We start from the raw sequence: 57,671 nt of genomic DNA, 5'->3' as shown, positions 1-57,671 counted from the left end.
GCGCCGACCCGGCCGGGCCGGTCGTCCACGACCTGCCGCGCCGGGCGAGGTTCGGCCTGGACGCCCTGCGGTCCTCGCTGGAGGGCGACACCCGCAACCCGGGCGGCCACCTGCTGCCGCCCGCCGGCGCCGACCGCACCGCCCCCGAGCGGGTGGTCCGGGTGGAGCGCAACGGCGTCGTGGTCGCCGACTTCTCCGCCGAGCCCGGCGCCACCCTGCCCCGGCCCCGCCGGCTGGACGGCGTCTCGGCCGCCGCCGACGACCTGCTGGTGTCCGGCAACGGCCACCGCAGGATGTTCCCGCGCAACTGGACCGGCGAGGACGCGGTCTACGCGGCCGAACAGGCCTACCTCCACGCGCTGCGCACCGGCGAGGTGGTCGCGCTGGGCGGCAGCCGGTACCGCTGGACCGGCGAGTACGCCGGGGTGCGGATCGAGGGCGAGGTGCGGGGCAAGGCGTTCCTCTCGTTCCGCCCGTCGGACCGTCAGCCGGACGCGGACCCGCCGCTGAACGCGCCCCACCGCCCGTCCCCCGAGGACCCCGCCCGGGCCTACGGGACCTTCGGCCAGCGCGCCGAGGACATCGCCCACTACGGCGACCGGCAGCACCTCACCGGCCTGCACCACGAACTGGACCTGCGGCCGTCCGAGCGGGAGAACGCGCTGCGGGCGCACGGCGCCCGGATCGTCGAGACCGAGCCCCCCGCCCACAACGGCACCTACCGGGCCCGGGCGGCCTTCCTCGACCCGACCGTCGCACCGACCTCCCCGCTGGCCGACTTCCCGACCCGCTGGCGGGTCCGGGACGACGACGACGGCCTGCGCACCATGTACCCGCGCGACTGGTCCTCCGCGGACCTGCTGACCCGCGTCGACGAGGCGCACGACGGCGTCCCGCACGAGCGGCGGGTGTACCTGGAGGACGGCCGGACGTACTACTGGGTGGGCGAGGCCGACGGCGTCCGCATCGAGGGCCTTTCGCGCGAGGGCGCCCACCTGGCCCACCGTCCGGCCGGGGAGCAGCCCGCGCCGCCCCTGCGGGCCTGGGACGACCGGCGGGTGCGGCACACCCTGCGGGGCACCGGACTCGACCTGGACGGCAGCCCGCTGACCGTCTCCCGGGTGCTGTTCGACTCCGGGCAGCTGGGCCTGGAGATCACCCTCCCGGTCAACGTGACCGTCGACGGCCACCTGACCGCCGCCGAACGGCACGCCGCCACCGGCGAACTCCAGCGCAGGGTGGACGCCTACGTCCGTGAGCGGGTGCGGGAGACCGCGGACGCCGACGGGATGCCGGAGGCGCTGGTCACCGTCCGCCTGGACTTCCACGAGGACCATCCGGACCCCTACGCCCGGGTGATCGTCGACCGGGACTCCCTGCCGGAGCCCGCCGACCTGCTGGTGGTCGACACCGCGGAGAGCCTGCGGCTGCTCCTCGGCCCGCTCGCCCACCGCGACGACCTGGACGTGTTCAACGAGACGGCCTCCCGCCTGGAGGAGTCCGCCCCCACCCGGGTGGACGTGCTCGCCGACCTGCACACCGCGGAGGGCGCCCCGCGCGTCCCCGCCGACCTGCGCGAACCCGGCCCGCCGCGGCCGGACGAGCGGCCGCCCGCCGTCACCGCCGGCACGGACCCGCAGACCCGGCGGGCCGTCGGCGCCATGGACTTCCGGTTCACCCGGGAGGCGCTGGACCTGGACCCGCGCGGCCTGCCCGCCGACCAGAGCCTGCCCCGCGAATGGACCGACCGCGACGCGCGCTGGGCCGTGACGCAGCTCGTCGACCGGAACGGGGTCGGCCCGCGGGACACCGCCGTGATCCACGACGAGTTCCACGGCGTCCTCCTGGAGGTCGAGGTCGTGGACGGCCGGATCACCGCCTACCGGGGCATCGGCGACCAGCGGGAGCTCCCGCAGCTCCACGTGCCGCCGCTCGGGCCGGCCGCCGGACCGTCCCACACCTCCGGCCCCGGCCACGCCGCTGTGCCGCACCTCGCGCCGGCGGACGGGCACCCCCTGCTGGAGGCCGTCGCCCGCAACACCGTCCGGCCGGACGACGAGCCGGCCGGTGCGCCGATGCTGCGCGCACTCGTCGAGGACGACTCGGGGCTGCTGCGCCGGCTGTTCGGGGACGACGAGGCAGGGCGGCCGGACGCCGACCCGGACGCCGCCGAGCGGGTGCTGCGCGAGCTGGTCGAGACGCGGTTCCGGGAGAACCCGGAGCTGGGGCGGGAGGCGCACGAGCTGTACACCGCCTGGGCCCGCCGGATGGGGAACGAGCCGGCGGACTGGCCGGTCTTCGTGGAGGACCTGTACCGGGAGCTCGCCGCCTGGCGCGAGCAGGGCTGGGACGGCGTGCACGACCCGCGCGCCGTGCGGGACGCCTTCGCCGTGCTCACGGCCGCCGCGCTGGACCTGCGGGTCAGCCTGGTGGAGGTGCGGAACGGGCACGCGCAGGTGTCGGAGTTCGGCCCCGCGGACGGCCGCCGGGTCCGGCTCGACCACGACGAGCGCGAGGGCTACTCGACCGTCGCCGCCGCCGAGCGCCGCCAGGAGCGGGAGCGCCTCCTGCGGGAGGAGGAGTCGAAGAACCCGGCCGACGAGGAGGAGGCCGTCACCCGTCGGCGGGACGAGGACTCGGAGGACTCCGATGACTCCGAGGAGGAGCTGAAGACGCACGCGCAGCTGGAGGCGGAGCGCCGCCGCGCCGAGGAGATCCGCGAGGGCAAGCGCGTCGCGCGGGACGGCAACGACGGCTCCGCCCTCTCGGCCGGGGGCGAGAACTCCGGCCTCCCGGGCGGGAACGAGAACCTCACGATCGTCCCGGCGCCGGTCCACGCCAACGTCGACACCACCACCACCAACATCAACGCCGAGACCGTCGTCAACCCGGGCCCGCAGCCGCCGAGGTCCGTGCTCGACCGCGGGGTGCTCTCCGGCGCGCACATGGTGACCAGCCTCGGCGAGCCGGACACCGTGCTGGTCAGGAGGATCGGCGAGAAGATCGAGGAGGCCCTCCCCGCCGACACGCCGAACCGGGCGTCCTTCGCCCGGGCACTCGCCGAGAGCGTCTTCAGCGGCACCAGCCTGCGGGCCCTGGTGTCGGCGCTGTCGCGCGGCGACGTCCTGCACATCCCGGTCGGGACCGACGCCCACCAGGGGACCGTCACCCTGCGCGGCGAGGTGGCGGGCCTGGTGCACCACACCCGGAAGGCGAAGTTCGAGTACGAGGGCGGCGGCGACCGGGTGGTGACGCTCGGCGAGACCAAGGGCGGCAGCCACTCGGCCGGTGCCGGCGTCCAGGGGCGGGGCGACGTCTTCAAGATCATGCGGGCGGCGCTGGACGCCTTCGGGGTGAACCGCGAGGGGGCACGCTCCGACGAGCTGACGACCAGTTCGAAGTTCTTCTCGCGCGCCAAGACCACCGAGGTCACCGAGGTCTTCCGCGGGAGGCTGCTGGTCGACGTGGGCTACCAGCCCAAGGGCAGGCGGGAGACCGAGTCGCTGCCGCCCCGGCTGGACCCGGCCGACGCGCGGCTCCTGACGACGCCGCTGGAGGTCGGCATCCCGCAGCGAGAGACCCGGCCCCCCGCCGACTCCGACATCCGGGCGAACCTGCTGGGCGAGCTCGACCCGGCGCTGCTGGCCCAGCAGCGGCTGCACTCCTCGAACATCATGCTGGACGTCCACGTCAAGGGCGCCCCGCAGGTGCGCCCCGCGGCGCACCAACTCGCCGGCGGTTCCACGGAGCTGGGGAACCTGGGCCCGCTGCGGACCGACGACCTGCCGACGCACCGGCAGGCCATGGTGGGCGTGGTCGAGGCCCTGCGCCGGAGCGTCCTCGACGAGAAGGAGGTCCACGAGCGGACCGTCCGCGAGCGGACCCCCGAGGAGGACGCCGCCCTCGGCGCCGCCGCGCTCCGCGAGCGCGCCGACCGGGACAAGGCGGCCGCCGAGCGGATCGCCCGGGCCGAGGAGGCGCTGGGGTTCCACGGCAGCGCCCTGTCGGACCGGCTGGTGGCCGAGTTCGGCTTCCGGCGCCTCCAGCACGACTTCAAGGGCCTGACGAACGGCGAGTCGGTGATCGTCCGGGTGCCCGGCAGCGACGTCTGGGCCGAGGTGAAGGCCGCCAGCCTCGGTATGCGCCTGGTGGCGACCACCAAGGACACCGAGTTCAACACCGGCGCCGGCTCGGCCGTGACCAGGCTCCGGCGGAAGGTGGTGACCGGCTTCCTCCAGCTCCAGGGCGGCGGACGGCTCGGCACCGACGACCTGAACGTCGCCACCAGCTTCGGGAAGCGGTGGGGCAAGGACAAGGTCGTGGTGACGGGCCGCACGCTGGAGACCGCGGTCACCACCAAGACCAAGGAGAACGGCGCGGTCCTCGACGGCGACGGCTACCTGGAGGTGGTGGTCCACAAGGGCGACGAGCGACTGGGCGACCCGGTCCAGGTGCCGCTCGGGTTCCGGACGCTGATGCCGCAGTCCGACCTGCTGGTGAACGAGGTGACGGCGGCGCCCGTGCCCGGGCGGGTGCGCCTGCCGGAGTCCGCCGTCATCCGCGACATCGGCCCGCTCGACCAGGTGCGGCAAGGGCTGGAGGAGGCCGGGAAGCGGCGGTACGGGAGCCTCTGGCCGCAGATCCGCACCGAGGTGATGCAGGCCGTCACCCAGCCCTCGCTGGCCTCCAAGCTCAGCGCGATGAGCCGCGGGGACGAGTTCCAGCTGACCGCCTTCGACCGGGACAAGCTGACCGGCGCGCTCGCCGCGCTGGCGGACCGCGGCGTCAAGGTGACCGTCAGGGCCGAGCTGGTCGACACGCAGTTGGTCCGGCGGAGCAAGGCCGCCGACCTCAGCCGGCAGAACGAGTCCGGCTCGTTCACCACCGAGCAGCGGTACACCAGCAGGTTCGACATCAAGCAGGGGGCCGTCGGCTACGCCCCGGTCCGGGAGATGCCCGCCGGGCAGGTGCAGCTCAGCCAGGAGATCAGGGTCCGCGGCGGCGTCCGGTCCGACGCCAACGACAAGCTCTACGCGAACAGCAAGCTGCGGGAGGAACAGGACGTCCACCGCGGGACGATGAGGCTGACGGTGGTCCTGGAGGGCGGCCTGCACGACACGCCTCCCGTCACCGGGGACATCAGCACCGAGTACAGCGTCAAGGCCCACACCAGGGCGGCGACGGAGGACCTGACCGTCCTGCCGCGCAACGAGCTCGGGGCCGCCTCCGTGGTGTCCTTCAAGAACGAGGAGGGCACGCCGGGCGGCGACCGGCTCTTCCGGGACGTCCGCAAGGCGCTGGAGGACCGCTTCCAGTGGCGCGGGGGGATCTCCGACTCGCTGGATCGGACCCTCCGGGCGGAGCTGGGGGCGACCGCGATGCAGGCCAAGCTGTCCCAGCTCACCCGGGGCGGGGTGCTCAAGGTGCCGGTCGCCGGCCTGGGCTGGTCGGCCGAGGTGGTCGTCCGGGCGGCGCTGCAGTCGGAACCCGTCGTCAAGTACACGATCAACGGCGCCGAGTTCGAGGTCGGGACCCAGAACCGGACCGGCCACGGCGTCATGCGGGACATCCGGGACCGGGTCACCGGCCTCCTCGGCCTGACCGGCCGGGTGCGGAAGGAACAGGGGGGCGGTCCCGGAGTGACGGTGACCGGCGACTACTCCTACCGCCACGAGTCCTCCACCGGCGGCAACCTGCAGAGCTCCGGCACCGCCGTCAACCGGGCGAAGAACGTCTCCACGGCCGTGGTGTCCGACGCCGTGGTCGACTACCGGGTGGAGATCCACGGCTGGACGGGCGGGCTGATCCCCAGCACGACGAGGCTCGACCCGATCACGATGGAGGCGGAGGTCGTCACCCCGCAGTACGACCCGCCGACCGCGGACACCCTGCGCACCGTCCCGGACCGGATCTGGCAGGACCACGTGCTCGGCTCCTCCGACGTGGTCACCAACGTGTTCGTGCCCGGCGCCCGCAACGCCGGGCAGGCGGCGGCCGACTTCGGCAAGGCCGTCCTGCGCGGGAGCGACGACCCGGGGGAGTTCGGCGGGCGGAACGTGGACAAGTGGCTGCACGGGCTGGGCAGGTCCGGCCTGCGCCACAAGCTGTACGACGCGCTGAGCCCGGACAGCCTGCACGACCAGCTCAAGACCATGATGTCGGGCCGGGAGCTGGTGGTCTCCGACGGTGGCGCGACCATCAGGATCGGCGCGTCCGTCAGGCGGCTGGCCCACACCGGGAACACCACGACCACCGAGTTCAACACCGGGACCCAGGTCGAGCACGGCCACTCGGCGGCCGACGGGGCGACCGGCGGCGGCACCGGCTCCAGCCACCAGGTGCGCGGCGGCGTGGCGGTCTCGACCGGCCTGTTCTACGTGGGCGACACGCTGGCCGTGTCCTCCGGCAGCAGCACCCGCGAGACCTGGTCCAACCGCACCGGCTCCGGCAACACCACCAAGGTGAAGCCGGTCGGCAACGTCTTCACCGGCGAGGCGAACCTGCACTTCTCGGTCGAGTGGAAGGACCTGGTCAGCACCGAGGGCCGGCTCGTCATGGTCACCAAGCGGGCCTACTTCCGGCGTGAGCTGGGCATGGACGTGGTCATCGACGTCGCGGAGACGCGGGAGAACGTGCCGGGCGACCCGCAGGGCAACCCGGAGAAGGTCTTCGACGCCTCGACCGCGCCGCGCGGGGCGGACCTGCGCCGGGCCCTGACCGACGACCTGCCGGTCGTCGAGGACACCGCCGCGCCCGGCGCCCAGGTGCCGCCCGCCCGGGTGTGGACGCACGGGCTGGTCGACACCGACGTGGTGCGCGCGGTCGGGATGACCCCGCACGCGCGGCAGCAGCTGACGGAGGGCGCCGAGGCGTTCCTGGGAACGGGCAACTGGGACCGGGTCCGGGGCATGGTGGAGGGGATGATCGACCCGGTGGCGCTCGCCAGCCGGCTCGTCACGCCGCACACCCCGGACACCTCGGAGGGGGGCGCGGTGCCCCCGCGCCCCGACGAGCCGACCCTCAAGGACGGCCCCGGCAACTCCACCCTCGTGGTGGGCCGGACCGACCTGGCGGGCGACGTCCGGGTGGAGGTCCGGACGAAGGTCAAGGAACTGGAGTTCATCAAGACCGACAGCCGGACGGAGTCCAACCCGACCAACACGACCTCCGTCACCGACGGCATCCGGGCCCAGCGCGCGCTCCGCGTGGCCAACCGGGCCACCGCGGGCGCCGTCAGCCCCGACACGTTCGGGGTGGGTGTCGCCACCCTCCGCGGCGGTCTCTACGTCGACAACGCCTACGAGCACCGCACCGACATCGAGACGGTCGAGGGCGGCCAGGTCGTCAACAACGCCAAGATCGCCACCACGACGGCGCGTTACCGGGGCTTCGTCGAGGTGGAGGTGGTCTACCACAAGGACGGGCAGACCCTGTCCCGCAAGGAGCTCATGGCGGTCGAGATCGACATCCCCGCGAGCGACACCACCAGGGCCGACGTGCCGCACAACGCCTTCCTGCGCTTCAACGAGCAGACGCGGGAGGGCGAACTCCGCCTGCACGGCGCGCCGAAGGACGCGCTGCCCTCGGTGGCGCGGGCGCTGGTGCTGGACATCGGGGAGGCGGAGCACCAGGCACGGCTCCTGCGGGTCGGCCACGTCGCCCGCAAGCTGCTCCCCGAGTCGCTCACCGTCTCGGGCGAGCGGGGTGAGCGCTGGCTGCAGGGCCTGGACCGGCTGATCGACCTCGCCGGGGCCGGGGCGGACGGCCCGCCCTTCGAGCGCCTGCGCGAGGCGGCGGGGCGCCGGTCGGTGCCGCCCGTGGAGCGGCGCCGCCTCCAGGACCTGGTCGAGCTGGCCGGCGCGGACGACGCCCTGTCGGCAGGGGACCTGAACGCCCACTGGGAGGTCCTGACCCAGCGGCAGTCGGAGCAGGAGCGGCTGCGGCGACGGCCGCAGGAAGGAGAGGGGGAGCCGGAGCCGCCGCGGGCGCCGACGGAGCGGCAGCCGGACCTGACCCTGCACCGGCCGACCGTCCCGGACGTCAGGCTGAGGGTCGTCGCGGGCGACGCGACGTCGATGTCCGCGCTGCTCCGCGAGTTCCGGACGACCGTCCTCCGGGCGGAGGGGGAAGGCCGGCCGCACCTGGTCGAGGTCGCCCTGGACGTGCCGACGGGCCGGGCCCCGCGGGAGGCCCGCGCGCTGGAGCAGCGGCTGCGCGGGCTGGCCCGGGAGCTGGCGTACGAGGTGGACATGGTCGTCGTGGCCGGCCCGACCACCGGGCCGCAGGCCGGTCGGGGCGCCGTCCACTCCTTCCGGATCGGCACGAGGCCGCCGGACGCGGAGGAGCCGACCACGACGGTGCGGCGCGAGCCGGTGGACGGCGGGGCGGTTCAGGACCTGAACCAGGAGGTGAGCCAGGACCTGAATCAGGAGGTGAACCAGGAGGTGAACCAGGACCTGAATCAGGAGGTCAATCACGACCTGACCGTGAACGAGACCGTGAACGAGGACCTGACCCAGGGCCGGCCGGAGAACAACGTGACGGACGTCCCGGACGCAGAAGTGATCGCTCCGGCCCCGCCCCCGCGCCGGGAGCAGTCCGAGCACCTGGAGCACCTGGAGCAGCTGCCGCCGGTGCCCCCGGGCCGCCGGGCCGACGAGGTGTCGGACGATTCGCTGTCCTCCCGCTCCTCCCGGTCCTCGCGCTCCTCCCGTTCCTCGCTGCGCGGCGACGCCTCGGAGGACCTGCCCAACGAGCCCGAGGCTTCGGGCGACCGCAACCAGGGTGAGCGGCCGGGAGACGAACCGGACAACCCGTCGGTCGAACCGGACCTGACGGATCCGCCGCACGGGCGCGAGGCCTCGGCCACGTCCTGGCGGACGGCCCGGCTGTACGAGGGCGAGGAGGAGGACTTCTCGGACCAGCCGCACGGGCGCGACGTCTCGGCCACGTCCTGGCGGACGGCCCGGCTGTACGAGGGCGAGGAGGAGTTCTACCAGCACCCGGGCGAGCGGCTGGGCGACGAGTCGGACAACGCGTCGGTCGACTCGGACCTGACGGACTCCCGGAGCGAGCGGTCGGAGGACTCCTGGGTGGAGCTCCAGGCGCCCCCGTTCTACGCCCAGGGTGCGAACCTCCCCCTGACGAACACGCCTCTCGGGAACCCGACGCCCCCGGCGAACACCCCGCGGCCGCTGCCGCCGTTGCCGCCGCAGGAGGGCGGCGGGCCGCCGCAGCACCCGCCCCTGGAGACCGCAGGCAGCCTGGAGGACAGCATCTTCGCCACCCTGACGCAGCTGGACGGCAACGGCGGGGAGGGCGTGTGAACCCTGCGGCCGGGCCCGGCCGTAGTGACGGAGTGGGAGCACCCGAGGTCCTGTCGGCCGGGTGGTCCTGTCGACAGGGACCGCATGCGAGGCCGGAGGAACTGCGGTGAGCACGAGCACGAGTACGGGCGGGAACGAGGCTCGGGGCGGGACGGCGGGGATCCAACTGCCGTCGATGGACTGGGAGATGGAGGAGGAGGCGGCAGCGGCACCGACGACCGGTGCCGCTGCCGCCGCCGTGGCGGCCGCGCCCGCGACGGCGGAGGCGCCGACCGAGCAGGTCGCCGTGCCCGAGTACGGGCCGGTGACGCCGGAGGCGTCCGCCGCCGCCGTCCCGCCGATCGCGCTCGCGGTCGCCGCCGAGCCCGACCCCGGGTTCGGCCCGGGCGAGGAGCCCGGGGCGCTGGAGCCGGTCGTCGCCGGGTCGGAGCACCTGGAGGGCGAGGAGCCCGTCGAACCGTCCCGCCGCCCCCGGTTCAGGCGGCCCGCGCTGGTCGCCGCCGCCACGGCGGGCGTGGTGCTGATGGGCCTGCCGTTCCTGCTCACCGACGGCGCCGACAAGGACAAGCGGGGCGACAACCTCGGCGTCAACCAGCCGGACACCCACCTCGTCGAGGGCCCGGAGATCGACGACGTCCCGCCGCCCGTGCCGACCGGCCCGCCGACGGACGGAGCCCCGACGCCGGTACCCACCGACCCGCCGGTCACCGGGGACCCCGGCGCCGCCACCGCGCCGCCCGCCGACGCGGCGGCCACCGTCCCCGGGATCGCCCTCGACGGCGCGCCCGGCACCCCGGCCGTCCCGGCCGTCCCGGGCGGCCAGCCGGCCGGCGGGACCGCGCCGGTGGCCAAGGCGCCCGTGAACGGCACGCAGCAGAGCGGCAAGGCCAAGACGACCCAGCAGCCCGCCGCCGGCCAGCCGGTCTCCCAGCAGCAGCCGGCCGCGGGCCAGCCCGCCGCTCAGCAGCCGGCGCCCCAGCAGCCCGCCGCCGGACAGCCGGCCCCGCAGCAGCCCGCTCCCCAGCAGCCGGCGCCCCAGCAACCCGCCCCGCAGCAGCCGGCGCCCCAGCAGCCGGCCCCGCAGCCCACCACCCAGCAGCCCGCCCCGCCGCCGCCCGCGGCGGCGAAGGCCACCTACAGCGCCATCGGCGGCTCCAACTGCAGCACCTCCTCGGTCGCCTACGCCCAGCACGGCTGGTGGGAGCAGGGCTCCACCGGCTGGACCACCAACTCGGCCGGTGGCTTCAGCGGTTCGGGCTGCAACGGCAAGTACGTGTCGATGCCGATGTCCGGCTCGGCGACCAAGGACGACGGCAGCAACTCGGTGGTCTGGACGTTCTCCACCGCACCGGTCACGGCCGGAAGCTGCACGATCTCCGTCTACGTGCCCAACAACTCCGACCTCAAGGCGGTCGGCGGAGCGCCCGCCTACTACACCGTCCAGAACACCTCGACGCCGGGCAGCGGCACGATCGGCGACTTCTCGGTCAACCAGACCAACAAGCGGGGGCAGTGGGTCAGCGCGGGGCAGCCGTTCCCGGTGAGCGGCGGCAAGATCGCCGTGATGCTGCACTCGCGCGGCCTCGACTGGGCCGGCACCGCCACCGAGAAGGCGCACATCGCGGCCTCCGCCGTGCGCGCCGACTGCACCGCGTCCTGACGGCCCCGGCCACCGCCCCACCCCCGACGACCGACGAAGACCCCCAGGAGAGGACGGCCATGTCGCGCCATGTGCTGACGGTGTGCCCGGAGCAGCGGGGCGGCCCGTACCGCACGATCGGCGACGCGCTCGCGGCGGCCCGCAGCGGGGCGGTGATCTCCGTCCGCCCCGGCCGCTACGAGGAGAACCTGGTCATCACCAAGATGGTCACCATCACCGCCGAGGAGCCGCGCGGCAGCGTCCGGATCACCGCCCGGCGGGGCTGCGTCGTCCAGGTGGTGGCCGAGGCCGTCCAGCTCACCGGCCTGGTCGTACAGGGCCAGGACGAGGAACTGCCCGCCGTCGACGTGCCGCGCGGACAGGCCGCGCTGTCCGACTGCGAGGTGGTCGGCAGCTCCTGGACGGCCGTCCTCACCCGTCAGCAGGGCTCGCTCGCCATGCGCGACTGCCGGGTCACCAACCCGGCCGGCGCCGGCATCGTCGAGACCTCCACCGGCACCAGCGTCATCGAGGACTGCGTCATCGAACACCTCGGCACCTCGGCCGTGGTGGTCGGCGAGCGGGCCAATCCGCTGCTGCGCAACTGCGTGCTGCGCGACGCCCGCGGCAACGGCGTCTGCGCCAACGGCGAGGCCCGCGGCACCTTCGAGGACTGCGAGATCTCGGTCACCGACAAGCCCGCCGTCGCCCTGGAGGAGCGATCCACCACCCGGCTGGTGCGCACCGCCGTACGCGACACCACCATCGGCGTGTACATCAGCTCCGAGGCGCGGGTCGTGCTGGAGGACTGCGCGGTCAGCGCCACCACCGGCCACGGCATCGCGCTGGCCGCCGGCACCGACCCGGAGCTGCGCCGCTGCACCACCGCCCGCACCGCCGGCCACGGCATCCACATCACCGGCCGCTCGCGCGGGCACTTCGAGCAGTGCGAGGTCGCCGAGGCCGAGGGCACCGGCCTCTGGGTCGGGGAGCACTCCGGGCCGGTCCTGAAGGGCACCGTCGTGCGCAACTGCGGCGGCGCCGGCGTCGAACTGGCCGAGGAGAGCGCGGCCGACATCGACCGGCTGGAGATCCGGGACGTCTCCGGGGCCGGGCTGTCGATCGGCGGCGGCGCCAACCCCAGGGTGCGGCACCTGACCGTCACCGGCGCCGGAGCCGACGGCGTGGAGGCGCTGCGCGACGGCCGGGGCCGGCTGGAGGGCGTCGAGGTGCTGGACTCCGGGCGGGCCGGGGTGCGGATCGCCGACGGCGCGGACACCTTCCTCGGCGCGGCCGTGGTGCGCGGCTCCAGGGGCGGCGGTGTGCTGGTCGGCAAGGTGGGGCGGGCCGCGCTGCGCGACTGCGAGATCAGCGGCTCCGGCGACGACGGCCTCGCGGTCGACGACGGCGGCGAGCTGACCTGCACCCGGGTCCGCACCCACGGCAACCGCCGCCACGGCGTGCGGATCGGCGCCGGCGGCCGGGCCGTACTGGCCCAGGTCGAGGCGGTGGAGAACACCGGCGACGGCGTGCGCCTCGACTCCACCGACGCCGTCCGGCTCACCGGCTGCACGCTCGCCCGCAACCGCGGCTCGGGCCTGCGGCAGACCGCCGTCAACGAGCGGCTCGCGGTGGAGCAGCTGACCAGCGAGGAGAACGGGCTGCCGGACGCGCACGGCACCGCGACGGCCGCCCCCGGCGCGCCGGGGGCCGAGGGCGCCGCAGCCCCCGCCGCGGCCGGCGGCGGCCCCGCCGAGGCGGGCGCGGAGCCCGCCCGCGCGGCCGCCCCGGAGGCGCCGCCCGGACCGCTGGAGGTGCTGGAGTCGCTGGTCGGCCTGGCCGGCGTCAAGGAGCAGGTGGCCACCCTGGTCAACCTCAACAAGCTGGCCCGCCGCCGCGAACTGGCCGGCATGCCGGCCCTCCCGATGGGCCGCCACCTGGTCTTCGCCGGCCCGCCCGGCACCGGCAAGACCACCGTCGCCCGCCTCTACGGCGCGATCCTCGCCGACCTGGGCGTGCTGCGCAGCGGCCACCTCACCGAGGTCGCCCGCGCCGACCTGGTCGCCTCGATCATCGGCGGCACGGCCATCAAGACCACCGAGGTGTTCCAGCAGGCGCTCGGCGGCGTGCTGTTCATCGACGAGGCCTACACCCTCTCGGCCGGTTCGGGCTCCGGCTCGGGACCGGACTTCGGGCGCGAGGCGATCGACACCCTGGTCAAGCTGATGGAGGACCACCGGGACGACGTGGTGGTGATCGTGGCCGGCTACTCCGCCGAGATCGGCGACTTCCTGGCCAGCAACCCGGGCCTGGCCTCCCGGTTCAGCCGGACCGTCGAGTTCGCCAACTACGAGGTCGACGAACTGGTCACCATCGTCGAACGCGCCGCCGCCGGCCACGGCTACCGGCTGGCCGAGGGCACCGGCGCGGCGCTCACCCTGCTCTTCGAACGGATGCCGCGCGGCGAGGACTTCGGCAATGGGCGGTCGGCCCGCAAGGTCTTCGAGGAGATGGTCGACCGGCAGGCCACCCGGCTCGCCGAGCAGGGCGAGATCAGTGACGAGGACCTCGCGCTGCTCGTCCCCGGGGACGTCGGCGTCGAACTCGAACCGCCCGCCAAGGAGGCCGACGGCACCGAGCCGCTCGCCGAACTCCAGGCCCTGGTCGGCCTGCCCGCCGCCAAGGCCCAGGTCGAGGACCTGGTGAACCTGATCCGCCAGGTCCGCCGCCGTGAGGAGGCCGGCCTGCCGACCGCCACCATCAGCCACCACCTGGTCTTCGCCGGCCCGCCCGGCACCGGCAAGACCACGGTCGCCCGGCTCTACGGGCGGCTGCTGGCCGAACTGGGCGTCCTGCCCGGCGGCCAACTCGTCGAGACCGCCCGCGCCGACCTGGTCGGCCGCTACGTCGGCCACACCGCGCAGCTCACCAAGGAGGCCTTCGACCGCGCCCGCGGCGGCGTCCTCTTCGTCGACGAGGCGTACACCCTGACCCCCCGGCACGGGGGCGGCGGCGACTTCGGCCAGGAGGCCGTGGACACCCTGATGAAGCTGATGGAGGACCACCGCGACGAGGTGGTGGTGATCGTCGCCGGCTACGAGGACGAGATGCGGCACTTCCTCTCCTCCAACCCCGGCCTCGCCTCCCGCTTCTCCCGCCAGATCGACTTCGGCCACTACACCGACGCCGAACTGGTCACCATCGTCCGCAACCACGCCGACTCCGCCGGCTACACCTGCACCCCGGAGACCCTGGCCACCCTCCAACACCTCTTCGCCGCCGTCCCCCGCGACCGCACCTTCGGCAACGGCCGCTTCGCCCGCCAGACCCTGGAAGGCATGATCACCCGCCAAGCCGGCCGCCTCAGCCGCCTGGACATCGCCGACCTGTCCGAACTGAGCCTCCTCCTCCCCGAGGACATCACCCTCGACCCCTCCGGCCCCCCGGCATGACCCCGGCCTCCCCGACCCCCCGGGCCCCCCTCGCGCACCCCCCGCACCGTCCGGGCCTTCCGGTCGGCGAGGCGGGGGTCCTGGAGTCGCGGGGCCACCCGGGCAGGCCCGGCGCCCCGGGCCACCCGGGGCGCCGGGCGGTCGCCGCGATGGCCTGCGGCCTCGCGGCCCTCGCCCCATCGGCGGCCCCGGCGGCTGTCGCCGTACCGCCACCCACCCCGTCGTTCTCCGCGCAGCCGCTGGCAGGCCTTGGTGGGGGAGCGCTGGTGCCCATCGGGCAGGAGACTCGGTCCGGCATCGCCCTGCCGTCGTCAGTCATGGGGACTGCGGGTGGGAGCGTATCGGCGGGGCTTCCGCCCGCTGCTACGTCGGTGGTGAGGTCGCATACGGCCGCCGAGGCCGCACCGTCGGCGGCGGCGGAGCCGCTTGCCGGGATGGATGTGCCGGGGGTGGAGGTTTTGCCTCCTGGTATGTCGTTGGGGCCCCGGCAGCCAGCTGCGCCGGTTGCCGGGGCTGTGCCGTCGGTGGCGGCGGAGTTGCCTGCTGCGTCGGCGGTGGGGGTCTCGCCGTTCGGTTCTTTGCCGCCCGCTGCGGCCGCACTGTCGGCGGTGGCGGAGCCGCTCGCCGGGGTGGGTGCGCCGGGGGTGGGGGCTTGGCCTCCTGGTGCGTCGTCTGGGCCCCGGCGGCCCGCTGCGCCGGCCGCCGGGGACTCGTCGTCGGTGGTGGCGGAGCCTTCTGTCGGGGTGAGTGTGTGGTCCGGCCTCCGGCGGTCCGCTGTGCCGGTCGCGCTGGGGTTGTCCGCCGTTCCGCCGACAGCGCGAGCCCTTTCCGCCGCCGGTTCGCCGGGGGTTCCCCTTGCCGCGTCGACGGGCCTGCCGATGGCGACGCCGGGGCAGACCCCGGGGGCGGCGGGGGAGGTGCCGGTGATGGCGCAGACCTTGCCGGACGTGCGGCAGAACGGGTGCCGGAAGCCGTCCGGGCGGGCGGCGGACCGGGCCGGGTGGGGGCAGACGTATCTGCGGCCGGAGGCGGTGTGGCCGTTGAGCCGGGGGGAGGGGGTGACGGTGGCGGTGATCGGGTCCGGGGTGGATGCCTCGGCCGGGGCGGGGGCCGGGGTGCTGGCGGGGCGTCTCGCCCTCGGGCCGCGTTTCCACGGGGAGGGTGACGCCGGACGGGACTGCGTCGGGCACGGCACCGTCCTCGCGGGCCTGATCGCCGGCCGCCGGACGGCCGACGGCGGGCCTTCCGGCCTCGCGCCCGGTGCGAAGGTGCTGTCGGTGGCCGTCACCGACGACGCCGGGAGCACCAACGCCGACCTGCTCGCCAAGGGCATCCGCGCGGCGGCGGACGGCGGCGCCCGGGTCGCCGTGGTCGCGGCGCCGATCGCGGAGCCGGCGCCGGCGCTGGCCGAGGCGGTCGGCTACGCCGCCGCCAAGGGCATGCTGCTCGTCGCGCCGACGGGCCCGGACGGCCAGTCGGTGGCCGTCCCGGTGTATCCGGCCGCGTACCCCGGCGTCCTCGCGGTGGCCGCGCTCTCGGCGGACGGCTCCCCGGCGGGTGGCCAGGCGTCCGCCGCACCGGCCGCCCCCGCCGCCCCGGCCGGGAGGGCCTCGCGGGTGGACCTGACGGCGCCCGGCGAGGGCCTGCTGGCCGTCGGCCCCGGCGGCGGTGCCTTCACCGCCTCGGGCCCGAGCTACGCCGCCGCGCTGGTGGCCGGTGCGGCGGCCCTGGTGCTCGGTCGGACGCCGGAGCTGACCGTCGAGCAGCTCGCCGACCGGCTGCGGGCGACCGCCTACCGGCCCGGCACGGCGTTGCCCGATCCGACAGTCGGTTGGGGCACCGTTGACCCGATGGCGGCGGTGGCCGCCACGGGCGCCTCCGCCGCCCCCGGCGCGCCGATGGCCGCCGAGCCGGTCGTCGTCCCGCCGCCCGCCGACCACTCGGCCCGGCGGCTGGCGTCGGCGGTCGCCGGGGTCAGCCTGGGCGGTGCGGCGCTGGTGGGCCTGGCCGCGGCCGCGGTGCGCGCCGGGCGGAACCGGGTCGGCCGCCGCCCGGAATAACGGCCCCGGCCGGTACACAACGGTCCTCGGTCAATGCCCCGCAACGCCCCGCCAACGCCCCGCCAACGCGACCCCGCGCGCCCGCGTTGGGCGGCCGTTGGTCCGCCGTTGGCGGCGGCTGCAAGCGTGGCGGTGTCCGGGAGAGCGGCCCGCCCGCCGTGGCCTGCCCCCGCGCGACGAGACAGCGATCGACCCCGGTCCCGACCACACCGCCGACCGGGGCACCGACGAATGACGAACGTTGTAAGGGGCTCAACAGCCGTGGCCATCGACGCTACCGCCCACGCCGGGACGACCACCGAGGAAGCCCGGGGGCCCGTCGCCCCGCCGGCCCCCCGGCCCACCCTGGACCAGGACATCCTCGCCGAGCTGTACCGGCTGCACGGCGGCTACCTGCTGCGCGCGATGCTCCGGGTGACCAGCGGCGACCGCGGCAAGGCCGAGGACATCGTCCAGGAGACGCTGCTGCGGGCCTGGCAGAACCCGGCGGCGATGCACCGGGGGCCCGAGCACAGCCGCCCGTGGCTGTTCACGGTGGCGCGCCGGATCGCCATCGACCACTACCGGATGCAGACCGCCCGCGCCCAGGAGGTCGCCGACGAGTCCCCGGAGGACCACGCCGGCAGCCACGACCCGTACGACGAGGTGCTCGTCGCCCGGGACATGGCGGCGGCGATGGCCGAGCTCCAGCCCCACCACCGGGACGTGCTGGTCGAGTTGCACATGAAGGGCCGGTCGATGGCCGAGGTGGCCCGGGTGCTGGGGGTGCCGGTCGGCACGGTCAAGTCCCGCAACTTCTACGCCGTCCGCGCCCTGCGGCCGATCCTGGTGGCGCACGGCATGGCCTGGGCCGGCTGACGGCCTGCCACCGCTACCGACGGCCTCCCGCCCGGGGCGGGAGGCCCGCAAGCGGAACGCGGTGAACCGTTCCCGCCCCGCCGCCCGTAGACCAGGGTGGCGGCACCGCCGCCGGCGCCCGTCCCCCGTGCGGGCGCCGGCCCCCCGGCCGCCTCGGCCTCCGCTCTTGTGGGAGCGCGGACGCCGGGGCGCCCGGCCGCAGCGGCGGCCCCCCGGTCACCCCGGACCGGCGGGCCGCCCACACCCCGTGGAGCGGGGTCACCACCCCAGCAGGTAGGCCCCCCGCCGCAGTCCGGCCAGCACCGTGTCGGCCGTCACCCCGGCGTCGTCGGTGGCCGAGCCGTCCGCCTCCGCCACCGCGCCACCGTTGAGCACCACGTAGTGCAGCGCCGCTCCCGTGGCCCGGCTCTCCCGCCGGAAGGCGTCCAGCGCCGTCGGCGCGACCGAGCCCTCCACCACCACCTGGTACCCGCCCGAGGCGAACGCGAAGGCCGCCTGCGCGGTGGCCGCGAGCGCGGTCACGTTCTGCCGCCGCGCCTCCGGCCGGTCCGCCTCCACGTACCCCTGCCGGACCGCCCGCCGGAAGTCCTCCGCGCGCAGGTGGACGCTCGGGAAGAGTGCGTCCGCGACCAGTGGGGCGACCGCGCCGCTCCCGGCGCCGGCGGCCGGGTCGGAGAGGACGACCACGCTGCCCGCCCCCCGTCCGCCTCCGAGCTCCGGCCCACCTACGGTCGTACGGTTCACAGCTGCTGATCCCTTCGCGGGCCGGGGACGGACGGGGAGCCGGGGCGGGACGGCCGGAGCGGGCCGGGGCGAACCCGGCCGTACGGACAGCCGACCGTCTCGTCATATCGAGATATCGAGTGACTGCTGTCGGAGATCAACCTAGTCCACCGCACACCCCGGAGTCCTCCCCTCCCCGGACCTCCCGCGTGCCCGCGCCGTCTCCTCGCCGTCTCCTCGCCGCGCCCCCGCTCCCCGGCCGCCTCCCCGTTACCTCCGCACCCGCAGCGCGATCGGATTGGTCAGCGCCGCCATCGGTCCCCACGGCAGCTCCGGGCCCATCGAGTTGCCCCGGCCCGGCGACCCGTCCGCCCTCGGGTGCCGCACCTCGGCCCGGACGTACGCGGCGAGCGAGGCGGTGGTCCGCCACACCACCGTGCCCGCGCCGTCGGCCGGCAGCGACTCCTGGTGCAGCTGGCCCTCGTCGGTCAGGAACCGCACCGTGCCGTTCGGCACCCCGGCTACATCGAGCCGGACGTCCACCGGCGCGTCCGCCGGCACGGCCAGCTCCCCGCCGATCCCGGCCTGCCGGCCGTCGCCGGTCGCGGTGAAGTCCAGTTGCACGGCCGCCGACCCGGCGATCCAGCTGCGCCCGGCGCGCAGACCGTCCAGGACGGCGTCCCGGTCGAGGTCCTCGGCGAACACGACGGTGTGCGGCGAGCCGATCACCTGGGGGACGCTGTGCGCGTCGCTGTTGCCGATCGCGGGCAGCCAGGACCGCCCCTCCCGCAGCGCCACCGCCAGCTGGGCGTCCCAGGTGTCCACCGCCGACTCGTCGTCGTACGTCCACGGGCCGTTCCACACCTCCACGGCGTCCGCGTCCTCGTGGCCGAACTTCCACTGGCAGCCGACGTACGGGCAGTACGGGTGCGCCGGCACCACCAGCCCGCCCTGCCGCCGCACCTGGCGGGCGAACCGGGGGAAGGCCTCGTCGCGCGAGCGGTAGCGCCAGTCGACGAACTGGCCCGGCCGCAGCCCCAGCGCCAGCCAGTGGCCGTTGCGGGTGGTCACCTCCTCGCCGAGCACGATCAGCAGGTCCGGGCCGGCCAGCGGGCCCCAGACGCCGTGCGCGGAGGTGGTGTTGTGCTCGGTCGAGACGATGAAGTCCAGCTTCGCCTCGCGCGCGCCGGCGGCCACCTCGGCGGGCTGGCGGCGGCCGTCGGAGTGCACGGTGTGCAGGTGGCAGTCGCCCCGGTACCAGGCCCGCCCGCGCCCCCGGGCGCGCTCCGGCGGGTAGGCGGGGGTGAACTCGCCGCCCGGCGCGCCGGACCGCAGCGTCACGTCGACCCGGTACTCCAGCCCCTGCGGCGCCACCTGGTACGGGCCCAGCACGACGTGCCACCGGCCCGGGCGGACGGGGCCGGGCAGGTAGCCGGGCGTGGCCTGTTCCCGGCTCACCGCGAACTCCGTGCGGAAGCCGCCCGACCAGCCGCGGAAGCCGCGCCCGCCGAGCTCGGTGCCGCGCTCGTCGAAGAGCCCGATGTCGCAGGAGTTGCCCGGGGTGCCGGGCGGCACGGGGGGCTTGTCGTACCGGTAGGAGACGGCGATCTCGCGGACGCCGGCCGGGACGTCGAAGGGGAGGTACACGAAGTCGGGCGCACCGGTCGGCAGCTTGCCGGTCAGGGTGATCGTCCGTTCGGCCCCGGCGGCCCCGTCCGCCGCCTGTGCGACGCCCGCCGTCGTCGCCGTCGCCGTGGCCGCCGCCACCGCGCCGAGCGCCCCGGCCGCCAGTAACCCGCGCCGGCCCGGCAACGCCTTGTCGTCGTGCCTGTGCTCCGTCATCGGAAGCCTCCGCTCTCGCCGGGATGTCGGGATGTCAGCGGAGTCTCGTACCCTTCCCGGTGAACCCCCGGTGAGCCGGGCGCCACGGCCGTGCGGCGGCCCCGTGAAGGCCGCGCCCGCTTGCACGGGCGGGCACGGCGGCCCTGAATGGAGGGGCGTGGATCGGTGGTCCCTGACGGTCGGACAGGTTCGGAGCTTTTCATGGCACTCAGTCGGCGGGCCCTTCTCGCGGCGGCGGCCGGCACCGCCCTGGCGGGCTGCGCGCCCGGACCGGCCGCCCAGCCGCCGGCCGCCGCGCCGCCCGGCACGGCCGGTCCGACCCCGACCCCGACGCCCACCCTCACGCCTTCACCCACCCCCACGCCTTCACCCACCCCGACCCCCACGCCCACCCCCACACCCACCCCCACGCCCACCCCGACCACTCCTGACACCCCGGCCGCCGTGCCCGACGCGGCCCTCCCCACCCGCGCCGTCGTCGCCGCCCGCTACGCCGACGCCGTCCCCACCGCCTGGGGCCTCGACGTCCCCGGAGTGCTCACCACCCTCCCCGAGGCCGCCGCCCCCGCCATCGCCCTCACCTTCGACGCCTGCGGCGGCTCCGGCGGCTCCGGTTACGACGCCGCCCTCGTCGACACCCTCCGCGCCCACGACGTCCCCGCCACCCTCTTCCTCAACGCCCGCTGGATCGACGCCAACCCCGCCGTCTTCGACGACCTCGCCGCCGACCCCCTGTTCGAGATCGCCAACCACGGCACCACCCACCGCCCCCTCTCCGTCGTCGGCCGCTCCGCCTACGGCATCGCCGGCACCCGCGACCCCGCCGGGGTCCACGACGAGATCGCCGGCAACCTGGCGAAGCTCACCGCCCTCCTCGGCCACCCGCCCCGCTTCTTCCGCTCGGGCACCGCCCACTACGACGACGTCGCCACCCTGATCGCCGCCGACCTCGGCCAGCGGATCGCCGGATTCAGCACCAACGCCGACGGCGGCGCCACCCTCCCCGCCACCCAGGTCCAGCGGGAACTGGCCGGCGCCGCGCCGGGCGACATCGTCATCGCCCACATGAACCGGCCCGCCTCCGGCACGGCCCGCGGCGTCGCCGCCGCCCTCCCCGCCCTGCTGGCCGCGGGCCGCACCTTCACCCGTCTCTCCGACGCCTTCCGCTGACGCCGGTCCGCGCACCGCCGGCCAGGGCCGGGGAGGCCGCCGTGGACACCGGCAGCGCCGCCGCCACCCGGAACCCGGGGCCGTACGGAGCCGCGCTCAGCAGCCCGCCGTACAGGGCCACCCGCTCGCGCAGCCCGAGCAGCCCGTGCCCGGTCGACAGCTCGCGCTTCCCGTCCGGCGGGCGCCCGGCGCCGTCGTCCACCACCTCGATGAGCAGTGCCTGGTCCCAGGTGATCCGCACGACGGCGCTGGTTCCGGGACCGGCGTGCTTGGTGATGTTGGTGGCGGCCTCCTGCACCAGCCGGTACGCGGTCTGGCTGACGCTGTCGTCGATCCGCAGCGGCGTTCCCCTGGTCTCCAGCGAGATCAGGACGCCGGCCTCACGGATGTCCGCGAGCAGCCGGTCCAGGTCGCCCAGGCCGTGGGTGTACCCCTCCTCGACCGGCGTCTCCGAGGTGCGCAGCAGGCGCAGCATGTGCCGCAGCTCGGCCATGGTGGACCGCCCCAGGTTCTCGATCTGCCCGAACGCCTCGCCGCGTGCCGGATCCTCGAACGCCGTGACCTTCGCGGTTTCGGCCCGCATGACCATGACGGCCACCGCGTTGGCGACGATGTCGTGCAGCTCCCGCGCGATCCGCAGCCGCTCCTGGGTGACCCGTCGGCGCGACTCGGCGATCTCCTGCCGGTGGCGTTCGGCGGCCTCCTCGGCGGACCGGCTGATCAGGGCGAAGCCCCAGACCACCAGCGTCACCGGGATGTAGAAGGCGAGGTTGGCGACCAGCACGGCGACGGCGACGGAGCTCGGGCGCGTCACGATGCTGTAGCCGAGCCCCAGCCCCAGGGGGACGAAGGTGAGCGCCAGGGCCGTCACCGCGAGGGCACGTCTGCACTGTGCGGCGACGGTGTAGAGGGCGATCATCAGGCCGAAGCACGGCACGTAGTCGAGGGAACCGGCCAGCGACAGCGCGCCGGAGAGGGTGGAGATCACCCACACGGCGGCGAAGACCGCCACCGGCCGGAGCCGTCGCAGCAGCAGCGCGACGACCTCGCCCAGGGCGAGCAGGGCCATCAACAGGAGCTGGTCCCCGGGCGTCCCGGGAGTGATCGCGCTGCCGAAGTAGAACAGCTCGGGGATGACGGCCGCGAGCGCCAGTGCGACGTCCTGCCAGCCGATGGGCCGCCCGTTCGCTTCGCCCCGGGCGTCTTGGGACAGGTGCTGCAGTGTCGCGGTGGTCATCGCGGTCGCTCCATGGTCCGGTCAGGCCGCTGCATCGGAGGGATACGCGCTCTTCCACTCCGCGTCCCGGCAAATGGGACTGGAACAACAGAGGCCCCAGCCGAACGCCTTGACGTCGGAGTGGACGAAGGCAGCGGTCGCGGGGCCGAGCCACCAGGTGTCCGGCGCGCCGGGCCCCTTCCTCTTCGGACGCACCACCCGCAGGCCGAGCTCGGCGTAGGCCGCCCACAGGTCGCCGTGATGGCGGATCAGCAGTGCGGCGATCCCGGCCGGCGTGGAGGTCACGACAGGGACCTCGAACCGCGTCGGCCGGACCAGGGTCAGCACCGCCCCTGCCGTGCGGACCCCCTCTCCGTCGAGCGCCGCCAGGCCGATGCCCCCGGCCAGGATCGTGTCGGCGGTGTCATCGGCTCCGGGCGCCGGGGAGATCCGCACGAGGTAGCGCTGCCAGGGACTGGACAGCTCCTCGGGCGGGTCCGGGACCAGGACGGTCGCCGCACTGGTCATGAAGCCGTACGCCAGCAGGCGGCCGAGCACCCCGCCGGGTTCCCAGAAGTGCGCGGTGACGACCAGATCGGGCGAGCCGCTCACGGTTTCCTTACTCATTGTTACTCTCCGTAGTTACTTTGGCCCCGCTTCGGTCTCCGGAGGCCTGTTCCCACCCTCCCTCCGCCGTTGTCCCAGGAGCATGAGCCCCCGGCCCCACCTCTGCCCCGACCTGTGGGCTTCCCGCCGGGGCCGCGCTGTGCGTGACCGGCCGTCATGACATTTCTCAGGGGTCGCCGCTGAGGAATCTCATGACCCTCGGTGAGTAGTCGCACTTCTGTCACCCCGGCGCCGCTGGAAGGCTGAACCGCATGACCGAGCGCCTCCCCGCCCTCCGCCTCCTGCTGGCCGACGACGAGCCCGTCCGCCGGGCCGCCCTGGCCGCCCTGCTGGCCCTGGAGGAGGGCCTGACCGTCGTCGCCGAGGCCGACTCCGCCCCGGCCGCACTGGCCCTGGCCGCGCACCGTCGCCCCGACGTCGCCGTCCTCGCGCTGCGCTCGCCCGGCCTCGACGGCTCACCGCTGCCGGCCTGCCCGACCGTGATCATGACGACCCACGACCGCCCGGGCGACCTCCGCCGCGCCCTGCGCGCCGGCGCCGGGGCCTTCCTGCCCCGCAGCGTCTCCGCCGCCGACCTCGCCCACGCCGTCCGCACCGTCCACGGCGGCCGCCGCTACATCCACCCGGACACCCTGGCCCCGGACACCACGGTCCTGACCGCCGAGGAACTCGACGTCCTCGACCTCACCGCCGCCGGCGCCCCCGTCCCCCTCCCGGCGGAGGCCGCCCGCCGCCACCTCACCTCGGCCACCACCAAACTCGGCGCCGCCCACCCGTCGGCCGCCCTCCGGCGGGCCCACCGCCACGGGTGGATCTGAGGGTCCTCAGCCGGAGCGCTCCCGCGCCTCGGCACGGAGCCGGGTGCGGGTGCGCATCAGGATCCGGCCGAGCATGTTCTTCCCGGTCCCGGTCCTGCCGCGACCCCAGTAGTGGTCGGTGCCGGTGTCCTCGACGATCTCCTCGTCGGCGGTGGACAGCAGGATGCCGCGGATGTCCGCGTGCGCTTGGAACTTGGCCGCCACGGCGCGGCGCATGACGTCGTCCTTGACGCGCTCCCAGTCCCGCCGCAGCGGCCTGGAGGGGTCGCGGCCCAGCTCGGCGGCGCGCAGCGGTGTGCCGGCCCGGCGGATGAGGTCGGCGTGACGGGTGCCGGGGAACTTCTGGGCCTGGAAGTAGTGTTCCGAGGTCGGCCACAGGTGCCCGTCGAGCTCCAGGTCGTGCGCGGAGAAGTTGGAGAAGCAGCCGTAGGGGACTTCGTCCGCGCCGTAGAAGTAGATCGTCATCCAGGCCTCGTCGCAGTAGCGGGGTTCGCGCGGGGTTCGCACGATCCCAGGCGCCGGGCCGCGTCCGCAACCGGTTTCCCCGGCTCACCGCGCCGCCCGCAGGGGGAGCGGATCGCGCAGCCTGGCCACGTGCCGCCGGTACGCCCGCGCCTCGGCGGTGACGCCGTCGACGGCGGCGAGGCGGTCGGGGAACATCACCCCTCCCGCGTGCAGCCGGGCGTGCCCCCCGAACCGGTTGCCGTGCAGCCGGCCGACCACCGGCCGGCCCCGGTCGACCTGGAACCAGGCCTCGCGGCGGTTGCCGAACAGCACGACGCTCTCACGGAGATCCCGTACGTCGGTGTACACCTCGAAGTCCCAGTCGCCCGGAGCCCCCGCCGAGCCGTGGTTCGCGCGTAGGCGGTGCAGGAACCGGGGCAGGCCGACCGGGGTGCCGAACGGGATCACCGCGTCGGCGGAGGGCTCTCCGGCGACGAAGTGGAGACGGAACTCCACACCGAAGAGCCGCCCGCCGACCTTCCTCCTGATGTGGAGGGAGAAGGTGTCCGCGTCGTCGTGGCGGGAGCGGTGCTCCGGGCGGACACGGCGGCTCAGGTGGTCGAACGACAGCGTCTCCCGGTCGGCCGCCAGACCGGGGATCCGTTCGACCGAGCCGTGCAGCAGATAGCGGCACATCAGGTCCACCGGATGCGTGTCGCGCGCGAGCCGCGTGAAGAACCCGTCGGAGAAGCCGTCCCGCAACGATGCCTCCGCCGCCTACCGCAGGACGGTGATGGCGGTCGCGAGGTGGCCGTCGTGGACGCGCCAGCGCCCTTCGAGGGTGGGCAGGGGCGTCGGGACGAGGATGGTCGCGGTGAAGGTGCCGTCGGTGCGGAGGGTGATGTCGGCCTCGGAGAAGTCGAGGAAACGGTGGGTGAGCGGGAACCAGGTCTTGTAGACGGACTCCTTGGCGCTGAACAGGATGCGGTCCCAGGGGAGGCCGGGCTGCTCGGCGTCGAGGGCCGCGCTGCGCCGCTGCTCGGCCGGGAGGGCGATGGTGTCCAGGACGTCGTCGGGCAGGGGGAGGGCGGGTTCGGCGTCGATGCCGAGGGAGAGGACCGTGTCGGCCGGGGCCACGGCGGCGGCGCGGAAGCCGGCGCAGTGGGTGAGCGAGCCGACGACGCCCTCCGGCCAGCCCGGGGCGCCGCGCAGGCCGGGGAGCAGCGGCCGGTAGGGGACGCCGAGGCGGGTGAGGGCGCGGCGGGCGCAGTGCCGGACGGTGGTGAACTCGCGGCGGCGCGATTCGACGGCGCGGGTGATGACCGCCTCCTCCTCGGGCTCCAGGCGGGCCTCGGGCGGGTCGGAGTAGGCGGTCTCGACCACGACGGATTCGGGCAGGATTTCGTTGATCACTGTTCCCCCGGACAGGACGGACGACGGATGACACGAGCCATCCGGAGGATAGCGTGATGATCTGACGGATGATCCCCTGGTTGAACGATCGCCTACTCGAAGGCGGCGGCGGCCTCCCGCAACGCGCGGGCGACGACGGCGGGGTCCTCGGGCGCGGGGTCGCCGGGCAGATAGGTGACGGCGCGCAGCCCGCCGCTGTAGCGGAACGCGCGGTGGCGCTCGTACACCGGCCAGGAGACCGGGGACCTGCGGTCGACGCCGACGCTGATGCCCTGGAACGGGGCCATGCCGATGAGCTGGTGGACCGGGCCGAGCCGGCCGGTCTCCTCGCCGTCGACCAGGACGCGGAACTCCCAGCGCAGGCCGGCCACGGCGGTCGCCTCGACGGTGACCAGGTGGGCGCCGGGGGCGAGCGGTCCGGCGTCGGCCTCGAACAGCTCGCCGTACTGGTTGTAGGCGAGGTGCAGCCGGCCGTCCTCGACGTAGAGGCTGTAGCCGCCGCCCTGGTCGCCGTGCGAGACCAGGACGCCCGTGTCCCCGGCGCCGTGCCCGGCGAGTTCGACCTCGATGGCGAAGGAGCGGAAGGAGATCAGCCGCGAGGAGCGGTAGCGCTCCAGTTCGGGCGTGCCGGCGAGCAGCCGCAGCGGTCGGCGCAGCCTGGCGTCGTCGGGGTGGCGGCGGGCGAGGGCGCCGCCGCCGTCGCTGAGCGGGAAGACGCCGTTGCGCCAGGCGGCGGCCTCCCATGCGGCGGACAGCTCCTTGACCACGTCGGGGTGTTCGGCGGCCAGGTCGTGGATCTCGGTGGGGTCGGTGCGCAGGTCGTACAGCGCCCACTCGCCGTCGTCGTACGGGGTGCCGGGGCGGTGCAGGGTGACGAGCTTCCAGCCGTCGCGGTAGTAGCTGCGGTTTCCGGTCATCTCGCAGTACTGCTCGGGGTGGGTGGAGCCGGCGTCCGGGTCGCGCAGCACGGAGGCGAAGGTGAAGCCGTCCAGCGACTGCACGGCCTGTTCGCGCCGCCGCTCGGGCCGCTCCACGCCGGCGAGGTCGAGCAGGGTGGGCAGCAGGTCGGTGACGTACTGGTACTGGGTGCGCACGCCGGGGTCGCCCTCGGCGCGCGGGAGGCCGGCGGGCCAGGAGAGCACGAAGGGGACGCGCACGCCGCCCGCGTGGGTCTGGCCCTTGTAGAGGCGGAACGGGGTGTTGGAGGCCATGCCCCAGCCGCGCGGGTAGTGGACCAGCGAGCGCGGGCCGCCGATCAGCCCGATCTCCCGCTCGACGTCGGGGTTCCAGTCCTCGGGGAGGGCCGGGTGGTGGACGAAGCGGCTGAAGTAGCTGCGGGTGCCCTCGGCGCCGCCCTCGCCGGTGCCGCCGTTGTCGGAGGTGAACACCACGATGGTGTTGTCGAGTTCGCCGAGCGCTTCGAGGGTGCCGAGCAGCCGGCCGAGGTTCTGGTCGACGTTGTCGACCATGGCGGCGTAGACCTCCATGTAGCGGGCGTAGAGCTGCCGCCGGGCGGGGGTGAGGTCGCTCCAGGGGCCGACCTCGTGGCCGGATTCGGTGTTGCGCTCCGGCAGTTCGGTGCCGGGCGGGAAGTGGCCGGCGGCCAGCTGGCGGGCGAACCGGGCGGCGCGCAGCTCGTCCCAGCCGCCGTCGTAGCGGCCCCTGTGCCGGGCGAGGTCCTCGGGCTTGGCCTGCAACGGGCCGTGCACGGCGTTGTGGGCGAGGTAGAGGAAGAACGGCTTGTCGGTGTCGTGGGCGCGCAGCGCCTTCACCATGTCGATGGCGCGGTCGGTGATGTCGTCGGTGTAGTAGTAGTCGTCGGGGAGTTCGTCGAGGTCCAGCGGGCTGTTGTCGCGGACGAGTTGGTGCGGGTGGAAGAGGCTGGTGAGGCCTTCGAGGACGCCGTAGTACTGGTCGAAGCCCTTCTGCAGCGGCCAGTTGGCGCGGTCGTCGGCGGCGTTGGAGGCGGAGTCGCGGGTGAGGTGCCACTTGCCGACGGCGTAGGTGGCGTAGCCGGCGTCGTGCAGCAGCTCGGCGAGGGTGGGGATGTCGTCGGCGATCTCCATGCCGTAGCCGGGGAAGCCGGGGTCGGCGTTGGCGACGAAGGAGTAGCCGACCCGGTGCGGGTTGAGGCCGGTGAGCAGGGCGGCCCGGGCGGGGGAGCAGAGCGGCATGGTGTGGTAGTTGGCGAGCTTGACGCCGCGCTCGGCGAGGCCGTCCAGGGCCGGGGTGGGGATCTCGGCGCCGAACGGGCCGATGTCGCTGTAGCCGAGGTCGTCGACCAGGACGACGACGACGTTGGGCGCGCCCTCGCGCGGGCGGACCCGCTGCGGCCAGGCGGGCGTGGACTCGCGGAAGGTGCGGCCGACGGTGCCGGGGAAGCCGGCGTAGGGGTCGCGGTACGGCGCCGCGTCGGGGGCGGCGGCGGGGGTGTCGGGGGCGTCGGTCATGCGGTGCTCCGGGTGGTGAGGACGGCGGTCCGGGCGTCCGGGTCCGTGCCGTCCGGGTTCGTGGCGTCCGGGCGCGGCGTTCCCAGGCGCGGGACGGCGGCCAACAGCTGCTTGGTGTAGGGGTGTTCGGGTGCGGTGACGACCCGGTCGGCCGGTCCGGTCTCGACGATCCGGCCGTGGTGCATGACGGCGATCCGGTGGCTCACCTGGCGGACCACCGCGAGGTCGTGGGCGATGAACAGCAGGGCGAGGCCGAGTTCGCGCTGGAGGCGGGCGAGCAGGTCGAGGACCTGGGCCTGGACCGAGACGTCCAGCGCGGAGACCGGCTCGTCGCAGATCAGCACGCTCGGCTCGGGGGCCAACGCCCGGGCGATGCCGATGCGTTGGCGCTGGCCCCCGGAGAAGGCGCGCGGGTGCCGGTCGGCGCTGTCGGGGTCGAGGCCGACCTGCTCCAGCAGTTCGGCGACCCGCCGGGCGCGCGCGGGCCGGTCGCCCAGGCCGTGGGCGATCAGCGGTTCGGCGATGATCTGCCCGGCGGTCATCCGGGGGTTGAGCGAGGCGTACGGGTCCTGGAAGACCAGCTGCACCTCGCGCCGCGCGGCCCGCTCGCCGCCCCGCCCGAACTCCTCTCCCCGGAAGCGGATCCCGCCGCCGCTCGGGGAGTGCACCTGGACCAGCGCGCGGGCCAGTGTGGACTTCCCGGAGCCGGACTCGCCGACCAGGCCGAGGGTCTCGCCGGGGTGCAGCGCCAGGTCGACGCCGTCCAGCGCGGTGACCGTGCGCCGCCGCGAGCCGTAGGTCTTGCGCAGGCCGGTGACGGTGAGCAGCGGCTCGGCCCCCGGCGCGCTGTTGGCGGCGGCCTCCGAGGGCGCCTCCAGACGCGGGACGGCGGCCAGCAACTGCTTGGTGTACGGGTGCCGCGGGGCGGTGAGGACGTCGGCGGTGTCGCCGGACTCGACCACCTTCCCGTGCCGCATGACCAGCAGCCGGCGGCAGGTCTGCGCGATCACCCCGAGGTCGTGGCTGATCACCACGAGCGCGGTGCCGGTCTCCCGGTTGATCCGGGTGAGCAGGCGCAGGATCTGCTGCTGGACGGTCGGGTCGAGGGCGGTGGTGGGTTCGTCGGCGACCAGCACCTCGGCGTCGTTGGCGAGCGCGAGGGCGATCATGACGCGCTGGCGCTGGCCGCCGGAGAACTGGTGCGGGTGGTCGCGCAGCCGGCCGGCGGCGTCGGGGATGCCGACCAGGTCGAGCAACTCGACGGCGCGGGCGGCACGTTGCCGCTTGTCGGGGCGGGTGCCGTGGGCGCGCAGGGCCTCGTCGAGCTGCTTGCCGACGGTGAGGACCGGGTTGAGCGAGGACATCGGGTCCTGGAAGACCATGGCGATCCGCCGGCCGCGCACGGCGCGCAGGGCGTGTTCGGGCAGGGCGGCGAGGTCCTGGCCGGACAGCTCCACCGAGCCGCCGGTGATCCGGCCGCCGGCGGGGAGCATGTGCAGCAGGGCGAGCGCGGTGGTGGACTTGCCGGAGCCGGACTCGCCGACCAGGCCCAGGGTGTCCCCGGCGGCGAGGTCGAAGCCGACGCCGTCCACGGCGGTGGTGGCGTCGAACGCCACGGTGAGGTCGGTGACCCGCAGGACGGTGCGGTCGTCGCGGGGCGGCGGGCTGGTCATCGGCGGATCCCCCGGTTCAGGGCCTCGGCGATCAGCGTGAAGCCGAGCACCAGCGCGGTGGTCGCGGCCAGCGGGGCGGCCGCGAAGGTCGGGTGGGTGGCGAGGTAGGAGACGGACTGGCTGAGGATCGAGCCGAGGGTCGGCTCCGGTGGGCGCACCCCGAGTCCGAGGAAGCTCATCGCGCCCTCGATGAACACGCCGACCGACAGCGCCACCGCCGTCTGCACGATCAGCGGGTCGACGGCGTTCGGCAGCACGTGCCGCAGCAGCACCCGGGCCCGGGAGGCGCCGCCGACCCGGGCGGCCAGTGCGTACTCGCGCTCCCGCTGGACCAGGATTCCGGAGCGCAACTGGCGCCCGAACAGCGGTACTTCGGCGATCGCGATGACGATGAACACCGGCCAGCGGCCCGGCCCGAGCACGGCCGTGACGGCCAGCGCCAGGATCAGCCCGGGGAACGCGAGCACCAGGTCGAAGACCCGCTGGACGGCGGTGTCGGCCCAGCGGTGGGTGGCCGCCAGCAGGGCGAGCGAGCAGCCGACGAGCGCACCGACGGGAACGGCTCCGAAGGTCAGCGCCAGGTCGGTGGTGATGCCGTGCAGGACCCGGCTGAGCAGGTCCCGCCCGAGGTCGTCGGTGCCGAGCGGGTGCTCGGCGCTCGGCCCGGCGAGCGCCAGCGGTCCCTGGGCGTTGGGGTCGAGGTCGGTGAGCAGCGGGGCCAGCAGTCCGGCCAGGGCCACGGTGCCGACCAGGGCGAGCCCGGTCAGGCCGCGGACGGTGAGCAGCCCGGCGAGGTACCGGTTGCGGACGGCGGCGCGCGCGGGGCGCGCCGGGGCGGGGGCGGTCAGGGCGGTCATCGGTTACTCCCACCGGATCCGGGGGTCGAGCCAGACGTACACGAGGTCGGTGAGCAGTTGGACGGCGACGTAGCCGGCGACGATCAGCAGCAGCAGGGCCTGCACCACGGGGTAGTCGCGGCGCAGCACGCCCTGCTCGACGAGCTGGCCGAGGCCGGGCCAGGCGAAGATCCGCTCGACCAGCACCGCCCCGGCGACCAGGTGGCCGATCTGCAGGCCGAGCACGGTGACGGCGGAGGGCAGCGCGTTGGGCAGGGCGTGCCGCCAGACGATCCGGCGGCGGGAGACGCCGACGGCGGTGGCGGTGCGCACGTAGTCCTCGGCGAGCGCCCGCTGGATGCCGTCGGTGAGGTAGCGGGCGAGCACGGCGGCGCTGGGCAGGGCGAGGCAGACGGCGGGCAGCAGCAGGTACTGCAGTGCGAGGTCGGGGGCGTCGAGCAGGGACTCGTGGCCGCCGGCGGGCAGCAGTCCGAGGGTGACCGCGAACAGCAGCACCAGCAGTACGCCGGTGACGAACGGCGGTACGGCCAGGACGGCGGTGGTGAAGGCGCGGACGGCGGCGGCGACCGGTCGGCGCTTCGCGGTGGCGCCGAGCACGCCGAGCGGCAGGGCCAGCGCGACGACCAGCAGCAGGGCGGCGGCGGTCAGTTGGAGGGTGGCGCCGAGGCCGTCGCCGATCAGGTCGGCGACCTGGCCGCCGATCGAGTAGCTGGGCCCGAGGTCGCCGGTGAGCAGGTCGCCGAGCCAGCGCAGGTACTGGGACAGCAGCGGTTCGTCGAGGCCGAGCCGGGCGCGGATCGCGGCGACGGCCTGCGGTCCGGCGTCGGGGCCGGCCAGCGTGGTGGCGGGGTCGCCCGGGATCAGGCGCAGGATGAGGAAGACCAGGAAGGAGGCGAGGAGGAGGACGAGCAGCCCGGAGGGCAGTCGCTTGAGGAGGAAGCTTCGCATCGGGTTCGGGCCGTCCGCTCAGGCCGTGAGGTAGGCGTCGTCGAGGTTGAGGTAGCCGAACTTGTTGAGGGTGGCGCCGCGGACCTTGCCGCCGGCGACCTCGGTGAGGCCGGCGATGGCGAGGTCGATCACGAACTGCTCGTCCAGCAGGACGTCGGTGATCTGCCGGTAGAGCTCCTTGGCCTCGGGGCTGTCGCTGTCCGGCCGCTTCCAGGCGCGCTGCACGATGTCGGTGTAGGCGGGCGAGCCGAAGTGCGAGCTGTTCTTGGCCTCGTTGAACGGGTAGGCGCTCACCGCCAGGGTGGCGGGGTGGAGTTGGGCGAAGCCGTGGCTGAGCGTCCAGAGCGCGGGCATGGTCTGGGCGATCAGCTGCTTCTGCATGGTGGGCGAGTCGGTGGGCTGCAGCACGGTCTGGATGCCGACCTGCTGGAGGTCGTACTGGAGGATCTGCGCGATGGCGGTGTTGCCGGGGTCGTTGCTGTGCGCGAACGGCAGGCTGATCCCGGAGAGCCCGGCGTCCTTGAGCAACTGCCGGGCGCGGTCCGGGTCGTGGCGGTAGTGGGCGGAGGCGTCCGCGGCGAACGCGGGGGAGGACCTGGGCCAGGGCGTCGCGGAGACGGTGCCGTAACCGCCGAGCGCCTGCTGGACGAGGCGCTCGCGGTCGACGGCCCAGGCGATGGCCTGCCGGACCCGCTTGTCGTTGACGTGCTCGGCGGTGAGGTTGACGCCGATGTAGTGGGCGCCGGAGCCGGTGTCGTAGGGCGTGATGCGGAACTGCGGGTCGCTCTTCAGCGTGGCGACGTCCTTGCCGCGGACGCTGTAGGACAGGTGGGTCTGGCCGGTCCGCAGGGAGGAGAGCAGCGACTCGGACTGGGGGATCACCCGGATCTCGACGCCGTCCAGGTAGGGGCGGCCGGGGTTCCAGTAGGAGGCGTTGCGGGCGAAGGTGATCGAGCTGCCGGGCTTGCGCTCGGTGAAGGTGTAGGGGCCGGTGCCGACCAGCTTCGTCCCGGCGAAGGCCTCCTCGACGGTGGCGGAGTCCGGGATGATCATGAACTCGAAGAGGTCGAAGAGGTTGCTCACCGGGTGGGCGAGGACGAGGGTGAGCTCGAAGTCGCCGTTCTTGCGGAAGTCGGTGACGGCGGCGGCGGTCGAGCGCAACTGGGCGGAGCGGGCCGGGTTCTGGAGGTTCTTGACGGCGAAGACGACGTCGTCGGCGGTGAACCGGCGGCCGCTGTGGAAGGTCACGTCCTCGCGCAGCCTGAGGGTGACGGCGGTGCCGTCCGGGGCGACCTCCCAGGAGGTGGCGAGTTCGGGCTGCGGCTTCAGCTGGTCGTCGTAGCGGGTCAGGGTGTTGAAGACCAGGCGCTGGACGAGGGTGTTGGCGCTCTGCGCGAACAGCAGGGCGGGGGTGAAGTCGACGCCGGTGCCGACCGTGAGGACGCCGCCGCGACGCGGGCCCGCCGTGTCACCGGCGGCCCGGCCGGTGGCGGTGTCGGCGGCCGAGCGGCAGGCGGCCAGGGTCAGCAGGCCGGCGCCGGCGAGGCCGCCGCGGAGCAGCGCCCGGCGGGAGAGCGGGGAGGCGGTGGGGTTGCGGGTCACGAGTGGGGTCCTCTGCGGGAAGGGGCGTTGCGGGGTCGGTGATGTGGGAGGGGGCTCAGCCGGTCAGGGCGTGCACCGGGCGGGCGTACAGGGCGCCGAGCGCGGCCGATCCGGCGGCCACGGCGAGCACATCGGCGCCGCGCCGCTGGGCGACCACCAGTTCGGCGTCCCGCCGCAGCCGTGAGCGGCGCGCGAACTCGGTGCGCACCACGTCCAGATAGGCCGGGTCGAGCGCGGCGAAGTGCTCGGTCAGCACCAGCAGGTCGGGGTTGACGACATCGGCCAGCAGGGCCAGCGCCCGGCCGATGGTCTCCGCGCGCCGCCGCACCAGCCGGTCGGCCCCGGGGTGGCCGGCCCGGACGGCGGCCACCAGTTCGGCGCGGTCCGGCCGTTCGACGATCCCCTCGGCCGCCGCCGCCTCGAACAGCGTGGTGTCCGAGGCGGCGACCGCCAGACAGCCGGTCCGGCCGCAGTGGCAGAGCGCGTCGCTGTCCGGCACCGGCAGGTGGGCGACGTCCCCGGTCGGCGAGGCCGGGCCCACGTGCACGGTGCCGGCCACGGCCAGGGCCGCGTCCACCACATGGCCGACGAACAGGTGCACCATCGAGCGCCGGGCCGCCGGGTGGCCGAAGAGGATCTCCGCCTGGGCCAGCGCCCTGGCGTGGTTGTCCACCTGCACCGGCAGCCCGGTGGCCTCGGCCAGCAGCCCGCCGAGCGGCAGGTCCCGCCACTCCAGCGGATCATGACGGGAGATCAGTCCTCGCTCGCGGTCGACCGCGCCGCCGGTGACGGCGCCGAGGCCGACCACGGTGCGGCCGTCCGGTACGGCGTCGAGCAGCCCGGGCAGCCGCGCCAGCAGCGGCCGCAGCACGGCCGCTCCGGTGCGGCCCCGGTTGCTCAACTCCCGGCGGTGCAGGACGTTTCCGCGCGGGTCGAGGAAGGCGAAGGTGGTGAACGGCAGGCCGATGTGCAGTCCGGCCACCGCGATCCGTCCGGTGTCCACGTCCACCGGCAGCTGTGGCCGCCCGACCGCCCCGGCGCCGGGGGCGGCCAACTCGGGCCGCTCGCGCAGCAGTCCGAGCCGGACCAGGTCGACCACCTGGCGGGAGACGGCGGCCGGGCTCAGCCCGGTGAGCGCCGCCACCCGGCTGCGGGCCACCGGCCCGTGGTCCAGCACCGTCCGCAGGACGGCGGCGGCGTTGACGTCCCGCCGCCCGTCCCCGGTGCGGTGCGGCCGGGCGTTCGTGCTGGTGGTCTCGGTGAACATCGGCCGTCCTTCGCGGAGTTGTCGGGGATCAGCGCGCGGCGGTCTCGGCCTCCAGCTGCTCGGCGGGCACCAGCCCGGCCACCCGCGGCGGCTCGGTGGGCTCCAGCAGCCGGCTCGGGGCGCCGTCCACGCCCGCGGGCAGGTCGCCGTCCAGGGTGATCCGGCGGACCAGCCGCGGCTCGTCGCCGTAGTCGTTGACGGCGTAGTGCTGGGTGGCGCGGTTGTCCCAGAACGCGACGTCGCCGACCTGCCAGTCCCAGCGCACGGTGTTCTCCAGCCGCTCCACGTACCGCTGGAACAGCGCGATCAGCGCCTTGCTGTCGGCGCCCGAGACACCCTGGATCCGCTGGGCGAACGCGCCGAGCAGGAGGTTCTTCTCGCCGGTCACCGGGTGGACGCGGACCAGCGGGTGCTCGGTCTTGAACGCGGTGGAGACGAACACCCGGCGGAAGAGGTCGGCCACCTCGGCGTTGTCGGCGAGCTCCGGGCGCAGCGCGAGGCTCGCCGCGTAGTCGTAGTCGTTGGTGTGCACGGCGCGCAGCGACTCGGCCAGCACCTTCAGCGGCTGCGGCAGGTCCTGGTAGGCGGCGGCGGTGTTGGCCCACACCGTCGAGCCGCCGGCCGGCGGCAGCTCCAGGGCGCGCAGGATCGAGGCCTTCGGGTAGGACGGGACGAAGGTGACGTCGGTGTGCCAGTTGTTGGCACGCACGCCCTTGGTGGCGTCCAGCTCGAAGATGTAGCGGCCGTCGGCGCTCGGGACGGTGGGGTGCCCGACCGGCTGGCCGAACAGGCGGGCGAACGCCTCGTGTTCGGCGTCGTCGAGGTGCTGCTGACCGCGGAAGAACAGCACCTTGTGCTCGTACAGCGCGGCTTCGAGGGCGGCGACGGTCTCGGCGGGCAGGTCGCCGCCGAGGCGGACGTCGTGCACGATCGCGCCGATCCGGCCGGCGGCGGGCGTGAGGCGCAGGGCGGTGGTGGCTGCGGTGGCAGTGGACATGGCTGTTCCTCGACTCTGGTGAAGGGGAATGTGGAGGGGGAACGGGGAGACGCGCGAGGACGCCCCGGGCGGTGGACGCGGGCAGGGCGGAGCGGTGAAGGACGGCACACGGGTGCCGGGGAGAGGTGACGGCCGGGCGGCCGGGGTCAGCGGGCGAAGGCCCCGCGACAACAGAGACGGCAGCGCCGGCGGCGACAGCAGCGGTGGCGGGCCGGGGCGGTGCGGTGAACGGTGCTCATCGGCCCTCCTTCCGGGTCCGGGGTGCTGCGAGTGGGCTCGGCGCTCATCGTGCTGAAGCCCGTGCCTTCCTGTCAATCACCCGTTCTGCCTGGTGGGAAGGGGTGTTACGGGTGTGTGGCGCCGTGTTGCGGGGGATGGTCGGGCGGTGACGGGAAGGCTGCGGAGGCGTGTTCCCGCCTGTCGTGGGCGTGTCGGGACGACTAACTTTCGCAGCGGAAGAAACCCCGCCGTCGGCGGAAGGGCCCGCCCGGAGCGCGTCCGGGCGGGCCCTTCGGGGTGCGGCGCGGGCCCTCAGACTCCCATCAGGCGGGCGAAGTCCAGGCCGAGGCCGCCGAGCACCGGGAGCGCGCCGAGGTCGGTGATGGCGCCGACCGGGATGCTGTAGCCCTGGTTGACCTCCCGGGGCTCCGGCCCGGCGGACGCGGCGGCGGCCGGCCCGGCCATGGCGGTGGCGAGGACGGCTGCGAGGACGGCGGCGAGGGTGGCGGTGTGCCGGGTGAGGGTGCGCACGGGGGCCTCCGAGGGCGTGGGAGCGGGTGTCCTGCTGAACGCTCGGGGGAGTCGTGCGGTCACGTATCGTCCCTCCTTCGGCCGGTCGTCGAGACCGGCCCGGCCGGGCAGAGCATCCCGATCGGCGAGCCCGTCACCGCCTCCACCCTCGGCTGAACCGGCCCGCCCGCCCCCGCCGTGGCTGTCGGCGGGGGCGGGCAGAATCGGTTCCGCGGCGGCAGGGTGCCGACGGAGGGGCGGGCGGGCATGGCGAGGTATGTCACGGTGACGGCGGCGGTCACCATCGACGCGGCACGGCTGCGGACCTACCTCCGCTCACCCGTGGCCCCGGCCACCGCCCGGCCCCGGTCCGACTGGACCGGCCTCTGCACCCCCTGGCCCGACGCCGCCGTCCGCCGCCGCTACCTGGCCGAACTGCCCGCCGCCCTCGCGGAGTGCGACCGCTGGATCGAGGGCGACCACGCGGCCCTGCTGACCGCCCTCGGCGAGGACGACGCCCTCACCCTCCGCCACCACGAGCCCACCGGCTCCCTCACCGTCGACTTCGACACCCGCGTCGACTTCGAACTCCCCGGCATGATCTGGGCCCTCACCGCCCTACGAGGCCTCGCCGACACCATGGCGGCGGACGACACCGGCCTCGTCGAACTCACCACCGACTGGACCGCCGGAACCGCCCTCCTCCACCTGACCCCCGGCCACGCCACCTTCCTCGACCCCGCCCGGCACTCCACCACCCTCGCCCAGGCCCGCAACACCGCCTTCGACACCCGCTGCACCACCTCCGAGGCGGACGACAACGCCCCGGCCACCGAGACCATCGCCCGCCTCCTCACCACCCCCTGACCGGCCCCGGGTCCGCAGTACACCCCACCGGCGCCGCTCCTCGGCCACGACCCGCGAGCCCCACGACGGACAGCAGAACCCCGGTGGCCCCCCGCCACACCCGCAACGCCACCCCCTGAACGGCCACCCGGCACACAGCAGACCCCACCGGTGCCACCGTTGCCCCAGCCTGCGGCGCCGCCGGCAACGCTCATTGCGTTGCCGAAGACACGGCGGAGCCGGTGCTGGGCTTGGCACGGCGGGGCGGAGTGCCGGCGTACCGGCTGCTCCCCGCTTCCCGGCCTGACAGGGTGCTCGGGGTGGGGCTCCGTTTCTTGCAGGCTGGCGGTGGATCGGAGCCGGCGTGCGGGCGTAGCGTCCCGGGGACAGGTCGGTGTGAGGTGGAGGTCGGGGTCCGTGGGGTCCGGTGGCAGGGGTGTGAACGGCGGGGTCTCCTTCTGGTGGAATCGGCTCGGGCTGCCCGAGCCCCGGGCGGCGTTGCCCGGGCACCGGGACGTCGACGTCTGCGTGGTCGGCGGCGGCTACACCGGCCTCTGGACGGCGTACTACCTCAAGCAGGCCGAGCCCGCGCTGCGGATCGCCGTGCTGGAGCAGCGGTTCTGCGGCTTCGGCGCCTCCGGGCGCAACGGCGGCTGGCTCTACAACGGCTTCGCCGGGCGCGGTGCCTTCGCCCGCCGCTACGGCCGGGCCGGGGCCGCCGCGATGCAGCGGGTGATGGACGCGGCGGTCGGCGAGGTGGCCGACACCCTGGACGCCGAGGGCATCGACGCCGACGTGGTGCGCGGCGGCGTGCTGGAGGTCGCCCGCACGCCCGCGCAGCTCGCCCGCCTGCGCGAATTCGCCGAGACCGAACGCGCCTACGGCCCCGACCGCGTCCACGAACTCGGTGCCGCCGAGACCGCCGGGCGGCTGCGCGTCGCCGGCGCCCTCGGCGGCGTCTGGAGCCCGTACGGCGCCCGCGTCCAGCCGGCCAAGCTCGCCGCCGGCCTCGCGGACGCCGTCGAACGGCTGGGCGTCGAGGTGTACGAGCGCACGCCGGTGACCGGGATCCGCGGCGGCCGTACGCCCCGGGCGGTCACCCCGCACGGCACCGTCACCGCCCGCTATGTGCTGCGCGCCACCGAGGGCTTCACCTCCGGCCTCGCGGGCGAGCGCCGCACCTGGCTGCCGATGAACTCGGCGATGATCGCCACCGAGCCGCTCCCGGCCGCCTTCTGGGCCGAGACCGGCTGGGACGGCCGCGAGGTGCTCGGCGACTTCGCCCACGCCTACATGTACGCCCAGCGCACCGCCGACGACCGGATCGCCCTCGGCGGGCGCGGCGTCCCGTACCGCTTCGGCTCCCGGACGGACGTCGACGGGGCCACCCAGCCCGCGACCGTCCGCCAACTCCGCGAGATCCTGCACGCGTTCTTCCCGGCCGCCCGCTCGGCGCGGATCGAGCACGCCTGGGCGGGGGTGCTCGGCGTGCCCCGCGACTGGTGCGCCACCGTCGACCTCGACCGCCGCACCGGCCTCGGCTGGGCGGGCGGCTACGTCGGCAGCGGGGTGACCACCGCCAACCTGGCCGGCCGCACCCTGCGCGACCTCGTGCTCGGGTACGACACCGAGCTCACCCGCCTGCCCTGGGTCGGCCACACCGTCCGCCGCTGGGAGCCCGAACCCCTCCGCTGGCTCGGCGTCCACGCCCTCTACGCGGCCTACCACGCCGCCGACCGCCAGGAGTCCACCCGACGCCGCCCCACCACCTCCCCCCTCGCCCGCCTCGCCGACACCGTCGCCGGCCGCTAGCCCGGGCCCGGGGCGCACCGCCCCGGGCCCGGCAGGGGGGTCAGACCCGCCTCAGGCGCCGACGTACTCGGCGAGGTGCTGGGCGGTGAGGGTGGAGCGGTCCGCGACCAGGTCGGCGGGGGTGCCCTCGAAGACGATGCGGCCGCCGTCGTGGCCGGCCCCCGGGCCGAGGTCGATGATCCAGTCGGCGTGGGCCATCACGGCCTGGTGGTGCTCGACGACGATGACGGACTTGCCCGAGTCGACCAGCCGGTCCAGCAGGCCGAGGAGCTGCTCGACGTCGGCCAGGTGGAGGCCGGTGGTCGGCTCGTCGAGGACGTAGACGCCGCCCTTGTCGCCCATGTGGGTGGCCAGCTTCAGGCGCTGGCGCTCGCCGCCGGAGAGGGTGGTCAGCGGCTGGCCGAGGCTGACGTAGCCGAGGCCGACGTCGACGAGGCGGGACAGGATGCGGTGGGCGGCGGGCACCTTGGACTCGCCGGCGGCGAAGAAGGCCTCCGCCTCGGTCACCGGCATCGCCAGCACCTCGCTGATGTCCCGGCCGCCGAGGTGGTACTCCAGCACCGACGCGTCGAACCGGCGGCCCTCGCAGTCCTCGCAGGTGGTGGCCACGCCGGCCATCATCGCCAGGTCCGTGTAGATGACGCCCGCGCCGTTGCAGGTCGGGCAGGCGCCCTCGGAGTTGGCGCTGAACAGCGCCGGCTTCACGCCGTTGGCCTTGGCGAACGCCTTGCGGATGGGCTCCAGCAGACCGGTGTAGGTGGCCGGGTTGCTGCGCCGCGAGCCGCGGATCGGGCTCTGGTCGACGGAGACCACGCCCTCCCCGGCCGGGATCGAGCCGTGCACCAGCGAGCTCTTGCCGGAGCCGGCCACGCCGGTCACCACGACCAGCACCCCCAGCGGGATGTCCACGTCGACGTCCCGCAGATTGTGGGCGGAGGCACCGCGGACCGCCAGCTCGCCGGTGGGCGTGCGCACCTTCTCCTTCACCGACGCCCGGTCGTCCAGGTGTCGGCCGGTGACCGTGCCGGCGGCGCGCAGGCCCTCGACACTGCCCTCGAAGCAGACCGTGCCGCCCGCCGAGCCCGCGCCCGGACCGAGGTCCACCACGTGGTCGGCGATCGCGATCACCTCGGGCTTGTGCTCCACCACCAGCACCGTGTTGCCCTTGTCCCGCAGTTGCCGCAGCAGGCCGTTCATCCGCCGGATGTCGTGCGGGTGCAGACCGGTGCTGGGCTCGTCGAAGACGTAGGTCACATCGGTGAGCGAGGAGCCGAGGTGGCGGATCATCTTCACCCGCTGCGCCTCGCCGCCCGACAGGGTGCCGGCCGGCCGCTCCAGGGAGAGGTAGCCGAGGCCGATCTCGACGAACGAGTCCAGGGTCTCCCGGAGCGCCGCGAGCAGCGGGGCCACCGAGGGCTCGTCGAGGCCGCGCACCCACTCGGCGAGGTCGCTGATCTGCATCCGGCAGGCGTCGGCGATGCTGATCCCGGCGATCTTCGAGGACCGGGCGGCCTCGGTCAGCCGGGTGCCGTCGCACTCGGGGCAGGAGGCGAAGGTGACCGCGCGGTCCACGAACGCCCGGATGTGCGGCTGCATCGCCTCCCGGTCCTTGGACAGGATGGACTTCTGGACCTTCGGGATCAGCCCCTCGTAGGTGAGGTTGATGCCGTTGACCTTCACCTTGGTCGGCTCGCGGTGCAGGAAGTCCCGCAGCTCCTGCTCGGTGTAGTCGCGGATCGGCTTGTCCGCGTCGAGGAAGCCGGAGCCGCTGAAGATCCGCGTCATCCACCCGTCGCCGGTGTAGCCGGGCACGGTGATCGCGCCCTCGGCGAGCGACCTGGTCTCGTCGTAGAGCTGGGTCAGGTCGATGTCCGAGACCGAGCCCCGGCCCTCGCAGCGCGGGCACATGCCGCCGGTGACGCTGAAGCTGCGCCGCTCCTTGACCGTTGTGCCGCCGCGCTCCACGGTGACCGCGCCGGCCCCGCTGATCGAGGCGACGTTGAAGGAGAACGCCTTGGCGGAGCCGATGTGCGGCAGCCCGAGCCGGCTGAACAGGATCCGCAGCATCGCGTTGGTGTCGGTCGCGGTGCCGACGGTGGAGCGCGGGTCCGCGCCCATCCGCTGCTGGTCGACGATGATCGCGGTGGTCAGCCCGTCCAGCACGTCCACGTCCGGGCGCGCCACCGACGGCATGAAGCCCTGCACGAACGCGCTGTAGGTCTCGTTGATCAGCCGCTGCGACTCCGCCGCGACGGTGTCGAACACCAGGGAGCTCTTGCCCGAGCCGGAGACGCCCGTGAACACCGTGAGCCGGCGCTTCGGGATCTCGATGCTGACGTCCTTGAGGTTGTTCTCGCGTGCCCCGTGCACGCGGATCAGGTCGTGGGTGTCGGCGGCGTGCGGCTCGGGTGCCTGTCCGTCGGTCCTCGTGCCCGTGCTCATCGTCTCTCCGGTTCCTCTCGCGGTGCGCTCCGGTTCCGATCTAACCAGCCGGGTACGACAGGCGGTGTTTAGGCCGGTCGGAGGTCGCGCGCTGGCGGCCGGCCGGGGCGCGCCGCACCGTGGTGGCGGGGGCCGGACGACGGGAGGTGCCGGCGGTGTCGAAGCGGGCACGGCTGTGGCGGGCGACGGCGGGCCTGGCGGCCCTGGCCGTGGGCGCCGGCACGGTCCCGGCGACGGCCGCCGGGGTGCGGCCGGGGTGGGTGGTGGCCGTGGTGGACCAGGCCTCGCGGCGGGTGCTGGTGGTGGCGGGCGCCGAGGAGTTGACCGGCTACCGCGGGCCGGACGAGGAGCCGGTGGTCTGGTCGTGGTCCGCGGACACCGCCGGCGACCTCGGCGACCTCGACCCGCGCCGCAGCTGGGAGCTGCCAGACGAGGCGAAGAGCCGGGTGCGGGACGGCCGTCGGTACCTGGTCGCCACCGCCTCCGGCGGCCTCGCGGCCCTCGTCGACACCGGGACCGGCGCCACCGCCTGGGCCGTCGACACCGGACAACTGGCCAACCCGCACAGCGCCGAACTGCTCCCCGACGGCAATGTGGCCGTCGCCGCCTCCGGCGGCGGCTGGATACGGCTCTACGCCGCCTCGCTCGGTCCGCGCGCCACCGCGCACGCCGAGTACCGGCTGCCGGGCGCCCACGGGGTGCACTGGGACCAGCGCGCCCGGCTGCTCTGGGCGCTCGGCGACGACGCGCTCACCGCGCTGCGGGTGGGCGGCACCGCGGCCGCGCCGGCGCTCACCGCCGAGCGGACGGTGCCGCTGCCCGAGCCGGGCGGCCACGACCTGTCGCCGGTGCTCGCCGAGCCGGGCCGGCTGTGGGTGAGCACGGCCGGGCACCTGTGGCGCTTCGACCCGGCGGCGGACCGCTTCACCCGGGTCCGGCTGGGGAGCGAGGGGGCCGAGCGGGACATCAAGAGCGTCGGCGACGAGCCCCGCACCGGGCGGCTGCTCATCGCGGCCCCGGACCACGCGGGCCCCTGCTCCTGGTGCACCTCGGCGCTCACCCTGCACCGCCCGGACGGCAGTTGGCGGCTTCCCGGCACGCACCTCTACAAGGCGCGCTGGTGGCCCAGTTGGGGGAGCGGGGCATGACCCCGGGCACCGGCGGCAGGACCGGGGGGAGGACCGGGGGAGCAGGCGGGGGAACGACCTGGGGGGAGACCGGGGCGAGGGGCGGGGGACGGGCCGGACCGGGCTGGCATTCGGTGGATGCGGCTGATTTTATGCAACGCCAAACTACTCCAATAGTGGTCAGTTTCCGCTCCGGTTCCGTATACCTCCCGGTAGCGCCCCGGGCTGGGATAGCGTCCATGGCGCCGGGGGGATCCGGTCCCGCTCGACGGGTCCGCACCATCCAGAAACCCATCCCTACCCACACCTACCCATTCAGGGAGAGAACTGTGCGCAATTTCGTGTTGGAATCAAGGTCCGAGACCGTGGACGAGCTGCGGCTCGCGGTGGAATCACTGGCGGCCTTCCCGGCCCGCGCCGCGTTCGGCGGGACGGAGGTCACCGACCGCCTCGCGGCGGTGGCGGATCTGTGCCGGGCGGTCGACGGCGTCCTCGACAGCCTGGTCGTCGAAGCCGCCGCCGAGGCCGCCGAGGAGGGCTGGACCGCGGCCCGGATGGCGTCCGAACACGCCGTCTACTACGCGCGGTTGCGCCGGGCGCTGCTGCTCACCGGTTCCACGGCAGAGCAGCGGTGAACGCGGCGGCCACCCAGGCGGTGGACGTCAACGCACACGTGGTGGCCTGTCCCACCCGGTGGAGCGACGTCGACGAGAACGGGCACATCAACAACGCCCGGCTGGTCTCCTACGTGCAGGAGGGAATTTACGACCTGTTCTGCCACCACGCGGTCGCCGTCCGGGAATCGCTATTCCCGTCCGGATTCCTGATCGCCCGGCACGAGATCGATTATCTGGAGCAGCTGTACCACCGGCCGGAACCGTTGCTGGTGCGGTTGACCGTCGAACGACTCGGGCGCAGTTCCGCGCACGTCGTGGTCAAGGTGTGCCGTGACGCGCACACATTCATGCGGGCACGGACCGTCGTGGTCGCCAGGGACGCGGTCTCCGGCCGCTCCCGTACGCTCAGCCCGTCGGAGCGGCGGTTCCTCTCGGGGTTCCTCGCCGACGGCGTCGTCCCCGCGGTCCCGCCCCGGGTGACGATCGCCTCGCCGCGCGGGTCGCTGTCCGCGTCGTCCTCCGGGCACCACCCCGCCCGTCGACGCCTGCCGAACCCCTCCGCCCTCACGAGGGGCGTTCCGGTGATCCCGGACGGTCGTCGCGCTCGCTGACCTCCGCCGCGACCCGGATCGATGAATGGCAGGATCCTGCTGGGGCAGGATCCTGCTTGGTTTTGCGGGCGGAGGCCGAAGGGGGGCTCGCCGCCGCGGAGTTGGACCGGGGAAGGCGAACTCGGCGGCCCGGGAGGGGAATCCGTCAGCGGCAGAGCGCGGCGGCGCCGATCAGCCCCGCGTCGGTGCCGAGTTCGGCGCGCCGCACGTCCAGCCCGCGGACGTAGGGCAGCGCGGCGTAGCGGTCCAGATGGCGGGCGAGCGGCTCGAACAGGACCGGCCCGGCCGTCGCCACGCCGCCGCCGATCACCACCCGCCGCAGGTCCACCAGCGCGGCGGTGGCGGCGATCCCGGCGGCCAGTGCCCGGGCCGCGCGGTCGAAGGCGGCGAGTGCCAGCGGGTGCCCGGCCAGCGCGTCCTCGGCCACCGCGCGCGCCGAACGGTCGTCCCCGGCGGGCCGCCAGCCCCCGGCGAGGGCCCGGCGGGCGATCGCGGTTCCGCTGGCGATGCCTTCGAGGCAGCCGCGCGAGCCGCACGGGCAGGGTTCGCCGTCGAGGTCGACGGTGATGTGCCCGAGGTGTCCGGCGTTGCCGCTGGGGCCGGGGCGTACGGCCCCGTCCAGCACCAGCCCGGCGCCGACCCCGGTGGAGACCACCAGGCAGAGCGCGTTGTCGGCGCCGCGCGCCGCGCCGCGCCAGTGCTCGGCGGCGGCCATCGCCACCCCGTCCCCGGCCAGTGCCACCCGGCGGGTGCCCACGGCGGGGTGGGCGGCGACCTCGGCGGTGAGCGGGAAGTCCCGCCAGCCGGGGATGTTGACCGGGCTGACGGTGCCCCGGGCGAGGTCCACCGGGCCCGCGCTGCCGATGCCGACGGCGGCCACCTCGCCCCACCGGGGCGCGGCGGCCATCCGGTCCAGCACCCGGTGCACCACGGCCAGCACCTCCGCGGCCGCCTCCCGCGCCGGGGTGGGCAACCGGACGCGGTGGGCGAGCGTCCCGGCGGAGTCGACGAGGGCGCCGGCGATCTTGGTGCCGCCGATGTCGACGGCGGCGAACAGCGGGCCTGCGGCGTCGGGCGAGGGTACGGTCATGGCGGGTGGCTCCGGGGGAGGGGGAGGAGCAGGGACGGGAACAGCAAACAGGACCGGCCGGTGGCACGAGGGGCAGGGTCGCCCCCGGATCTGCCCTTTCGGGCCGTTCCGGTTCGAACCGGAGCGGAAATCCGCACGTGTGCGCAACGTTTCGCGGCCCTCAAGGCATCCAGGAAGTATGGAATCGAATCTTCTCCCGACCGCGGACCCGGCCGACGACGCTCCCGGGCCCTCCCGGAAGTCGCCGGTCCGCTTCGTCCGCTACGGCGCGACCTTCCTGGGCGTGAGCGTGGTGTCCGGTGCGCTGCTGGCGGGCATGGCGCTGCCCGCCGTGGGGGCGCTCGGGCTGACGGCCAAGAACACGGCGGAGGGCTTCGAGGACATCCCGGACGATTTCAAGACCCCGCCGCTCACCCAGGCGACCCAGATATTCGACGCCCAGGGCGGGTTGATCGCCAAGGTCTACGAGCGCGACCGCACCATCCTCACCGCCGAGCAGATGTCGCCCTACATGCGGCAGGCCCAGGTGGACATCGAGGACGCCCGCTTCTACGAGCACGGCGCCGTCGACCTCAAGGGCGTCCTGCGGGCGCTCAGCAAGAACGCGGAGAGCGGCACCGCCTCCGAGGGCGCCTCGACGCTGACCCAGCAGTACGTGAAGAACGTCAACGTCGAGAAGGCCGGCGACGACAAGGAGGCCGTCCGGGAGGCGATGCGCAAGACCCTGGGCCGCAAGATCCAGGAGCTGAAGGTCGCGATCAGGCTGGAGGAGGAGCTGACCAAGGAGCAGATCCTCACCAACTACCTCAACATCACCTACTACGGGAACGGCGCCTACGGCGTGGAGGCGGCCTCCCAGCGCTACTTCAGCAAGAGCAACAAGGACCTCACCGTCGCCGAGGCCGCCACCCTGGCCGGCCTGGTGCAGAACCCCTCGCAGTACGACCCGAAGGCGCACCCGCAGGCCGCGGTGAACCGCCGCAACACGGTGATCGACAAGCTGCTGGAGAACAAGCACATCACGGCGGAGCAGGCCGCGGAGGCCAAGGCCGCCCCGCTGGGCCTGAAGTACCAGGACCCGCAGCGGGGGTGCATCACCGCGCAGGCGGGCATGGGCTTCTTCTGCGACTACGTCCGCCACGTGATCAAGCAGGACCCGGTGTTCGGCGCCAGCGCGGCCGAGCGCAAGAAGTTCTGGGACCAGGGCGGCCTGAACATCCACACCACCCTCGACCGGGACAAGCAGGCCGCCGCGCAGAACGCGGTGAGCTCCAACGTGCGGGTCACCGACAGCGTCTCGGCCGCCGCGAGCATGGTCGAGCCGGGCACCGGCAAGATCCTGGCGATGGCCCAGACCCGCCCGTACGGCCTGGAGACGGCCAAGCACCAGACCGTCGTCAACCTCAACGTCGACGCGGCGATGGGCGGCGGCAACGGCTTCCAGCCCGGCTCGACGTTCAAGCCGGTCGTCGCGGCCGCGGCGATGGAGGCGGGGCTGCCGCCGACCCAGGAGTACCGGTCCCCGAACCGGATGGACTACCCGGACATGAAGACCTGCGAGGGCACCTGGCGGAACACCGGCAAGCCCAAGGTCTCGGTGCCCAACGAGTCCGCGAGCGAGGACGGGCCCTACCAGCTGAAGGAGGCGATGGCCCTCTCGGTCAACACCTACTTCGTGGAGATGGAGCGGGAGATCGGCCTCTGCGCGGTGAAGCAGATGTCCAACAAGCTCGGCATCACCGCCCGGGCCAGCGGCAAGCCGCTGGACGAGGTCCCCGCGATGGCCCTGGGCGTCGAGGAGGTGAGCCCGCTGACCATGGCCGGCGTCTACGCGGCCTTCGCGGCCGGCGGCGAGTACTGCGCCCCGGTGGCCGTCAGCAGGATCACCACCGTCGACGGCAAGGACATCGCCGTCCCGCCCGCGCGCTGCGAGAGGGCGTTCTCCGAGAGCACCGCCCAGGTGCTGAACACCATCCTGAACGGCGTGACCGAGAGCGGCGGCACCGGTGCGGCGCTCCACCTGGAGGGCGACCGGCAGATCGCGGGCAAGACCGGCACCTCGGACAAGAAGAAGGCCGCCTGGTTCAGCGGCTACACCCCGCAACTCGCCACCGCGGTCTGGCTCGGCGGCCCCGACGGCGGCGTGGAGATGCGCAACATCACCATCAACGGGAAGCACCGCACCGAGGTGTTCGGCGCCGACGGCCCCGGGCCGATCTGGCGGGACGCCATGAACCAGGCCCTGCGGGGCACGCCCAAGAAGTCCCTGCCGATGGCGGACATCCCCGACCCCGCGCCCAAGCCCGACCCGAACGCCACCGGCACCGGCGCGCCGTCCAACGGCGCCTCCAACGGCCCGTCCACCAGCGCGTCCAACGGCCCGTCCAACGCGCCGGGCAACGCCCACTCCGGCAAGCCGACCGGCCAGCACCGCTGACGACCCGCCGACGCGGGCCGATGCCGGTGCCCCGCCCCGCCCCGCCCCGCCCGGCCCGGGCGGGGTGAGGGCGAAGGCCGGGAGGGCGAGGAGCCGGGCCGCACGATCCGGCCGGGCACCGGCGGGCTTCCCGGCACCCGCCGCACCCGCCGCGCCCGCCTCCGCCCGCGCCCGCCCGCCTCCGCCCGTCAGCGGCCGTTGCCGAAGGTGCCCCGGGGGCCCGCCGGTTCGGCGCAGGCGCGGCAGATCACGCGGGAGTAGACGGCCGCCGGGCCGCGGATCACCGCCTCGACGCCCCCGTACAGCGACCGGGTCCCCGCCGGGCCGCCGCAGATGTGGCAGCCGCGCAGCGCCTGCGCCTTGGTGTAGCAGTCCCAGCAGACCAGCCGGTCCGCCGCCTCGGCCAGGACGACGGTCGGCTGCGGGGCGGCCAGGTGGCCGCAGTGGCGCAGGGTGCCGTCCTCCTCGGCGCGGAGCATCACCGCCCGGGTCTCCCGGAACCACGGCGCGGCCCGGTCCGGGGTGGTGCGCACCGGGGCCGGCCGCCCCGAGGCGATGAGCAGGCGTTCGGCGTGGTCACCGGCGGCCCTGAGCTGGTCGGTGACGGCGATCTGGGAGGGGTCGTCGCTCATGTGCACGTCCTTGTGCGAACGGTGAGGCCTGCGGGGCGCTCGAAGGGGCAGCGGCCGGGGGAACGGCGCCCGTCTTCGCGGCGCCGCCTCCGGTCCTTCACCCTCCTACCCGCCTCGCGGGCCACCCCTCCTCGCCGGCCGGGGTGCGGGCGTGCGCCTGGGGCGCGCGCTGCGGCTGCGCGCCGTGGGGGCGCAACAGCCGGTCGAGGCCGAGAGAGCGGGCCGCGCCGCGCAGCCTCACATCAGGGACCTCAGCACGTCGACCTCGCAGCCCGGTGCGAACGGGTCGAAGCCGCGCTCGACCAGCCAGCGGACCGCCAGCAGGCTGCGCAGCGACCACCACGCGTGGATCACGTCGAGGTCGACGTCGGTGCCGTAGCCGTCGATCACATCGGCGAGGTGCTCCTGGTGTCCGAGCGTGAAGGTGGCGAGGTCGTACAGGGCGTCACCCCCGCCCGCCTCGGACCAGTCGATGACGCCCGTGACCTCGCCGCCGTCGACGAAGACGTGTGCGATCTGCAGATCGCCGTGGGTGAAGGCCGGGGTCCACGGCCGGAGCGCCGCCTCGGCGACCCGGCGGTTGCGGGCGACCAGGTCGGCGGGCAGGACGCCGTTCGCCACCAGCAGCCCGCACTCCTCGTCGAGTTCCGCCGCCAGCGCGGCGGCGCTCCGCCCGGCCCGGCCCGGCCAGGGTGGCGGCGGCGCGTCGTGCAGCCTCCGGATGGCGGCGCCCGCCGCGGCCCACGCCGCCGGCGACCCGGTCGACGGCCCGCCGAGGCGCCCGAGCGTCGTCCCCGGAAGCGCGGCGATCGCGAGCACGGGCGGTCTGCGCCACAGGACCTCCGGGGTCGGGACCGGCGCCAGGGACATCGCCTCGACCTCGGTGTCGACGCGCGCCTGATCGGCGTCCACCTTCAGGAACACGTCGCCGACGCGCAGGGTCGCCCGCTCGGAATGGGCGACGACGATCTCGACCTCATCCATGGGCGACCAGTATCCCGGGGACGACCGCCGCCGTCGCCGGGTTTTCCGCCGGCGGCCACCGGTCGGAGACCTGCCGGTGCTCCGTCAGGGGTTCCCGGGGCAGGGTCAGCCCAGGGTCCGGGCCCGGGCGACCACCTCGGCGGGGGCCGTGGCCACCGAGCCGGTGTCGTACGGGGGTTGCGGGTCGTACTCGGTGCAGAGCTGGATCGCCTGCGCGGTGACCTCGTCGGTGAGGAGGGCGGCCAGCCGGACGGCCATGTCGATGCCCGAGGAGACCCCGGCCGCGGTGATCAGCCGGTCGTGCCGGACCACCCGGTCGGCGGTGTAGACGGCGCCGTGGGACTCCAGTTCGGCGGTCGCCGCCCAGTGGGTGGTCGCGGTCAGGCCCTTCAGCAGACCGGCCGCGCCCAGCACCACGGAACCGGTGCAGACCGAGGTGGTGAACCGGGTGCCGGCGTGGATCAGGCGCACCCAGTCGAGGAAGGCGGGATCGGCCAGCATGGGCCGGATACCGCCGCCGCCCGGGATCAGCAGGACGTCGCAGCGCTCCACCTCGGAGTACGCGGTGGGGACATGCACCGGCAGCGCGCCGAACGTGTCCCGCACCAGGCCGGGTTCGGCGGTGACGAAGCGAACGACGGCACCGGGTACGAGCGCGAGGATCTCGTACGGGCCGATCGCGTCGAGCGGTTCGAACCCTTCGAAGAGCGGGATCACGATGTCCATGCGTCGCAGGATAGCCGCGACCCGGCCGGTGGTCGCCCCGCTCAGCCGTCGCGCAGGATGCGGCGGCCGGCCGCCGGGGCCACCCTCAGCAGCGCCAGCAGTGCCCGGGAGGCGCCGACGGCGACGACGGGGCGTTCGCGCGCCATGCCGCGCACGATGGCCTCGGCGGCCCGGGCGGGGCCGATCTTCCGGGCCGGGCCCTCGCGGCCGGCGGTCATCGCCGTGTCCACGAGCGGCAGGACGACCTCCTGGACCCGCACGCCCGGGCTGGTCGTCCGCGCCTGGTGGCGCAGCGACTCCAGCAGGATGTGGACGCCCGCCTTGGTGGCGCAGTAGACCGGCGCGCTCTGCTTGGGCGCGTACGCGAGACCGGAGGTGACGGCGAGGAACGCGGCGCCCGCCCCGCCGCCGGGCGCCGCCGCGGCCGTGAGGTGCGGCCATGCGGCGGCGGCGAGTTCGACCACCGAGGCGAGGTTGACCTCGATCTCCTGCCGGGCGCAGGCGAGGACCTCCGGATCGGGGCCCAGGGTGAGCGGAGTGCGGTACTGCACACCGGCGTTGGCGACCACTACGTCCAGCCCGCCGAGGCGCTCGACGGACTCGGCGACGACCCGCGCCGCCTCCCCGGGCACCGCCAGGTCGGCGCGGACGGCGTGCGGGCCGCCGGCGGTGCGGCCGCAGGTGACGACGGTGGCGCCGAGGGCGGTCAGGGCTTCGGAGAGGGCCAGGCCGACTCCGCCGGTGCCGCCGGTGACGAGGATGCGCTTTGAGCCAAGGTTCACACCGGCGATGGTGGAGTGACGGCGTCCGGTCCGCTTGTACGATCGCGCCATGCCCCGAACCGGAGTCGACATGGCGCGCTCGGTCCGCCCGACGATGGCCCGGGCGGTGCTGCACACGCTCGGCCCTTCCCCCGCCGGCGAGTCGGCGCGGCGGGCCGAACGCCTGCTCGGCGACGGCCTGCCGGTGCCGGAGCGACTGCACGGAAGGCTGGTGGAGGCCCTCGCGGCACGCGGCTGGCCCGCGCTGCGCAGCGCCGCCGACCGGCTGTTGGCCGAGGACCCGCTGCTCGCCGAGCTGGCCCGCTGCGGCGGCCTGCCGCAACTCCTGGGCCGGGTGGGGCTGGTGGAGCCCTGGTTCCACGCCGGACACCGCACCCGCCGGACGCTTTCGGTCGACGGATCGCTGATCGTCCGTCACATCCCCTCGCTCGCCCGGACCCCGAGCCCCGCCGAATCACTCCTCGTCTGCGCCCTGTACGCGGCCGGCACGGCGGCCGTGGTCGGCCGCACGGCCCGCGTCGAGGTGGTGGCCGACGGCGCGACCGGCCGCCCCGAGGAGGTCCGGCGGGCGTCCCGGGTCACCGGTTGGCGGCTGCACTGGTCCGACGGCCGGCCCGCCGCCGAACCGCGCCCGCTGGACGCCGTCCGCGCGGGCTTCGCCCGTCACCCGGCCCGCCCCTGGCGCCTGCCCGCGACGGCCGCGCTGCTCGGCCTGGCGCCGCGCACCCTCCAGCGCGCCCTCGCCGCCGCGGGAACCTCCTTCCAGGCCGAACTGCTCGCCGTCCGCCTGGAGGTGGCCGGTCAGCTGACCGCCCGCACGGCCCTTCCCCTCGCCGACATCGCCGCCACCGCCGGCTTCACCGACCACGCCCACCTGACCCGCCGCTTCCACGCCCACTACGGCTGCCCGCCCTCGGAGTTCCGCCGCACGGCGCACCACTGACCCGGCTTGGCACGACGGTCCGCAGGAACGTGGTCCGTGATCGATCCCCCACTCGCCGGCGTTCCTCCCGTGGTCGCCCCGGTGGCCGGGTCCTGGCGCCTGGTGGACGCCCAGCCGGCGAAGCACGCGCCGCTCAGCCTGGCCGAACTCCGTCCGCCCGCGGCGCCCGAGGCGGTCGACCGGGTCGAGGAGCGGCCCGGATTCGCGCTGCCCGCGGATCCGCCGCAGTCGCTGCTGTGCCATGACGGGGACGACTCCCGCCCGGCGATCCTCCCGTGCGGCCCGCTGTACTCCACCGAGGGGATCGTCGAGATCCGCACCACGCGGATGGAGATCCGGGACGCGGACGACCCGGACGAGCAGGAGGAGCCCTGGTGGGGGACGTTCCGGGTCCCGTTCGCCGGCAGTGACGACGACGAGCACTTCGTCGACGCGGGCCCCGGCCCGGGGCGGGGCCGGCTCGGGACGGCCGCCCACGACGACTCGGCCCGGTCCGTCGGTTGGCCGGGCCTCGGGGCCCGGCTGCGGTCGGTGGCCCAGGGGATGCTGCACCACGACGACCGGGACTGGGCCGGAGCGGTCCACAGGCCGGTGCTCCGTGGGGACGGAACGGTCGACCGGTGGCGTCCGGAGGCTCAGGCCGACAGGGCGAGGCGGAACGCCAGGGCGAGGACGACCGCGTTGCCGGCGAGGCCGGTGAGGAGGCGGGCGCGCGGGCCGGTGAGGGCGCGGCGGAGCAGGCTGCCGCCGGTGGCGAGCAGCGCCTGCCAGCTCGCCGAGGCGGCGAACGCGGCGAGCGCGAAGACCAGCCCCGGCCCGAGCGGGCGGCCCTGGTCGGCGTGGCCGCCGATCACCAGGGCGGTGAAGTAGACCACGGTGAGCGGGTTGAGCAGGGTCAGGCCGAGCAGCGCCGCGTACGTGCGCCACGGCGAGGCCGCGACCGGCGGCGGCGCGCCGTCCTCCCGCCGGTGGGCGCGGAGCGTCGCGCGCAGGCCGTGGACGGCGAGCAGGACGAGGACGCCGGCGGCCACGATCTCCAGCACCCCGGCGGCTGGCGCGATCACCGGTGCGAGCGCCGCACCGCCGAGCACCGCCACGAGGGCGTACAGGCCGTCGGCGGTGGCCACGCCCAGCGCGGCGGCCAGCCCCCGGCCCAGCGAGACCCGCGAGGCGAGGGTGACGACCAGGACGGAGACCGCGCCGACCGGCACGGCGACGCCGTAGCCGGCCAGGAGTCCGGAGAGCAGGGCGTCGGTCATCGGCAACCGGTCCGATTCTGGTGGGGGCGGGCGGCGCGGACGCCGGGGCTGGCCGGGAGCGTAGCCCCGCACCGCCGCCCCCGGCCATCGGTTTTTCCCGACCCGGCCGGCCGCCGCGAACACCGTCCCCGTGGTCAGTCCGTGGCGGCCGCCGTCAGGACCGCCGGGGTGGGGCCGTCCGGGCGGACGGTGATGCTGTAGACGGAGCCCGCCGGGGTGCTCAGGAAGCGCACCTCGTGGGCGGGCAGCAGGAGTTCGAGCAGGGCGGTGGACTCGCGGAGGGCGAACTGGGTGCCCAGGCAGGCGCGGGCGCCCAGGCCGAACGGGAAGTAGGCGCCGAGGTGGGCGGGGCGGGTGCCGCCGGGGGTGAAGCGGGTGGGGTCGAAGCGCTCCGGGTCGGGCCACAACTCCGGGTCGCGGTGGGTGAGGTAGGGGCAGACCAGCAGGTCGGTGCCGGCCTCGACGCGGTGCCCGGCGAGGGTGTCGTCGGTGAGCGCGTGGCGCGGGAGGATCCACGCGGAGGGGTAGAGCCGCAGCGTCTCACTGACCAGGGCCTGCACCGCCTCGCGCCGTTCGGGCGAGCCCCCGGGACCGGCCGCGAGGGCCCGGGCGCGGGCCTCGGGGTTGGCGTCGAGCAGCAGGTACAGCCAGGTGAGGGTGGTGGCTGTGGTCTCGTGGCCGGCGACGAGCAGGGTCACCAGCTCGTCGCGGATCAGCCGGTCGGTGTACTCGGGGTGCCGGTCCGCGGCGTCCAGCAGGTCGCGCAGCACCCCGGGGCCGTCGGGGCCGTCCTCGCGGCGGCGGGCGGCGTCGATGGCGGCGTGCGCGACGGCGTCGATCCGGGCCAGGTCGCCGGCGACGGCTTCGCGGGCGTGGTCGCCGTCGGGCAGCTGGGGGAGGGCGGCGACCACGGCGGGGATGCGGTCGAGTTCGCGCTCGGTGGCCGCGTCCAGCGGGTGGCCGGTGAGCGCGCGCCAGATGGTGTCGAGGGCGAAGTGGCGCATCTCGTCGCCGACGTCGATCCGCTCGCCGGTGCGCGCGTACCCGGCCCAGCGGTCGGCGGTGCGGCGGGCCGCGGCGGCGATCCGCTGCTCGTAGCGGCGCATTCCGGGGCCGGTGAACTGGGCCTGGAGCAGACGGCGTTGGCGCTTCCAGGCGTCGCCGGTGGCGGACAGCACGCCGTCGCCGGCGATCATCCGGGCGCGGTGCGAGCGCTTGACGTAGCGATCCGGGTGGCGGCCGAGGACGTGCTGGACGGCCTCCGGGTCGGTGACCAGGACGGTGGGCCGCGGGCCGATCCGGAACGCGGCGACGCCGCCGAGCCGTTGCCGGGTGCGGGCCAGCAGCTCGACCAGCTCCGCCTCCTCGGCGCGCCACTCCTCGACCGCCTCGGGCGGCAGTTCGGGCACCGGCGGCACCGGTCGCGCGGACGAGGAGTCGGGGTCGGCGGTGGTGGTCACGGCGGGTCTCCTCGGTCGGGACGAACGGGCCCGCGCCGACTCTACGTCAACGACCCTGCCGGGAGGGAGAGCTGTCGGGCGGAATGCCCCGTTCGAGCGCGGACAAAGGCGCGGTCCGCGTACCGCGACCGGTAATTCGATGCAGATCATTCCGGATAACCGTTGCGGGCGGCCGGAATTGGCCTGCGGTGGCCGGAAGTGCGAACGGTGGCCGAGTCCGATGACCCGTCATTGACACTCCTTTGACCATCACTTTACTGTCGCCGATGGCGGCGCGGATCCGTGCCGCCGGACAACCGGCACACCTCGGAGGTTCGTATGGAACAGCTCGTCAAGAGGATGACCCAGGAAGACAAGTGGAAGCGCTGGGTGGCCGCCAACTCGGCCGCCGGCGCCAAGGACGGCTGCATCAGCGTCACCAAGTCCGGCTGCATCAGCGTGGCGAAGTCCGGCTGTATCTCCTGACGCGACGCGATGCTCCGGCCGGCCCCGGGACGCCCCGGCCGGCGTAGAGAGACGGCCCGGGCCGGCCGAGCGGCCGGCCCGGGCCCCACGACCGGAGGTGACAGTGAACGGCCAGCCGACCGCCGACGTGGTCGACCGGATCAAGGACATTCCCCTCTACCGCGACTCGATCGAACGGGGGTACTTCCCCGTTCTGGAGAAACCCGAGATCGCCCGCGGCTTCCCGGACAACTGGATGACGCCCGGCCTCGCCGCGGCCCTCGCCGCGGGCGACGCGGAGATGGTGCTCTCCACCGGCACCAACCACGCCCGCATGCAGATCATCCGGCCGCCGTACTTCCTGCTGAAGTCCTACTACCGGCTGTGGAGCGAGCACCCCGACATCTCCGGCACCTGGGCGGAGGGCTGTCCGCGGGTCTCCCTGACCACCGTCCTGGCGACCGAGCACGTGGCACGCGTCAACGCCCGCAAGCGGGGCGAGGAACCGGCCGCCGAACCGTCGCCGCAGGACCGCCGGCTGGACGACCGCACCCGCTACCTCAACCTCCGCCTGGACCCCGGCCACTGGCAGCGGGCGGACGTCGAGCGGATGCTCGCGGAGATCAGAGCCGCCGCCGGGGCCCACCCGGGCGGCCGCTACCACCTCGACTGCTCCTCCTCCCACCTGGCGCACCTGGTGCGCAAAGTCCGGGCCTGGGGCCTGTGGGCGGACTTCCCACAGCCGGCCAGCATCGTGCACGCCTACGAGTACACCCCCGTGAACGTCGCCCGGTACCTGCGCGAGCACTTCGACTGCCCGATCGTCGACCTGTTCGGCAGCACCGAACTCGGCTACCTCTACTACAGCGACCGCAGCGGCCGGTACCGGCCCTTCCTCGACGGGATGAGCGTCGAACTCCTCCCCGTCGCCCCGGGCAGCGGGATCCACAGCCTGATCGTCACCAGCGTCCGCAACCCCTGGATGCCGCTGGTCCGCTACCGCTCCGGCGACTGCGTCCGCACCCTGGACGGCAGCACGGACCCCGGCCGCATCGCCCGGTTCTGCGGCCGGGAGAAGGAGTTGCTCGCCGCCCCCGGGGGCCCGGTCGCCCAGGGCGACCTCGACGAGGCGGTCGGCGCGGTCACGCCCCGGACCTTCCTCCACCAGCTCGACGTGACGGGCCCGGGGGAGGGCGCGGTGCTGCGCTGCACCACCTTCGACGGCGCCCCGTTGACGGCGGCCGAGACGGACGCCCTGGCCGGCGAGGCCGGACGGCTGACCGGACGGCCGTGCCGGGTCGAGCACCACGACCACCTGCCGATCGGCGCCTCGGGCAAGTACGCCTGGCTCGCCACCACCCCGCCCCCGGCCGCCGGGGACAGCCACGGAGGCACCCGATGACCGCCGACCGGCCCCGCGTCACCGCCGAGGACCTCAGGGCCCTGCTCGGCGAGGACCTCCACACCGAGGTGGTGGCCTACACCGCCGCGCGCACCGGCGTCACGCCCGCCGACGCCGAGCGCCAGGTCACCGAGTGCCTGCGCTACCTCTACCTGGTCTCCAGCCACCGCGAGGAGCTCGCCGGGCTCTTCCTGCCGGTCGAGCAGGACATCGACGAGATCTGGCACTACCTCATCCTGCAGACCCGCGAGTACCGCGCCCTGTGCGAGGAGCGCCTGCCGGGCCGGTTCTTCGTCCACCACCGCGGCATCCCGTACGAGTCGTACCAGGAGGAGCCCGGCCGGGAGGCGGCCGCCGAGCAGGCGCTGCGCTGGATCCCGCTCTACTGCCGGGAGTTCGGCCCCTTCGACGAGGGGGCGCTGGCGCACTGGACGATCGTCCGCTACCTCCACGAGGAACTGGACATGTCGCTGGAGGAGATCTCGGCGCTGCGCCCGACGGCGGCGGCATGACGCTCTCCCCGCAGGTCGCCGCCGGGCCCCGGCACCCGCCCGAACACCCGGCGCAGCGGCGGGTGCTGGCCGTCCTGGTGGCCTCCCAGCTGGTGAGCGGGATCGGGCTCACCGCGGGCGTCGTGGTGGGGTCGCTGATCGCCGAGGAGATGCTCGGCTCGACCGGGCTGGCGGGCCTTCCCACGGCCCTGTTCACCGGCGGGTCGATGCTCGGCGCGCTGGGCATCGGGCGGCTCTGCCAGGCCTGGGGGCGCCGGCCGGGGCTCGGGCTCGGGTACGCGGTCGGCGCCCTGGGCAGCGTCGGGGTGGTGGTCGCGGTGGCCGCCGACCAGGTGGCCCTGCTGCTGCCCGCGCTGCTGGTCTACGGCGCCGGTACCGCCACCAACCTGCTCGCCCGGTACGCGGGCGCCGACCTGGCCGCCCCGGAGCGGCGCGGCAGGGACGTCAGCCGGGTCCTGCTGGCCTCCACCGCCGGCGCGGTCGCCGGGCCCAATCTGGTGTCCCTGGTCGGCGGGCCGGCCGAGGAGTGGGGGCTGTCGCGGACGGCCGCGCCGTTCGTGCTGGCCGCCGTCGGCTACGCGGTGGCGGCCGTGGTGGTCGGCGCCCTGCTGCGGCCCGATCCGCTCCGCTCGGCCCGGGCCCGGGGTCCGGTGGCCACCGCGGAGCCTGCCGAAGCGGCCGGGAAGGCCGGAGCGGCCGGAACGGCCGAAGCGGTCGAGGCGGCCCGGGACCCGGTCCGGACGCCCGGTGTGGCGACCGGACTGTGGATCATGGTGCTGGGCCAGCTGCCGAAGGTCGCGCTGATGGCGATGATCCCGGTCCACCTGGCCGCCAACGGCCACGGCACCGCCGCGATCGGCCTGGTGGTCTCGCTGCACATCGGCGCGATGTTCCTGCCGTCCCCGCTCAGCGGCCTGCTGGTCGACCGCTGGGGTCCGTTGCCGGTGGCCGCCGTCGCCGGCGTCACGCTCGCCGCCGCGGCCCTGCTGGTCGGCCTCGCCCCGGGGGACTCGGTGCCGCTGGTCGCGGCGGCCCTGCTGCTGGCCGGCGTCGGCTGGAACCTGGGCCTGGTCGGCGGGACCGCCGTGGTCACCGCCGCCGCGCCGCCCGGGCGCGGCGCCGCCACCCAGGGTCTGGCCGATGTGGGGCTCTCGGTCGCGGGCTGCACCGGCGGTCTGCTCTCCGGCCCGGTGATGGCGGCCGGCGGCTACGGCACGCTGGCCGTGGGCTGCGCCCTGGTGGCCCTGCTCGTCACCCCGGTGGCGCTGTGGGCCGCCCGTCCGTCGCGCGCGGCGGCGGCCGGCGGCCCGGCGTCCGCGCCCGGTGCGGCCCGGCGCCGCTAGTGTCCTGCGCCGGAGATCCGTCGGCAGAATCGGGCGAGGGAGTCGAGGATCTCGTCGGCGGTCTTGGTCCAGGTGAACGGTGTGGGGTCCT

Annotated in this window: 41 protein-coding genes (1 of these 41 running past the window's edge); 18 read left to right on the top strand and 23 right to left on the bottom strand. The window is 74.9% G+C overall.

Annotation, left to right across the window (positions count from 1 at the left end):
* The 5 genes from ACFZBX_RS14910 to ACFZBX_RS14890 all read left to right on the top strand — a co-directional run.
* On the top strand, positions 1–9,326 hold the 3' end of the coding sequence (locus ACFZBX_RS14910) for an EndoU domain-containing protein (RefSeq protein ID WP_391534156.1). The gene continues 13,261 nt to the left of window position 1, outside the view; 9,326 of the gene's 22,587 nt are visible here — the last part of the coding sequence; the start codon falls outside the window, past its left edge; the stop codon is at positions 9,324–9,326.
* Between the two features lie 106 nt (positions 9,327–9,432).
* Entirely contained in the window at positions 9,433–10,986 is a 1,554-nt protein-coding gene (locus tag ACFZBX_RS14905; RefSeq protein ID WP_391534155.1) for a hypothetical protein, read from the top strand.
* A 59-nt stretch (positions 10,987–11,045) separates the two neighbouring features.
* Positions 11,046–14,417: a right-handed parallel beta-helix repeat-containing protein gene (locus tag ACFZBX_RS14900; RefSeq protein ID WP_391534153.1), complete on the top strand. Its 3,372-nt coding sequence runs from the start codon at positions 11,046–11,048 to the stop codon at positions 14,415–14,417.
* A 926-nt stretch (positions 14,418–15,343) separates the two neighbouring features.
* On the top strand, positions 15,344–16,477 hold the full coding sequence (locus ACFZBX_RS14895) for a S8 family serine peptidase (RefSeq protein WP_391534151.1): 1,134 nt from the start codon (positions 15,344–15,346) through the stop codon (positions 16,475–16,477).
* A 261-nt stretch (positions 16,478–16,738) separates the two neighbouring features.
* Positions 16,739–17,335, top strand: coding sequence for a sigma-70 family RNA polymerase sigma factor (locus tag ACFZBX_RS14890; RefSeq protein WP_391534149.1), 597 nt, complete (start codon positions 16,739–16,741; stop codon positions 17,333–17,335).
* A 258-nt stretch (positions 17,336–17,593) separates the two neighbouring features.
* Here ACFZBX_RS14890 and ACFZBX_RS14885 read toward each other — a convergent pair whose 3' ends face one another.
* Both ACFZBX_RS14885 and ACFZBX_RS14880 read right to left on the bottom strand, forming a co-directional pair.
* Entirely contained in the window at positions 17,594–18,079 is a 486-nt protein-coding gene (locus ACFZBX_RS14885) for a hypothetical protein (RefSeq protein WP_391534147.1), read from the bottom strand.
* 249 nt (positions 18,080–18,328) lie between these two features.
* On the bottom strand, positions 18,329–19,900 hold the full coding sequence (locus ACFZBX_RS14880) for a CehA/McbA family metallohydrolase (RefSeq protein ID WP_391534145.1): 1,572 nt from the start codon (positions 19,898–19,900) through the stop codon (positions 18,329–18,331).
* Between the two features lie 201 nt (positions 19,901–20,101).
* Here ACFZBX_RS14880 and ACFZBX_RS14875 point away from each other — a divergent pair, with 201 nt between their 5' ends.
* Positions 20,102–21,070 carry a polysaccharide deacetylase family protein gene (locus tag ACFZBX_RS14875; RefSeq protein WP_391534143.1) on the top strand — a complete coding sequence of 323 codons (969 nt, stop codon included), beginning with the start codon at positions 20,102–20,104 and terminating at the stop codon, positions 21,068–21,070.
* Here the strand turns inward: ACFZBX_RS14875 and ACFZBX_RS14870 are convergent.
* Complete coding sequence (locus tag ACFZBX_RS14870) at positions 21,042–22,307, bottom strand: sensor histidine kinase (protein ID WP_391534141.1); 1,266 nt, start codon at positions 22,305–22,307, stop codon at positions 21,042–21,044. The two genes, ACFZBX_RS14875 and ACFZBX_RS14870, sit on opposite strands and share 29 nt — an antisense overlap.
* Before the next feature lie 21 nt (positions 22,308–22,328).
* Positions 22,329–22,913 (bottom strand): hypothetical protein, encoded by a 585-nt coding sequence (locus tag ACFZBX_RS14865; RefSeq protein WP_391534139.1) that lies wholly within the window; start codon positions 22,911–22,913, stop codon positions 22,329–22,331.
* Positions 22,914–23,164: 251 nt separating this feature from the next.
* Here ACFZBX_RS14865 and ACFZBX_RS14860 point away from each other — a divergent pair, with 251 nt between their 5' ends.
* Positions 23,165–23,731, top strand: a complete 567-nt coding sequence (locus tag ACFZBX_RS14860) for a response regulator transcription factor (protein ID WP_391534137.1) — start codon at positions 23,165–23,167, stop codon at positions 23,729–23,731.
* A 6-nt stretch (positions 23,732–23,737) separates the two neighbouring features.
* Here the strand turns inward: ACFZBX_RS14860 and ACFZBX_RS14855 are convergent, their stop codons facing one another.
* From ACFZBX_RS14855 to ACFZBX_RS14805, 11 genes are all read right to left on the bottom strand, one after another.
* The gene (locus tag ACFZBX_RS14855) at positions 23,738–24,238 is read right to left on the bottom strand and encodes an NADAR family protein (protein WP_391534135.1); all 501 of its coding nucleotides are present in this window, start codon (positions 24,236–24,238) and stop codon (positions 23,738–23,740) included.
* A 42-nt stretch (positions 24,239–24,280) separates the two neighbouring features.
* On the bottom strand, positions 24,281–24,937 hold the full coding sequence (locus tag ACFZBX_RS14850; protein WP_391534134.1) for a hypothetical protein: 657 nt from the start codon (positions 24,935–24,937) through the stop codon (positions 24,281–24,283).
* A gap of 15 nt (positions 24,938–24,952) precedes the next feature.
* Positions 24,953–25,588: a 4'-phosphopantetheinyl transferase gene (locus ACFZBX_RS14845; RefSeq protein WP_391534132.1), complete on the bottom strand. Its 636-nt coding sequence runs from the start codon at positions 25,586–25,588 to the stop codon at positions 24,953–24,955.
* Between the two features lie 92 nt (positions 25,589–25,680).
* Entirely contained in the window at positions 25,681–28,038 is a 2,358-nt protein-coding gene (locus tag ACFZBX_RS14840; RefSeq protein ID WP_391534131.1) for an arylsulfatase, read from the bottom strand.
* A complete protein-coding gene (locus ACFZBX_RS14835; protein WP_391534130.1) occupies positions 28,035–29,711 on the bottom strand; it encodes an ABC transporter ATP-binding protein in 1,677 nt (558 codons plus the stop codon). Before ACFZBX_RS14835 ends, ACFZBX_RS14840 begins: the two co-directional genes overlap by 4 nt.
* Positions 29,708–30,568 carry an ABC transporter permease gene (locus ACFZBX_RS14830; RefSeq protein WP_391534128.1) on the bottom strand — a complete coding sequence of 287 codons (861 nt, stop codon included), beginning with the start codon at positions 30,566–30,568 and terminating at the stop codon, positions 29,708–29,710. Before ACFZBX_RS14830 ends, ACFZBX_RS14835 begins: the two co-directional genes overlap by 4 nt.
* A gap of 3 nt (positions 30,569–30,571) precedes the next feature.
* Entirely contained in the window at positions 30,572–31,516 is a 945-nt protein-coding gene (locus ACFZBX_RS14825; RefSeq protein WP_391534127.1) for an ABC transporter permease, read from the bottom strand.
* A gap of 18 nt (positions 31,517–31,534) precedes the next feature.
* Positions 31,535–33,118 (bottom strand): ABC transporter substrate-binding protein, encoded by a 1,584-nt coding sequence (locus ACFZBX_RS14820; protein WP_391534126.1) that lies wholly within the window; start codon positions 33,116–33,118, stop codon positions 31,535–31,537.
* A 55-nt stretch (positions 33,119–33,173) separates the two neighbouring features.
* Positions 33,174–34,385, bottom strand: coding sequence for an ROK family protein (locus ACFZBX_RS14815; protein ID WP_391534125.1), 1,212 nt, complete (start codon positions 34,383–34,385; stop codon positions 33,174–33,176).
* Positions 34,386–34,413: 28 nt separating this feature from the next.
* Positions 34,414–35,382, bottom strand: coding sequence for a TauD/TfdA dioxygenase family protein (locus ACFZBX_RS14810; RefSeq protein WP_391534123.1), 969 nt, complete (start codon positions 35,380–35,382; stop codon positions 34,414–34,416).
* 531 nt (positions 35,383–35,913) lie between these two features.
* Positions 35,914–36,132, bottom strand: a complete 219-nt coding sequence (locus tag ACFZBX_RS14805) for a hypothetical protein (protein WP_391534121.1) — start codon at positions 36,130–36,132, stop codon at positions 35,914–35,916.
* A gap of 246 nt (positions 36,133–36,378) precedes the next feature.
* On the opposite strand from ACFZBX_RS14805, the gene ACFZBX_RS14800 reads away from it, so the two are divergent.
* Together ACFZBX_RS14800 and ACFZBX_RS14795 are read left to right on the top strand one after the other, a co-directional pair.
* Positions 36,379–36,978 carry a hypothetical protein gene (locus ACFZBX_RS14800; RefSeq protein ID WP_391534120.1) on the top strand — a complete coding sequence of 200 codons (600 nt, stop codon included), beginning with the start codon at positions 36,379–36,381 and terminating at the stop codon, positions 36,976–36,978.
* 417 nt (positions 36,979–37,395) lie between these two features.
* Positions 37,396–38,769, top strand: coding sequence for an NAD(P)/FAD-dependent oxidoreductase (locus ACFZBX_RS14795; protein ID WP_391534119.1), 1,374 nt, complete (start codon positions 37,396–37,398; stop codon positions 38,767–38,769).
* A 51-nt stretch (positions 38,770–38,820) separates the two neighbouring features.
* Here the strand turns inward: ACFZBX_RS14795 and ACFZBX_RS14790 are convergent, their stop codons facing one another.
* Complete coding sequence (locus ACFZBX_RS14790; RefSeq protein WP_391534118.1) at positions 38,821–41,211, bottom strand: ATP-binding cassette domain-containing protein; 2,391 nt, start codon at positions 41,209–41,211, stop codon at positions 38,821–38,823.
* Positions 41,212–41,366: 155 nt separating this feature from the next.
* Between ACFZBX_RS14790 and ACFZBX_RS14785 the strand changes: the two genes are divergently transcribed.
* From ACFZBX_RS14785 to ACFZBX_RS14775, 3 genes are all read left to right on the top strand, one after another.
* On the top strand, positions 41,367–42,359 hold the full coding sequence (locus ACFZBX_RS14785) for a DUF6528 family protein (RefSeq protein WP_391534116.1): 993 nt from the start codon (positions 41,367–41,369) through the stop codon (positions 42,357–42,359).
* Positions 42,360–42,703: 344 nt separating this feature from the next.
* Complete coding sequence (locus ACFZBX_RS14780) at positions 42,704–42,973, top strand: hypothetical protein (protein ID WP_391534114.1); 270 nt, start codon at positions 42,704–42,706, stop codon at positions 42,971–42,973.
* Positions 42,970–43,566, top strand: coding sequence for an acyl-CoA thioesterase (locus ACFZBX_RS14775; RefSeq protein ID WP_380761323.1), 597 nt, complete (start codon positions 42,970–42,972; stop codon positions 43,564–43,566). The genes ACFZBX_RS14780 and ACFZBX_RS14775 overlap by 4 nt, the downstream gene beginning before the upstream one ends.
* Before the next feature lie 145 nt (positions 43,567–43,711).
* Here ACFZBX_RS14775 and ACFZBX_RS14770 read toward each other — a convergent pair whose 3' ends face one another.
* Entirely contained in the window at positions 43,712–44,656 is a 945-nt protein-coding gene (locus ACFZBX_RS14770) for an ROK family protein (RefSeq protein ID WP_391534112.1), read from the bottom strand.
* 178 nt (positions 44,657–44,834) lie between these two features.
* Between ACFZBX_RS14770 and ACFZBX_RS14765 the strand changes: the two genes are divergently transcribed.
* Complete coding sequence (locus tag ACFZBX_RS14765; protein ID WP_391534111.1) at positions 44,835–47,093, top strand: transglycosylase domain-containing protein; 2,259 nt, start codon at positions 44,835–44,837, stop codon at positions 47,091–47,093.
* A gap of 188 nt (positions 47,094–47,281) precedes the next feature.
* Here ACFZBX_RS14765 and ACFZBX_RS14760 read toward each other — a convergent pair whose 3' ends face one another.
* The 4 genes from ACFZBX_RS14760 to ACFZBX_RS14745 all read right to left on the bottom strand — a co-directional run bounded on the left by ACFZBX_RS14760 (position 47,282) and on the right by ACFZBX_RS14745 (position 50,217).
* Complete coding sequence (locus ACFZBX_RS14760) at positions 47,282–47,725, bottom strand: hypothetical protein (RefSeq protein ID WP_391534110.1); 444 nt, start codon at positions 47,723–47,725, stop codon at positions 47,282–47,284.
* Positions 47,726–47,962: 237 nt separating this feature from the next.
* Positions 47,963–48,709: a phosphotransferase family protein gene (locus ACFZBX_RS14755; RefSeq protein ID WP_391534108.1), complete on the bottom strand. Its 747-nt coding sequence runs from the start codon at positions 48,707–48,709 to the stop codon at positions 47,963–47,965.
* A 105-nt stretch (positions 48,710–48,814) separates the two neighbouring features.
* Positions 48,815–49,435, bottom strand: a complete 621-nt coding sequence (locus ACFZBX_RS14750) for a DJ-1/PfpI family protein (protein WP_391534107.1) — start codon at positions 49,433–49,435, stop codon at positions 48,815–48,817.
* Positions 49,436–49,476: 41 nt separating this feature from the next.
* Complete coding sequence (locus tag ACFZBX_RS14745) at positions 49,477–50,217, bottom strand: SDR family NAD(P)-dependent oxidoreductase (protein ID WP_391534105.1); 741 nt, start codon at positions 50,215–50,217, stop codon at positions 49,477–49,479.
* A gap of 49 nt (positions 50,218–50,266) precedes the next feature.
* Between ACFZBX_RS14745 and ACFZBX_RS14740 the strand changes: the two genes are divergently transcribed.
* The gene (locus tag ACFZBX_RS14740) at positions 50,267–51,160 is read left to right on the top strand and encodes a helix-turn-helix transcriptional regulator (protein ID WP_391534103.1); all 894 of its coding nucleotides are present in this window, start codon (positions 50,267–50,269) and stop codon (positions 51,158–51,160) included.
* Positions 51,161–51,795: 635 nt separating this feature from the next.
* Here the strand turns inward: ACFZBX_RS14740 and ACFZBX_RS14735 are convergent.
* Positions 51,796–52,419, bottom strand: coding sequence for a LysE family transporter (locus ACFZBX_RS14735; protein WP_391534101.1), 624 nt, complete (start codon positions 52,417–52,419; stop codon positions 51,796–51,798).
* 134 nt (positions 52,420–52,553) lie between these two features.
* A complete protein-coding gene (locus ACFZBX_RS14730; RefSeq protein WP_391534100.1) occupies positions 52,554–53,879 on the bottom strand; it encodes a cytochrome P450 in 1,326 nt (441 codons plus the stop codon).
* A 318-nt stretch (positions 53,880–54,197) separates the two neighbouring features.
* Between ACFZBX_RS14730 and ACFZBX_RS14725 the strand changes: the two genes are divergently transcribed.
* The 4 genes from ACFZBX_RS14725 to ACFZBX_RS14710 all read left to right on the top strand — a co-directional run bounded on the left by ACFZBX_RS14725 (position 54,198) and on the right by ACFZBX_RS14710 (position 57,580).
* The gene (locus tag ACFZBX_RS14725) at positions 54,198–54,344 is read left to right on the top strand and encodes a hypothetical protein (RefSeq protein WP_391534098.1); all 147 of its coding nucleotides are present in this window, start codon (positions 54,198–54,200) and stop codon (positions 54,342–54,344) included.
* A gap of 103 nt (positions 54,345–54,447) precedes the next feature.
* Entirely contained in the window at positions 54,448–55,725 is a 1,278-nt protein-coding gene (locus ACFZBX_RS14720) for a hypothetical protein (RefSeq protein WP_391534096.1), read from the top strand.
* Entirely contained in the window at positions 55,722–56,237 is a 516-nt protein-coding gene (locus ACFZBX_RS14715) for a hypothetical protein (protein WP_391534094.1), read from the top strand. Before ACFZBX_RS14720 ends, ACFZBX_RS14715 begins: the two co-directional genes overlap by 4 nt.
* A complete protein-coding gene (locus ACFZBX_RS14710; protein ID WP_391534092.1) occupies positions 56,234–57,580 on the top strand; it encodes an MFS transporter in 1,347 nt (448 codons plus the stop codon). Before ACFZBX_RS14715 ends, ACFZBX_RS14710 begins: the two co-directional genes overlap by 4 nt.
* Positions 57,581–57,671 lie beyond the last annotated feature (91 nt).

This window comes from Kitasatospora sp. NPDC008115, from assembly GCF_042957205.1.
Taxonomy (GTDB): Bacteria; Actinomycetota; Actinomycetes; order Streptomycetales; family Streptomycetaceae; genus Kitasatospora.
This window is presented reverse-complemented; position numbering and strand designations above follow the sequence as displayed.

Coding starts and splice junctions, on each gene's coding strand:
- ACFZBX_RS14900 (WP_391534153.1), top strand. CDS start 11,046: ATGTCGCGCCATGTGCTGACGGTGTGCCCGGAGCAGCGGGGCGGCCCG.
- ACFZBX_RS14895 (WP_391534151.1), top strand. CDS start 15,344: ATGGCGCAGACCTTGCCGGACGTGCGGCAGAACGGGTGCCGGAAGCCG.
- ACFZBX_RS14880 (WP_391534145.1), bottom strand. CDS start 19,900: ATGACGGAGCACAGGCACGACGACAAGGCGTTGCCGGGCCGGCGCGGG.
- ACFZBX_RS14875 (WP_391534143.1), top strand. CDS start 20,102: ATGGCACTCAGTCGGCGGGCCCTTCTCGCGGCGGCGGCCGGCACCGCC.
- ACFZBX_RS14870 (WP_391534141.1), bottom strand. CDS start 22,307: ATGACCACCGCGACACTGCAGCACCTGTCCCAAGACGCCCGGGGCGAA.
- ACFZBX_RS14865 (WP_391534139.1), bottom strand. CDS start 22,913: ATGAGTAAGGAAACCGTGAGCGGCTCGCCCGATCTGGTCGTCACCGCG.
- ACFZBX_RS14860 (WP_391534137.1), top strand. CDS start 23,165: ATGACCGAGCGCCTCCCCGCCCTCCGCCTCCTGCTGGCCGACGACGAG.
- ACFZBX_RS14840 (WP_391534131.1), bottom strand. CDS start 28,038: ATGACCGACGCCCCCGACACCCCCGCCGCCGCCCCCGACGCGGCGCCG.
- ACFZBX_RS14835 (WP_391534130.1), bottom strand. CDS start 29,711: ATGACCAGCCCGCCGCCCCGCGACGACCGCACCGTCCTGCGGGTCACC.
- ACFZBX_RS14830 (WP_391534128.1), bottom strand. CDS start 30,568: ATGACCGCCCTGACCGCCCCCGCCCCGGCGCGCCCCGCGCGCGCCGCC.
- ACFZBX_RS14825 (WP_391534127.1), bottom strand. CDS start 31,516: ATGCGAAGCTTCCTCCTCAAGCGACTGCCCTCCGGGCTGCTCGTCCTC.
- ACFZBX_RS14815 (WP_391534125.1), bottom strand. CDS start 34,385: ATGTTCACCGAGACCACCAGCACGAACGCCCGGCCGCACCGCACCGGG.
- ACFZBX_RS14810 (WP_391534123.1), bottom strand. CDS start 35,382: ATGTCCACTGCCACCGCAGCCACCACCGCCCTGCGCCTCACGCCCGCC.
- ACFZBX_RS14800 (WP_391534120.1), top strand. CDS start 36,379: ATGGCGAGGTATGTCACGGTGACGGCGGCGGTCACCATCGACGCGGCA.
- ACFZBX_RS14790 (WP_391534118.1), bottom strand. CDS start 41,211: ATGAGCACGGGCACGAGGACCGACGGACAGGCACCCGAGCCGCACGCC.
- ACFZBX_RS14770 (WP_391534112.1), bottom strand. CDS start 44,656: ATGACCGTACCCTCGCCCGACGCCGCAGGCCCGCTGTTCGCCGCCGTC.
- ACFZBX_RS14765 (WP_391534111.1), top strand. CDS start 44,835: ATGGAATCGAATCTTCTCCCGACCGCGGACCCGGCCGACGACGCTCCC.
- ACFZBX_RS14760 (WP_391534110.1), bottom strand. CDS start 47,725: ATGAGCGACGACCCCTCCCAGATCGCCGTCACCGACCAGCTCAGGGCC.
- ACFZBX_RS14755 (WP_391534108.1), bottom strand. CDS start 48,709: ATGGATGAGGTCGAGATCGTCGTCGCCCATTCCGAGCGGGCGACCCTG.
- ACFZBX_RS14750 (WP_391534107.1), bottom strand. CDS start 49,435: ATGGACATCGTGATCCCGCTCTTCGAAGGGTTCGAACCGCTCGACGCG.
- ACFZBX_RS14740 (WP_391534103.1), top strand. CDS start 50,267: ATGCCCCGAACCGGAGTCGACATGGCGCGCTCGGTCCGCCCGACGATG.
- ACFZBX_RS14735 (WP_391534101.1), bottom strand. CDS start 52,419: ATGACCGACGCCCTGCTCTCCGGACTCCTGGCCGGCTACGGCGTCGCC.
- ACFZBX_RS14725 (WP_391534098.1), top strand. CDS start 54,198: ATGGAACAGCTCGTCAAGAGGATGACCCAGGAAGACAAGTGGAAGCGC.
- ACFZBX_RS14715 (WP_391534094.1), top strand. CDS start 55,722: ATGACCGCCGACCGGCCCCGCGTCACCGCCGAGGACCTCAGGGCCCTG.
- ACFZBX_RS14710 (WP_391534092.1), top strand. CDS start 56,234: ATGACGCTCTCCCCGCAGGTCGCCGCCGGGCCCCGGCACCCGCCCGAA.